The organism is Pedobacter sp. UYEF25 (genome assembly GCF_054061655.1).
Genome location: NZ_JBSSEL010000021.1, coordinates 1 through 57,671 on the forward strand (window position 1 = coordinate 1; position 57,671 = coordinate 57,671).

Here is a 57,671-nt window from a genome sequence, read left to right on the forward strand (position 1 = left end):
GCCGCAGACCGCAGACCGAACCTCAGACATCGTTCAACCGCGTAACCGATTGCAGAGATATCCTCTCAGCACGGAAAGAACATAAAAGATTGGAATAGCAGGCCACCGCAACCGGACAGGATAAGCCCATAACTCCCCGCATCGGGAATCGACATGTGATCCCTTCAATCCGGGTCAGAAGACCCTTTTGGCCAATGCATAGGCAGGAAGGTAAAGAGAAGTAAGAATGCGATGCAGGCGCTGTAACTCCCGATTCTAAGACTTATTAAGTATGTTAATAATCATCTATAGATCAGTCAGTTGGATTTGAATTATACTATATTTGATAGAGGAACATGAGGGCTTTTAATGCGAGCAGCTTAATAAAGATGTAATCTTTTTAAATGTCCCTATTTTAGTTTCGTTATTGTCTTTATGGATTTTTGCTTTATGTAATTTACTGTTAATCCTTAAATATGAACCAATAACCGCAAATTAGACCACTTCTCGCATATCTACTGCGACCACTCTTGAGACGCCTTGTTCAACCATTGTTACGCCGTAAATAATGTCAGTGCTTGCAATTGTTTTTTTGTTATGAGATACTACAATAAATTGACTCTGATTTGAGAACTTTCGAATGATGTTGTTAAACTTATCAATATTCGTATCATCTAGAGGCGCATCCACTTCGTCAAAAATGCAAAATGGAGCAGGTTTTAAGAGATATAGAGAAAACAATAGAGCAGTAGCAGTAAGCGTCTTTTCTCCGCCAGATAGCTGATTTATGGATAACGGTCGCTTACCTTTTGGTTTGGCAATGATTTCAATATCGGCTTCTAAAGGCTTATCTATGTCAGATAAGATTAAATCACAGCTGTCTTGTTCATTAAATAACGACCTAAACACGGTAATAAAATGGCCACGTACTTTTAAAAACGCGTCCATAAATTTCTCTCTGGCGGTATCGTCTATTTCCTGAATGGTCTGCAGAAGATTATTTTTAGCGGCAATAAGGTCTGTTTTTTGAACTTTAATAAAGTTGTAGCGCTCGTCCATCTCCTTGTATCCTTCTAAAGCCAAGGGGTTTATGGTTCCGAAATCTTCTAATTGACGCTTTAATTTTTCTACCTGTTGCCTAAGCTCAAATTCGCTCGCTCCCAAGTCAGCTACTTCGCTTTCCAATAAATCGTGAATGTCTAAATTAAATTCAACAGAAAGCCGTTCTTTAAGAGAGTTCAATTGCAATTTAAGGTTGTTTTTCTTATCCTTAATTTCTGCTAAAAGGAATTCGTTCTGATCTCTATTTTTTCTTGAGGCTGTTATTTCGTTTTCATACTCGTTTATTGTTGCTTTGTTTTCGAAATATATTTTTTCGAATTCGGCCAGTGCTTTCTCCGTCTCACCAGCCTGTTGATACATTTCTAGTAAAATATCGTCACTTGTGTCCGTATGTTTCGAAGTAGTTTTTAAGGTAATTTTCACCTCTTCTAATGCAAACTGATTTAATTCTAAACGTTTTTTTAAATTGTCTTCTTGCGCAGAGCGATAATCTAAATCTTTTTGTACACCCGCAAGTTTGTTTTTTTGCTGGTGAAATTTTAGGTTGTCTTCATTAAATTTACTCGCATATTGCGTCACTTCGTCTGCAATTTCTTGATAGGCCAACTGTTTACGTTGAAACATGATATGCGTATCCCGCTGTTTCTGTTGAAGACCAACCAAGTTAGGTAAGCTATCGGTCAATGTTTTTTCTATAAACGCAATTTTTTTAATGATGTCGTTTTTTCTATTTTGGGTGGATAGTATGAATTCTTGATATTGGTCGCTTCTGGTCTTTAATGAGATTTGCTCTTTATTAAGTTTGTTTAAGCCTTCCTTTAATTCAATAATTTTTTTTTCTTTTGTGTCGTTTTTAGCCTGATTTATCCGGGTTTGTAGCGCTATGATTTGTTGATTATGAGCACCTACTATTTTTTCAATGACTCTTATCTCTTTGCTCAAGTTCTCTAAATTTTTTGCGCGACCAATCCTTTTTCCTTCAAATAATCCAACTGACCCTCCCGAAAGGGTGAACTTTGTCTTGCTGTATTTTCCATTCTTAGAAAGGATAGTAATTCCTTCGTTTTCGGCATTCCTAAACAAATCTTCGCGTGTTTCCTCCGCAATAAAAACATTTTGCAACAAAAGATTTGCAAGCGGAATGTACTTTTCGTCAACTTCAACTACAGAAAGTGCGGCAATCAGTCCGTCTCTTTTAGGGTAGGTTGATTTCGGTTCTCGCAATTGTTGAAGCATGAAAAAATGTGCTCGCCCCTTGCTCGCATCGCTGAGCACGTTTATTGCCAAAACCGCATCATTATATTGGTCGACCACATAATGATTCATTACTGGTTCTAAATAATTCTCTAAAGTAGTGCGGTACTCTTCTTTGCAAAACAACACATCAGACAAAAGAAAAGCCTTTTTTGCTAGCAAAACATGCTTTTTTATATACTTGATGGATTCTGGAAATCCTTCTAAATTGTCAACCAAAGACTTGGTAAGGTTGTATTCATTCTGTTTAGAATCCTTATTTCGATTTTCTTTTTGAAGTTTCTCTTTAATAGTTTCTAAGATATTTTCAGCTTCAACGCGATTTTTTTTCAGGAGTTCTTCCTCGTCAGTGAGCTGGTTAAGTTCGTTTGTTTTTGCCAGGAGCTGAGCATCAATATTTTTTAAAGCGTCGCCAAAGGCGGCAATTTCTTTTGTTTTACTTTCGGTATCAATTTCTGTCCTATTGCTTTCTTGTTTTAGGGCGTCTTTTTGGATGTTGAAAATGTCTATTTCTTTTTGAGCTTCGTAAACTTGTTTTTCTAATGTGGAAATTATTTTAGAAAATTCGTCGATCTCGTTTTTTCCATTTTGTTGTTGTGTCCTTAACTGATCCAAATGTTCTTTAATACCGGCTAGATCAGTATCATACCTAGTCAGTCTTTCTGTTTCTAAAACCCATTCTTCATTTAGTCTTTTAACATTGTATTGTATGTGGTTAAGCTGATTTTTATCCGTTTCTCCGTCTGCATTAAGCCGTTGCTCTCTTTCTTGTAAAAATCGGATCTGCTCGTTCTTAACTTTCTTTTCGCTTTCATAAGCTCTAATTTTTGCTACAAATTCGTTGGTTGCTTTTTGTTGGATTGAAAGGTTTTTTTCTTGGTTGATACGCTTTAATTTTAACGCTTGTAAATCTGCTTCTTTCGTGTCAATACTTAGGCTAATTTCGGAACGAGCTGTTAATTGTTTAAATTCTTGATCTTCTAATTGCAACAAATCTTTCCTAAAAAACGAAATTCTGTGAGTTGCCAACTGGATGCTAATTTCTTTATACTGTTCTTTGAGCTTGAAATAGCGTTCCGTTTTTTTTGCCTGGTTCTCTAATGTCTTAAGATTTTTTTCAATCTCGAACAACAAATCGTCTACCCGTTCCAAATCTGCCTCAGTATCTTTTAGTTTGCCAAAAGTTTGTTTTTTTCTGAGTTTATATTTAGAGATGCCGGAAGCTTCTTCGAACAAGGCGCGCCTGCTGTGTTCTTTATTGTTGATAATTTCATCTACCATTTGCAACTCGATGATAGAATAACTGTCGGAACCAATACCAGTGTCTAAAAATAGATCTGTAATGTCTTTTAGCCGACATTGAACGTCATTCAGTCGATACTCGCTATCGCCAGTTCGATACAATTTTCTGGTGACCGTTACTTGTGAAAATTCCGTTGGAAGAATGTTTTTTGTGTTGTCAAAGCTTAGCGAAACTTCTGCCAACTGAGATGCTTTCCTTGTTTTTGTACCATTAAAAATGATGTTTTCCATTTTTTCAGATCGCAGTGCTTTGGTACTTTGCTCACCCAAAACCCAACGCATGGCGTCTATTACGTTTGATTTTCCGCAACCGTTCGGGCCAACAATAGCTGTTATACCCTCATTAAAGTTGATGACAACTTTATCGCCAAAGCTTTTAAAACCCTTTATTTCTAGTTTGGTGAGCTGCATTTTTTGGGATGTTGCGGTTAAAGTTTGAGGTTTTGGGTTAGGGCGATTGTCAGGAATTTCTATCAGGCGTTAAATACGTAATCGTTAAATATTAAGTAGTTGGGTGGTTTAAGCGCTTAGTGTTTTGTAGTTAACCTATTTGAGGTTTATTATTAAAACTTGTTTCGTGCCTCGCGGGGTGTGTGAATTAAATAGACTCGTCCTGTTTTGCTTAGAAAGCAGATCAAAAACCTAAAAATTTTTGGGCTCCTGATCTGGTCATTGTCTTTTCGCTTTGGTCTTTCAGCGCTGTCTTAATTACTTATCCGTTGTGCTACCTCACTATCATTAACTTCGCATACTTTAACAGCAACTGCTTGTTCCCCAAACCTTGAAAAAATACCGTTGCTTTTACATCTGGCAAATTCCCTTCTAGGCTAATTATTTTGCCGAACCCAAATTTTTCATGTTCTACATCCATCCCACCTTGAAACTCGTTAGGCGCAGATGGGGTAAAACCTGGAGATGGAACGTGTGCTCTAGCTAGCAAGGATGTTGTTTTGGGACGCGGATCAGTTGCAGCGGTTCCTTTTGTAGGTTTTGGCTTGCTAAAGAAATCTCTAGGCTGCGAGGTCCAGCTATTGCGGTCACTGTCAAAGCCACCTTCCAACGTAGTGCTTTTTGCAGGTTTTACATCAAGTTCTAAATATTTCGGGTTTATCTCATTTATAAATCTGCTCGGTTCGCAGGTGGTCAACGTTCCCCACCGGTAGCGCGAAGTGGAATAAGTGATGGTCAGTTTTTTCTCCGCACGGGTGATGGCTACGTAAAACAACCTTCGTTCCTCTTCTAAATCTGTGCGGTTATTCAACGAGAGTTGCGAAGGGAAGAGGTTCTCCTCCAAACCTACTATAAACACATTTTTAAACTCCAACCCTTTGGCAGAGTGGATGGTCATTAAAGAAATGGTATCTCTATTTTTATCTTTTTCATTGTCGTCATTTGTTAAAAGCGCTACGTCTTGCATAAAGACGTCAAGTCCTTTCTCATCGATATCTTCTCGCTCCGAAAATTCTTTTATACCGTTTAACAATTCCTGAATGTTTTCATATCGACTTCTACCTTCAACGCTGTCATCATTATATAACTCTTTTAAAATACCTGCATGTTGTGCAATGTAAAGTGCCGAATCATACGCGTCGAGTTTTTTAGCTTCTGCCATAAAGCTATGAATCATCATAGCAAAATCGTTCAGTTGGTTTGCCAATCTGCCTTCTACATACATGTGCGGATTGCTAATTACCTCCCACATAGATTTATCATGCATAGCAGCAGCAACAATAATTTTATCTATGGAAGTATCGCCAATGCCCCGTTTAGGATAATTTATAACACGCTTTATGGCTTCTTCATCTTGAGGATTAAATGTAATCCTAAAATAAGCAAGTAAGTCTTTTATTTCCTTCCGCTGATAAAAGGATGTACCGCCATAAATTTTATAGGGCAGGTTTAACTTTCTTAAACCTTCCTCCATTGCTCTGCTTTGAGCATTTGTTCGATATAGGATTGCAAAATCATTGTAGAGATAACCTTTTAGAGTTCGCTCTCCCATAATGCTTTCTGCAACTAGTTTCCCTTCTTCATTATCTGTAAAAGCACGAGAAACCTTTATTCTTTCACCATCTTCATTTGCAGAAAATACATTTTTTTGCAACTGATTTTTGTTGTTGGCAATGATGCTATTCGCAACTTCCACAATATTTTGAGTGGAGCGGTAGTTTTGCTCCAATTTATAGACCTTAAGGTCGGGGTAATCACGCTCAAAATTTAAAATATTCTGAATGTTTGCACCACGAAAAGCGTAAATACTTTGTGCATCATCTCCAACCACACAGATGTTTTGATAAGCCGCTGCAAGCTTTTTTACAATGGTATATTGAGAAAAGTTAGTATCCTGATATTCATCAACCATTAAATATCTAAATTTTTGCTGGTATTTGTTTAACACATCTGTATGTTCTCGTAAAAGAACGTTGGTTTTAAAAAGTAGGTCGTCAAAATCCATAGCACCTGCTCTAAAACACCGCTTTGCATAGGCCTCATAGATTAGGCCGAGTAGCGGACGTTTATTTTGAACGTCTTCACTTTGAATCTGATCATTCTCCAAATATTCTGCTGCAGAAATGAGGTTATTTTTTGCGGAAGAAATTCTGTTGAATACAAAATTTGCGGCATACAGTTTATCGTCCAACTGCATTTCTTTCAAGATGGCACGGATTACGCTTTTACTGTCATCAGTATCATAGATGGTAAAATTGCTCGGATAACCAATTTTCGAAGCTTCAACGCGAAGAATTTTTGCAAAAACAGAGTGAAAAGTACCCATCCAAATGTTTTTTGCTTCACTGCCAACCACTTTACCAATCCTGGTGCGCATGTCTTTACTCGCCTTGTTGGTAAACGTAAGTACCAGAATATTAAATGGATCTATCCCTTTGTGGATGAGGTGTGCCACGCGATACGTAATTACCCTCGTTTTCCCAGATCCTGCACCTGCAACAATCATTACTGGTCCTTCTGTATTCTCTACTGCAGCCCTTTGTTGAGGGTTTAAGCCTTCTAAATAATCCAAATTTGCTCCTTTTTATTAAAATTCAAATTTAAGAAAAAAGGTTGAGACTGAGGTTGAGGGTAAGCGGTGGTTCACATCTGTAGACCTAAAACTTGCTTATCGCTAATCGAATGTTTAAGTGACTCAATACGTTATTTCCTAAATCAAATTTTCGTTTCACGGCTCTAGGAATTCACTTTTTATCCTTTAGAAGAAGGCGGTCTTAACATTTGTTTATTGTGGAACGCAGCTCCAATTCCCGACATTATAAATTGCCACGCGTTAAATTTATCAAGCTGGTTAGACACATTTTTAATTTAAGGATACAATAAAATTACGTTGCTGTGCGCTGATTTTTAGTAAGAAAACAACATCGGAAGGGAAAACAGATTTTTTTCTACACATTAACGCCAATGCTAGGCGCTGATCTTTCAGCGGTCTTAAAGTTATTGTTCTAACGCTTCAATCCCATACCATAACGCAGCGACATGAAGTGCTTGCGCAATTTTATTTTCTTTAATTAGCGCCTTAACTTCTTCTAATGTATACAGCTCCACATTTAAAATCTCATGTTCATCTAAGTGTTGCTCTTCGGTTTTAACACCACCAGTTAGCAAATAGGTAAAAGTTTTATTGTTAGATGTTGCGGGATTTGGATAGAGCGCTGCAACTAATTTGCAGGTGTTAAAAGTGTACCCTGTTTCTTCTTGCAGTTCTCTTTTAATGGCAAACTCGGGCGATTCATCACCATCTATCACCCCTCCTGGAATTTCTAGGGACACAAGATCTGCCGCATGTCGATATTGACGCACCATTATTACATTGCCAGATACAGTTAACGCAATTGCATTTACCCAATTGGGATATTCTAAAACGTAATAATCATCTTTAATTGCGCCTCCTTGTAGTTCTACAGTGTCTACCCTAAGCGTGGCCCATTTTTCTTTAACCAGATACGTAGAAGCAAGTTTCTTCCATTTTTCAATAATCATAAATGTTACATTTTTATAGATAAAGTGGCCAGCCGGCGGTGTGTGAAATAAATCAACTAGACAGCAATTGTTTAACTTTTACTTTTCGATTAAGCATTTCGAACGATGACATATTGTGCGCTGTTTCGATAAATTCGTAAAGTTGTAAAATCCTTTCGGCGATGTCTTTATTTTGATCTGTATTTTCAAAAGAATCTATTTTGGCATATAAGAATTCAGCCAAGAGCACTGTTTTTTCGCCAGAAAAATTTTCTTTCACAAGATATTGTTCAAATTCCACTGCTGTAAAATTCTCCAATTCAGCCAAAGTTAAGTTGAAATTTTTTTCTAATGTTTCGGAAAGAAGATGATCTGCCTCTAATACTAAACCATCTATTCTTAATCCAAAAATCCTAGCGAGGGCTTGCGCCATCTTCTGCATCTCGGCGGTCATGATTTCTTTTCTCAGCATAAGTTAAATTTTGAAATTAAAGGTTGAAAGGACAACTACATATCAATAACCTGACAAGCAAAAAAAATTTAAACTAAAATCGTTCTTCAATTTTTCGTAGCTTAAATTACCATCCTCCGCTTGCGCCACCGCCGCCGAAACTTCCGCCGCCAAAACCGCCGAAGCCTCCTCCGCCGGAGGAACCTCGTCCAAACCCACTTCCACCACTTCCAAATCCACCACGTCCTCCACCTCCACTACCGAAAAGCATAGCCCAAAATAAAGCATTCGAAGCGCCTCTGCCGCCAATGATGTTTCCATTCCCCCCACCACCGTTTTTCATCACAATAATTAAGATTACGATTATTATAATGATTACGATAATGCTACCAGCGCCTCCTTTAGAACCAGATGCTACTTTGGGATTGTCATTTTTATACTCTCCCTTGGTGTATTTGATGATAGAAGTTGTGCCTGCATCTAAACCTGTATAATAATCCCCCTGTTTAAAATACGGTTTAATGTCATTGTCTATGATTCGCTTTGCATAAACATCTGGTAATGCGCCTTCAACACCATATCCAGTTTGGATGGCAATTTTTCGATCATTTATTGCCACTACGATCATTACTCCATTGTTTTTGGCGCCCTGACCCACTCCCCATTTTCTCCCTAAATTTAGGGCGTACTCATTGATGTCATAGTCCCCAACAGATTTAAGGATTGCAATGGCAATTTGAGTGGAAGAGGAGTCGTTAAAGGCAACTAGCTTTTGCTCTAAGCGCTGCTTTTGATCCAAAGAAAGTACATTGGCATAATCATTAACCAACGTGCTAGGTTTTTCAGGATAATCCTGACTAAAAGATAGGAGTGATGAGAAGCAAAAAAAGAGGAATAAAATAAGGTTTTTCATTTAGTTGTTATCGTTATCAAGGTAAACGATGTCGTTGGGTAATTCGTTTATGTCTCCAGCCTGGTGTGGAAAATAAAAACTAAGTTTTTCGCCCGCACGTTTTACAGCTTCTACCAAACCGTTGGCCAAATCGCCTTTTATAAAGTGGGCTTTCATAGAATCTTTTGTCGTTTCCCAAAAATCTTCCGGCACCGCTTTGTTAATTCCAGCATCGCCAATAATGGCAAATTTCTTGTCCATATAAGCCAAGTAGATCAGCACTCCATTTCGAAGTGCTGTTCTGTCCATGTCTAACTTTTGGAAATACTCAGTAGCTTTCTCGTACGCGTCACCATTGCAATGTTTATCAATAGCGATTCTAATTTCTCCAGATGTTGCCTGTTCTGCAGACGCAATTTCTTTGGCTATTTCCTCTTGTTCTAAATCGCTAAATAGAGCCATGTTTTTACGGGTTTTTAAGTCGAGTTAAATTACTTGAATGTGAAAATCAAACAACAGTTTTCTAAAATTCTACTTTAGGCGCAGTAGCAGCGCCGGCATCTGCCTGGAAATAACCTTTAGCCTTAAAACCAAACATCCCGGCAGTTAAGTTGGTAGGAAACGATCGGATTTTCCCATTGTAAATTTGTACAGCGTCGTTAAAATCTTTTCTGGCAACTGTAATTCTATTTTCAGTTCCTTCTAATTGTGCAGATAAATCACTAAACTGCTGTGTTGCACGCAACTCTGGGTAGGCTTCTGTAATGGACAATAATTTGCCCAAAGCTTGGCTTAATTGGCCCTGCGCTGCCTGATATTTCTGTATATTTTCGGGCGTCAAATCATCTGCGCTAACGGTCATTTGGGTAGCTTTGGCTCTAGCTTCGGTAACTGCTGTTAATGTTCCCTGTTCAAATTTTGCTGCACCTTTAACGGTACTTACTAAGTTTGGGATTAAATCTGCGCGGCGTTGGTATTGTGTCTCAACAGTTCCCCATTTTGATTTTACATTCTCATCAAGCTTCACCATGCTGTTGTAACCACAAGAGCTTAAGGTGCTTACCGCTATTGCAGCTGCCAAAAAACTAAATACTAATTTTTTCATGTTATGTTTTCGTTTAAGGTTTTCGATATTAAAGTTCTAAACTCCATTTAGATGGCAAATTCTGTACCTTTGTTACAGTTCGGGATAAAAACCTGACGCAATATGCAAAAAGATATCGAAATTACCCTTTTGCCCCACCAAATAGTGGACACAGAGGTTATCAAACAAAAAATTGCTGACGTTTTGGCAATTGAGCTTGATAGCGTTACCAGCTATGATATTTTAAAGCGCTCTATTGATGCGCGTTCGAAGGTCGTAATCTACCGTTTAAAAATTAAGGTTTTTGTGGGTGAGCTACCAATTGTTGAGCATTTTAATTTCCAGTACAAAGATGTACAAGACGCAGAAGAGGTTATTATAATAGGTGCCGGTCCAGCTGGATTATTTGCCGCCTTGCAATGTTTAGAAAATGGGTTGAAGCCGGTAATTATTGAGCGCGGAAAAGAGGTAAAGCAGCGCAGGAGGGATCTTGCTCTGATAAACAAGGAAGGGATTGTGGATCCCGATTCTAATTATTGTTACGGTGAGGGCGGCGCCGGTACCTATTCTGACGGAAAACTCTATACGAGATCCAATAAGAGGGGGGACGTAAATAGAGTGTTGCAGGTGTTCGTAAATCATGGTGCCACCATCGACATTATGGTAGATGCGCGACCACATATTGGCACAAACAAATTGCCTCAAATCATAACTTCAATCACAGAAACTATATTAAACGCAGGTGGGGAAATCATCTTCAATGCTCATATGACAGATTTGCTGGTTGATTACGGCAGGATAAAAGGCATAGAGATTAATTATGAGGAAAAACGTTATGCTGACCATGTTATACTTGCTACAGGGCATTCCGCTAGAGATGTTTATGAATTGTTACACAAAAAAAATATTCTAGTTGAGGCAAAACCTTTCGCTTTGGGGGTTAGGATTGAACATCCACAAGAACTTATAGATGAAGCACAATATCACACATCGGCACAGATGCCAAGATCTGAGTTTTTACCTCCTGCCAATTACAGTTTGGTAGAGCAAATTGATGACCGTGGCGTTTTTTCTTTCTGTATGTGTCCGGGAGGAATTATTGCGCCCTGCGCAACAGCTCAAGAAGAAATCGTGGTAAATGGTTGGTCACCTTCTAAGCGAAATAATCCTTTTGCCAATTCTGGTACAGTTGTTCAGATACACCTCAGTGATGTTATCGGCTACGATCCATTGCGAATGCTCAATTTTCAGTCTGAAATAGAAAAAGCTGCTTTTACTGCAGGTGGCGGCAAATTGGTTGCACCTGCGCAGCGAATGGTAGATTTTGTTCAAAATAAACTGTCACTCAATCTGCCCACAAACTCTTATCTTCCCGGAACTAAAAGTGCCATGTTAGACAATGTATTGCCAGAGTTTGTATCAGAAAGTTTAAGAAAAGCTTTGCCTTTATTTGGGAAAAAGTTAAAAGGCTATTATACCAACGAAGCCATTTTAGTTGGCGTAGAAAGTCGCACTTCCTCGCCATTGCGTATTCCAAGGGACAAAGAAACTTATCAACATCCTCAAATTAAAGGGTTGTACCCATGCGCAGAAGGAGCTGGTTACGCCGGAGGGATTGTATCCGCGGCAATTGATGGAATCAATTGTGTAAATGCAATTTTGAAAATAAACTGATAAACATAAGTAACGTTTGGCTGTTAATGGTTTTGATCAAAATGTTACTAAATTATAAATCATGAAAAAAACTTTAATTATCGGCGCCTCACCAAACCCATCTAGATATGCTTACAAGGCAGCTAACATGTTAAGAAAATTTAATCATGACATTGTAAATGTTGGCATTAAATCTGGCGAGGTTGCAGGGGTTCCTATCGAATCGCCAAATGAAATTTACAAAGATATAGATACAATTACCCTATATATTGGACCAGATTTGCAAGCACAGTATCACGAATATGTGCTAGCCACTAAACCGAAGCGGGTGATTTTTAATCCCGGAACGGAAAACTATGAATTTGAAAAATTACTACAGGCAAATAATATTGAGCCGGTAGAGGCTTGCACGTTAGTTTTGTTAAGTACCGGACAATATTAAATTCGATTTTTAAATTCTTTTAACTTTGCGTTCCAAAACGGCAAAAGTATAATCGTATGTATTCTTCTCATCCGCCTTATGGCTTTCGCTACTCACTTGTTCCCAATCGTCCATATTTAGTTTCGGAAAAAAGGTGTCGGCGTCGAAAGTATGATGTATTGTTGTGAGGTAAATGCGCTGCACTTTTGGTAGTGCTTCTCTGTATATTTCTGCCCCTCCAACTATAAAAATTTCTGAATCAATGCTTTCCGCGGAGCTGATGGCTTCCTCTAAACTATTAACCACTTGAACCCCAGGAATTCTTAAATCTGTTCTGCGAGTTACAATAATATTTTGTCTGTTGGGTAGCGGTTTTCCAACAGAATCGAATGTTTTTCTGCCCATCACAACAGTGTGTCCTGAAGTTGTTTGCTTAAAAAATTTTAAATCGGCTGGCATGTGCCACAATAACTGATTTTTTTTACCAATGGCGTAGTTTTCTGAAACGGCTACCGCTATGCTAATTGTTTTCATTGAGCTGCGTTTATTAAAATATAGGATGAATTTTATTTTATCTCAATCAACCAACTTGATTGTTATCATTTTGTTTTCATTTAAGCTAATTTTGCACTCTTTAAACCTAGGCTTCGAAAGCTTAGGCCTAACATTATTTGAAAATCCGTAAGGTTCAACGGGAATTCCAAGGAAATTCATATTGCATTCGTGGTCGGAGTTTACATCTTGATAGAGTGCGATAGCATAATCTCCTTTTTCTAGGCCATTAATGAAAAACGTTACTGTACCTGCAGTTACTTTTTCTGAAAGATTTTTAAACGCTTTGTCTTTGTCCAAAAAGACTTTTGGGTTGTTATATATTCCAAGTTCTACAGTTCCCTTAACCTTTTTAATGTTGGTGATCGTAATTTTTAGCGCATTGGTTTCAGCATTCTGAGCATATCCTGTCGATACAACAACTGCAAATAATAGCGATAGTATTAATTTCATCTTTCCCTTTTATCAAAACACGAACCAGTTTTAAATAAGGTCTATTTTAAATAATCAAACATCGCTATTGTGCAAGTAAGGTATCAATTTCTTCGTTAAACTCCTTAACAAAATCTGTATAGTGCTTTCCAGTAGCTGGCCCACTATAACCGGTATGTATTTGTGCAACCTCACCTTTTTTATTTAAAATAATGGTAGTTGGAAAGGATGAGAAGTTGTTTAATGCGGGCAAAGTTTTATTAACTGACTCCACATTGGCAGTGCCTGCAATTACTTGGTCGTATTCAATGGCATACTTTTCGCGAAATCTAGTTAATGCGGTACGTACGTAAGCAGAATCTAATTTACGCTCGTAGTGTAGACTGATTACTTCAACGCCGCGATCTCGATTTTTTACATACCAAGGTGCAATAAAAGATGCTTCATCCATACAGTTTGGGCACCAAGTCCCGGTTATCGTTAAAATAACCACCTTATTTTTAAACTTTTTATCGCTTAAAGAAATCTGTTTCCCGTTAACTTCGGGAAAAGAAAAGTTTAATGTTTTGTAGCCGTCTTTTAAGAAGGTGAGTTTATTCACATCTGGCAAAGCAGCATTTTGATTTTGCTTTCCGCTAAAACCAGTGTTGCCTATTGCGCGAACTACTTCGCCGGTTATCGTTCCGTCTTTTGAAAAAGTACCTTTATAGTAATATGGATTTAATCCGATAAAACTAGATAAGTAAAATGAATTGCCTTCTACAAGTCCTTCCAAATAACGTGCATCACCACTAACACGAAGAAAGGTTCCAGTTATTTTGTTTCCATTTTGCTTAAATATTCCTACCGCATTTTCATCTTTTCCGGCGGTTGATTTAAATGTTACCTCATAGGTGCCAGAGAAATTTGCTTCTGGCATTTTTCCTGAAGGTTTAAAGCGATAACTTACATTTTTGGTTGCAGTAACAGGCATTGATTTGCCAGATCCATCTTGTTTTCTAAACGAACCAACTAAAGAATCGCCTTGTATTTTAAAAGCAAGTTCATTATCAAACTGACTAAGCTTAACGAAAACAGAATCTGTGGTTTGTTGTACAATTCCACCATCAAAACGTTCTTCAGCATTTAAAAAGGTAATGTGTTGCTGGGCTGTATTTTTAGCGTCAATTTCAAAATTAAAAGGAACTTCAACTCCAGTTTTAATAGTAAATACGCCTCGCCAGGTTCCGTTTAAAATGAAAGTGTTTTTAATCTTAGTTTCGTTATTCGTTTGTATTTGAGCATAAAGGTTTTGCGAGAGTGATGTTGCAAGTAGCAAATATAATAGTGTTTTTATCTTCATAAGATCATTGGTCTATAAATTTATTCCGCGAAGATACGCATCAAGTATAGGAACAAAAAAAATATTCCAAATAAAATCTATGGATTTAGTAGTTATTTAATTTTTATCCTATATTTGCCCCAGTTATTTTGAAATGCTTATCAAGAAAGGTGGAGGGAATGGCCCGATGAAACCTTAGCAACCGATCATTCAGGACGCGGTGCTAATTCCATCCCAAAGTTTTTGGGATAGTTAAGTCAGTTGAATGCGACAATATTATTAATAATATATATGAGAGCACTTCTGATTTTACAGGGAGTGCTTTTTTTGTAAACGCATTTTTTTAATAATGGATAGGGGGAATGATTTATTTTTAAATAAAATTAAATGGGAAAAACTCACAAAAAACAAATAATTCATATAGGTATTTCAAGAGCCTATATAGCCATCCGAATGCGTTGCGGTATTTGTTGATTTAACAAGCCTCAAATACCGATTCTTTCATTTTAAAATAAATAATTATTCATGTGTTGAAAAAATAGTTGCCCAAGGGCGAGATGGGACTTTTTTGCCCAAATTTTTAACATCTATTTAAAAACCAATCATTAATTAATCTCAATTATGTTTAAGAACATTAAGCTTTCAGTACTATGCTTTTTACTGTTGCTTTCACAATTTAGTTATGCCCAAGATATCGTTATATCGGGCACCGTTAAAAGTACAAACGGCGAAACAATGCCGAGTGTTTCTGTCTTAATTAAGGGAACAAAGCAAACAACCAATACCAACAATAGTGGGTTGTTTAGTATATCAATAAAAGGAAAAGCCACATTGGTTTTTTCATACGTCGGTTATTTATCCAGAGAAATTGAAGTAGCTGAGAACACTAAAAATTTAAGTGTAATTCTAACAGAAAGCAGCAATGCGCTAGATGAGGTTGTGGTTACCGCGCTAGGTATTTCCAAACAAAAGAAATCTTTAGGCTATGCGGTGCAAGAGCTGAAAGGCGAAAGTTTGGCCGAAGCCAAAGAGACCAATTTAGTAAATGCACTTGCTGGTAAGGTGGCGGGTGTTCGGGTAACCAATAGTCAGGGAGATATGGGTTCCTCTCGTGTGGTTATCCGTGGCGAAACCTCCATCTCTGGAAATAATCAACCGCTTTTTGTGGTAGATGGAATTCCGGTAGATAACTCACAAAATAATTCTGCAGGGGCAAGAGATTATGCGAACACTATTTCCGATATAAATTCAAACGACATTGAATCAATAAGCGTTTTAAAAGGTCCCAATGCGGCAGCGCTGTATGGTTCGAGGGCAGCTGCGGGTGTCATTATTATAAAAACAAAGTCAGGAAAATCAAAGAAAGGGTTAGGTATTTCGCTAAATTCTAATGCAGTATTAGAGCGTTTGTTAACACTTCCGAAATACCAAAATGAATTCGGCCAGGGGTCTGAAGGTAAGTTTAGCTATGTTGACGGAAAAGGAGCCGGTGTAAATGATGGTGTAGATGAAAGTTGGGGCCCAAGATTAGATGGAAGATTGATTCCACAGTTTTTCTCAAAAGGCGTTGCAGTTCCTTTTGAAGCACATCCAGATAATGTTAGAGACTTTTTTGAAAAGGGCTATTCCTTATCTAACGGAATTTCTGTTGAAGATGCAGGTGAAAAATTTGATTATCGTTTATCCTATAATAACTTAAAGCAAGAAGGGATTATTCCAAATTCGGGACAAGGAAAGAATTCATTTTTGTTAAACACTACCTTACGTGTAACACCGAAATTAAGCCTTACTGCACATGCAAATTATAGCAAACTTAGTTCTGATAATTTACCTGGAACAGGTGGGTCTAGAGCAACAAGTACCATGCTTCAGTTTACGTGGTTTGGCAGACAGGTTGATGTCAACCAATTGAAGAACTATTTAGATGAAAACGGAAATACCTTTAATTGGAACAATAGCTATTATAGCAACCCTTACTGGGTAGCTTATGAAAATACAGTTTCTCAAAACAGAAACAGAATAATTGGAAGCATTAGTTTAGATTATAAAATAATTGATGGGCTGAATTTTAACTTTCGTACAGGAACTGATTATTACAATGATCGTCGTAAAATAAAAATTGCTTATGGCACAAATGGTAGCCCTTTTGGTTCTTACACAGAAAGTGCTTTCACAGTAGGCGAAAGCAATACTGATGCGACGCTGAATTATAATAAGCAATTAAATAATGATTTTAGTTTAGAGGTTTTATTAGGAGGCAATATTCGTTCACGTTACATAGAGCAAAACGATCAGAGTGCCCCCAGGTTGGCCGTAGCAAAATTATATACGCTTAGTAATTCAAGGGATCCTTTAACTTCTTCAAATAATTATAGTAAACTTAAATCTTTCAGCGAGTATGCTTCAGCTCAATTTGGTTTCAAAAGCTATCTTTTTATAAATGTAACCGCTCGTAACGATTGGTCATCAACCTTGCCGGCACAAAATAGATCTTATTTCTATCCATCATTCAACGGAGGTTTAATACTTACAGAGGCGTTAAATATTAAGAGTGAGGTGTTAAATTATGCTAAAATACGTGGCGGATGGTCTAAAGTGGGTAAAGATGCCGATCCTTATCGCTTGATAAATACCTATTCGTTTGGAGCGCCATTCGCTGGGTCTCCTCAGCTTACGGCATCTACCACAGATCTTAACAGAGATTTAAAACCAGAAACCACTACTTCATCAGAATTAGGTGCGGAGGCAACTTTGTTTAACAAACGGTTACGTGTTGATTTAAGTGTATACAATACCAATAGTTATGATCAGATTCTAAGTGTAGATGTAAGCGAAAGTACAGGGTTTAGATCTAAATTATTCAATGCCGGAAAAATTAATAACAAAGGAATAGAAGTTCAATTGGGGATTACGCCAATTAAGAAGAATTTTACCTGGGATATTGATGTAAACTATGCAGCCAACAGAAGTAAAGTGGTTGAGTTGGACAAGGCAGGCTTATTGCAGAATTATGTGGTGGCTACCAATACAGCACAAATTATCGCATCTGTTGGGCAACCGTATGGCGCAATTTATGGCAATGCATTTTTAAGAGATACCAATGGAAATATTGTGGTCAACGACATAGGTGCACCACAAGCAGATCCAACTAAGAAAGTTTTGGGTAAATATACACCAGACTGGATTGGCGGAATATCAAACACTTTTGGTTATAAAGGAGTGAGTTTAGGGGTTCTAATTGACGCTAGCTTTGGCGGTTCAATTTATAACGGAACATACTCTACCGGCACCTATACTGGTGTACTTGCCTCTACTTTGCCTGGAAGAGCTGCAGAATTTGGTGGCATTTCTTATTACTATCCTAATAATTTAAAAGCAAACGGAGCGGTAAGATTGGCAAATGGCGCAAGTGCACCGACAGGTTTGACCGTTTATGACGATGGAATTATTTTTGATGGCGTTACTGCTGATGGTAAATCAAATGAAAAAATACTTCCTGCGCAAAATTATTATAAGTCGTTTAATAGAATAGACGAGTCTAGCATTTTTGATGCTTCTTATGTAAAACTTCGCGAGATTAGGTTAAGTTATAACTTACCAACAAAATGGATTCGCTCTTTAAGTTTGCAAGGTCTTTCTGTTGCATTGGTGGGTAGAAACCTCGCTATTCTACATAGAAATGTGGATGATATTGATCCAGAAGTTGCTTTTAATACTGGCAACGGACAAGGTCTAGAAAGCCTTTCAAATCCAACCACGCGTACCTACGGTATAAATCTGAACATTAAATTTTAAGCGACCAATCATGAAAAATAACATCATATATACCGGTATTGTACTTGTTCTTTTTGCTACGTCTTGTAGTAAAGAACTGGATAGGGTAAACATTAACCCTAACGCTACAGAAAATGCACAGCCCGATTATCTGTTAACAGCAGCTATCAAAAACACGGCCGACGCCTATTGGGGAACAGCTAATAATATGAACTCTAGCTTACTTTTTGTGCAACAATTTGCAAAAGTTCAGTACACAGAAGAGGATAGGTTTATTTATTCCAACAGTAGCTTTACCTCTTTATGGTCTACCTTATATTCTAATAGCATTACAGGTTTTAATAAAATCATCGAAATAGGAAATACAACAAATAACCCAAATTATGTTGGCGTTGCCTTAACGCTAAGATCTTGGTCCTTTTTACTGCTAACTGATGCATATGGCGATATCCCATACAGCGAATCTGGCAAACTAAGTGAATTTATCACACCGGCTTACGATAAGCAAAAAGATGTTTATTTTGGTTTGCTAGAAGATTTGAAATCGGCAAAAAATACCTTAGATGTCGCCGGAAAGCCAATTGGTGGAGACATTATTTATACAGGAAATATCGCTAAATGGAAAAAATTTGCAAACGCTCTAAGGTTGCGAATTGCACTTAGAATTGCAGACAGAGAACCGGCAAAAGCAAAGCAAGTGTTAGAGGAGATTAAAGCCGATGGCGATTTATACATTAGTGATAATACTGATATTGCGCAGCTAATCTATCAAGTTTCTCCACAGCAAAATCCCATTGCAGCACAATTTGAAACTAGAGACGACTATAGAATAAGTAAATCAATTGTGGATAAATTATCTGATTTAAATGATCCACGCTTGTCCATTTATGCAAGTAAAACACAAACAATTACGCCCGAACAATATGTAGGATTGCCAAACGGGCTAACAAATTCTGAAGCCAGTAATATTGGTTTCGCTAAAACATCTAAACCTGGTGCCTATTTTCTTACACCGCAATCGCCAGCGGTAATATTTAGCTATGCAGAATTATTATTTGATAGGGCAGAGGCTGCTGCAAGAGGTTTAACTTCGGAGAATGCGGCCGATTTATACAAACAAGGAATAGCAGCTTCATTAAATCAATTTGGTGTTGCCGATGCAGCAGCGGCCACTTATCTTGCGCAACCAGTATTAAAGTACGACAGTTCAAACTATAAAAAATCAATAGGAGAACAAAAGTGGATTGCCTTATTTGGGCAAGGCTTAGAGGCTTGGGCAGAAAGACGTAGGCTTGATTATCCTCAACTTACAGCTTCTGCAAACACGGTTTTAAACGGACAAATTCCAGTGCGATTTATTTATCCTGGAACAGAACAATCACTAAATAACCAGAGTTATAAAAATGCGGTAGCGAGTCAAGGTGCAGATTTATTAACCACCAGATTGTGGTTTGATGTAAATTAACTAAATCGCTTTAACAGTAGCTAAAGCCGCTCTAACAATAGTTATAGCGGCTTTTTTTGTGTTTGGTTACAAATTTTTTAAACGTCTTAGGTTCAAACTAACGTGGGTTTTAGTCTTAATTTTTTTGAATCAATACCATTTTCCCTTTCTCAATCCTGCTTAATTTTGCTTTTTGACATCCTTCATTTGATTAAAAAGCTGTTTTAAGCGTCTTTTTTAGCAGTAGTGGACAGCAATAAATCTTTTAAAATCTGCTTTATTTACCTCAAATAGCGGGTCCCTATCGGCGTTACTTTAGCAAAAAGTCTTGCCTATTAGTCAGAATTCATAAAAGTATGTCAAGTAAGTTAAAATTATACAATTGATTGTCAATTATTTATGAGTTTTTTCCAACTTATTTTAGTACTATGTATTGCATAGTATTATATAAATAACATATCTTTGTAGTATGACAGCAGAAAATACGCAAACACAAATGCGAAAGGGGATTCTGGAATACTGTGTTTTATCGATCATTTCTCGGGGTGAAATTTACACCTCAGACATAATTGCTGAACTTAGGTCGGCAAAGTTATTGGTGGTAGAAGGAACATTATATCCCTTATTAACGAGGCTTAAGAACAATGGCTTGTTAAGCTACAACTGGGTAGAATCTACCTCTGGACCACCGCGTAAATATTATACTTTAACCGTAGCAGGAACAGATTTTTTATCACAATTACACCAAACTTGGCAAGAACTCGCCTATGCAGTTGGCATATCGCAAAGTGGTGCTAACTCACAAAATTCATAACGCAAAAGGAAATGGAAAAAACCATCATCATTAATATAGGTCACACGATTATTCATATAGAAGAAAGTGCTTACGAATTTTTAAGAGGGTATTTGAATGAAGTAAAGCAGCATTTTACCAACCATGCCGACGACTTAGAAATTGTAACGGATATTGAAAATCGCATTGCCGAACTATTGAGCGAGCAATTGGAGGCGCAAAAAAAACAAGTAGTCCGATATGACGATGTACATGCTGTAATCATCCAAATGGGCCGTGTACAAGATTTTGATGTTCTCGAAGAAAATGAGCAAGAACCGGTAAACCACATTAATAATCAATTCTACGCAGAAAAAAAATTGTACCGAGATATGGACGAACGGGCAATTGCAGGCGTTTGCGCAGGTATTGCCCATTACATTAATATCGAAGCAAAATGGATTCGTTTGGTCGCATTAGTCAGTGTTTTTTTAGGGGGCGCTGGTATTTTAGTATATGTCATCCTTTGGATTATCATGCCGAAAGCCAAATCGCGGATAGAGAAAATGGAAATGAAAGGTGAACCTGCAAATTTGCAAGGTTTTCAGAAAAACTTAGAAGAAGAACTACAGGCCGTTAAGGAACGGTTGGGTATCGTTAACAGACAGGCGCAACCTCTATTTAAGCAATTTGGCAATTTTATTGGAGAATTTTTTGAATGGCTGGGAAGATTTATCTCAAGTACAGGAAAAGTGGTTTTTAAAATTATAGCCATCGTTATTGTGGTGTTTGGCGTATTGTTTTTATTGACTTTAATAATTGGTGTTGCCGCTTTTCAAGGTTTTTGGGATGCCAGTATCTACGAATATTTTCCATTCTCTATTCTAAATGAAGGCAATAGAGGCGTGATTGTGTTAAGTACGTTTATTGTGTTTTTCATCCCTATTTTAGCTTTGGTACTTTTCTCCATCCGTGTAGCTTTTAGTAAGCAAGCCATCAATAAAATGCTTTCTTTCGCTTTACTAATTATCTGGTTGGCTGGTATTGCAACGGTAGGTTATCAGGCGGCGAAAATATCATCAGAATTTAAGCAACATGCAGAGCTTACTCAGGCTACAGCGCTAAAAATCTTTACAACTTACATTATTGATATAGACAAAAGTAAGTATTTTAGTAAAGAAGATAGTATTGCTTACCACATCGATGCCAATCAGAAAAATCGAATTGTAGTTGAAGATTTTGAGGACGGACCCTTCGTGTCTCCTAACAACATTCGCATCAATGTTACTAAAAGCGAAACTGGGATAACGCGTTTAACGCAAAAATACGAATCGCAGGGGAAAACTTTTCCAGACGCGTTACAAAATACACAAAACATCAGTTACACTTTTCTGTCAAAAGATTCTGCAATCACATTTAACCCTCGTTTTCAACTAAAAAGGGGTAGTATTTGGAGAAATCAAGAGGTATGGTTAAATCTAGAAGTTCCGGTTGGAACCAAGTTAATTCTAAAGCAAGACGCTTATCGATACATCAATAATTATTACGCGTGGAGCTGTGATAACCGAGAAAACAACCATGATGATTACAGCACTTGGATTATGACAAACGAAGGATTGAAATGCAAATATGATCTTGACCATCCGGAAGATAATAAAGACAATCAATAAGAATTTTATATCATTTTATCTTGAGCGAATTTATGCAGTCTTTGAAAATTAATGGATGATTTAGAAATCTCTTATCTTTTAATAGAAGTGGGCGCCATTAAACTGCAACAATTCCTTTTATGTGTGGATGTGGATCATAATCTTCCAGTTTGAAATCCTCAAATTTAAAATCGTAAATATTTTTTACCTCTCGATTGATAACGATTTTTGGTAAAGCTTTTGGTGTTCTTCTTAACTGCAAATTTGCTTGTTCTAAATGATTGTTGTATAAATGTGCATCGCCAAGCGTGTGAACAAAATCGCCAACTTCCAAATCGCAAACTTGCGCAATCATCATTGTGAGCAATGCGTAAGAAGCAATGTTAAAAGGAACACCTAAAAAGATATCTGCGCTGCGTTGATAAAGTTGACAACTTAATTTTCCTCTGGTTTCTCCTTTTTCAGCATCGGCAGGAGCCACATAAAATTGAAAAAATGCATGACAGGGCGGCAAAGCCATATGCTTCACTTCGGCTACATTCCATGCAGAAACAATAATCCGTCTTGAATCTGGGTTTCGGTTAAGGGTATCTATAACGTTGCTAATTTGATCAATTGTTTTCCCATCGCCTGCAGGCCAACTCCGCCATTGAGAACCATAAACTGGTCCTAAATTTCCTTCTTCATCTGCCCATTCGTCCCAAATCTTAACTCCATTTTCTTTTAAGTAGGCAATGTTGGTGTCTCCGGTTAAAAACCAAATTAATTCGTGAATGATAGATTTTAAATGAAGCTTTTTAGTGGTAACCAATGGAAAACCTTGCTGCAAATCAAAACGCATTTGATAACCAAAGACACTTAGTGTTCCAGTTCCTGTTCTATCATGTTTTTGTGCGCCATGAGTTAACACATGCTGCATCAAATCTAAATACTGTTTCATATCTCCTCGGTAGAATTATCTTTACAAATATCTAAAATATAAGGCAAGATTTTTGAAATCGTTGATTTAAAGATTTTGTATGTTTGCTGGTAAAGGATAAAAGAGCAAGGAACAAAGATTAATGAGCTAACGCCATCATCAAAACTTTAAAGGCTGTAGACCCTGTCGTTTTCTCTATCTCCGTATCTTATCTTAATGCTAAATACGATAATTAAAAATGCTGTCTTTCCCAAATGCCAAGATAAATTTAGGCTTACACATTACCGAAAAGCGAAGTGACGGTTATCATAACTTACAAACTGTTTTATATCCTATTGGGATAAAAGATGCGGTAGAAATTACCGATGCGATAGAAACTTCTTGTGAGATACATGGCATCCACGTTCCGGGCAATACGGACGACAATTTGTGTTTAAAGGCCTTCCAGTTGTTGTGTGTTGATTTCGACCTCGCACCGCAGAAGATAAATCTTCTAAAAAATATTCCTGTTGGTGCGGGTTTGGGAGGCGGCTCTGCCGATGCAGCTTTTACTTTAAAATTGATAAATGATCGATTTGAGCTAAATTTGAGCGATGAGCAACTGCTTCATTATGCCAGAAAACTAGGCGCAGATTGTGCTTTTTTCATAAAAAATAAGCCTGTGTTTGGCTACAATAGGGGTGACGAATTTGAGGACATTGACATAGATTTGAGTAATTATTTTATGGTGGTTGTGATGCCAAACATTCATATGAGCACGGCTAATGCTTATGCGAGCGTAAGTCCGCGGGTGCCGCTCAAACCCCTCAAAAACATACTTAAGCAGCCAATTGAAACTTGGCAGGAGGAGCTTAAAAACGATTTTGAATTATCGGTATTTAAAAGTTATCCGGCGATAGCCGAAATAAAATCAAAACTTTACAAAGCAGGTGCTATTTTTGCTTTGCTCAGTGGAAGCGGTGCTTCTGTTTTCGCAATTTTCGATAACGAAGTTCAGTTGCCGCAGATCGAGAGAGAGAGTAGGGTTTTTTATAAAATTTGATATAATGTGTCGTGTACTTTAAACATAAACCTGTCGTTTCAAATGATTTTAGAAAATGTCATCCCAATAGTTTTAAATAAATGAATAGAAACAACTCCATATTCGCCGCTAGAGGTCTAGCCGATTAAAATTCGGATTTAACCCAACTATTTATAGTCCTTATTCTATTTTAGTTGGGAAAGGGTCAGTAGATCGCACCAGGCTCTGACTTAAACAATCCTAAAGGATATGGCCACGCGCAGGCGGGCTTATATTTTATAACCATTTGTAGCCAAGGCAGTATATGTTGTTTGGAGAAATTAACGATGGAGAAATGGATTTGAATGAATATGGCGATAATAACACGAAGAGCTTTTCTGTAAGTAAAATAGTATAATTTCAGCGCATAAGAAAATGGAAATAAAGTTAATTAGAAAAAGTGGAAAGTTTAATTTCGAAGCAGAAAATGAAGCTGGCAAAACGGTTGAATTGGATGCCAAACCAGCAATAGGAGGAGAAGGGAAGGGTTTTAGGCCAATGGAAATGTTGCTGGTTGGTTTAGGTGGTTGTAGCGGTATAGACGTTGTAAACGTACTTTCGAAACAAAAAGAGCCTTTAAATGACATTAAAATCAGCATAAACGCAACAAGAAAAGACGAAGAGATGCCACCTATTTTTGACATAATAAATATTCACTTCGAGCTATACGGCGAATTAAATCAACAAAAGGTCGAACGTGCACTAAATATGACCTTCGATAAATATTGCTCTGTGTCTAATATTCTTGGTCGTTCGGCGACTATTAATTTTACCTTCGCAATAATTTAATGGTAAAATTATCACCACAAAAAACCTAAAACTCCAAAATAAGAATGGAATCAGAATATTTTGAAACAATCGCAATTCGCACTCAGGCAGAACGTAGCCAACATAAGGAACACTCTGCACCAATTTATTTAACGTCTAGTTATAAATTTGACGACGCGGAAGAGATGCGCGCATTGTTTGCTAATGAGAAAGAAGGAAATGTGTACAGTCGATATGCCAATCCAAATACGTCAGAACTGATCGAAAAGATGGCCTTGTTAGAAGGTGCAGAGACAGGTTGGGCAACCGCAACCGGTATGGCTGCCATTTTTACCACTTTCGGTACGTTTTTGCAAAATGGAGATCACATACTTTCTAGTCGGTCTGTTTTTGGATCTACGCACCAATTGCTAAACAATGTGTTTAGCAAATGGGGAATTACTTACAGTTACGCCGATTTGGATAAACCAGAAACCTGGGAAGCCATGATTCAGCCAAACACCAAAATGATTTATGTAGAAACGCCATCTAATCCAGGTATTGATGTCATAGACATTGCCTATTTAGCTGAGATTGCAAAAAGACACGGAGTAATGTTTGTTGTAGACAACTGCTTTGCTACACCTTATTTACAGCGCCCGTTAGATTTAGGCGCCGACATCTCTATTCACTCTGCTACAAAATACATAGATGGACAAGGAAGAACGTTGGGCGGATTGATTTTGGGGGCTAGCAAATTAATTAAAGAAATTGAAGGTTTTGCGCGGCATAGTGGTCCGGCGTTGTCTCCATTTAATGCTTGGATATTGAGCAAGAGTTTAGAAACCCTTGCCGTTAGAATGGATAGGCACTGCGAAAATGCGCTTAAAGTGGCCGAGTATTTAGAAAATTGCGCTGAGGTAAAATTGGTTAAGTATCCTTTTCTAAAATCACATCCACAATATGAAATAGCCAAAAGGCAAATGACCCAAGGCGGAGGGATTGTTACCCTAACGCTAAAGGGAGGTTTAGAAGGTGCAAGAAATTTTATGGATGGTTTAAAAATGTTTTCCATATCTGCAAATCTCGCCGATACGCGGTCTATCGCTACGCATCCGGCCACGAGTACACATAGCAAATTAACTGAAGAGCAGCGCAATGAGGTTGGTATAGAGCAAGGATCGGTGCGGTTATCCATCGGCTTAGAACACATTAATGATATTTTGGGAGACATACAAAAAGGCTTACAGAATATGAAAATCGATTAGCCATCATCTGGCAGAGCCGATAAAAAATTTAACTATAAATGGCTACTGAGCACTACAAAAACTTTTCTAAAGAAGCACTTGTAAAACTGTTAGAAAAGTTAGAGCGGAACCAACGCTATGGTTTGGTTTGGGAGGAAGATCGCGAGCCAGAAAAGGTCGTCTTGACCTGCAACGCTCAGCGGCCAATTTTGATTGAGGTAGAAAATAAAGAGATTAACTCAACTCTTAACGGCCCTGCAAACATTCTGATAGAAGGTGATAATTTTCATGCTTTAATGGTTTTAGCAGAAACTCATCAAAACAAAATAGACCTCATCTACATCGATCCGCCTTATAATACTGGTAAAGCGAATGATTTTATGTACAATGATAAATTTGTAGATTCAGATGACGAATATCGACATAGTAAGTGGCTTTCGTTTATGCACAGGCGCCTTGATCTTGCTAAAGGTTTATTATCTGATGACGGTGTCATTTTCATCTCTATCGATGACAATGAGGTTGCCCAACTGAAATTGTTGTGCAATCAGATTTTTGGCGAACAAAATTTCATCGCCCAATTTATTAGAAAAAGTAAAGCCGGATCTGGCCACGATAGCGCACAGATCGCAATAGAGTTTGATTACATGCTTTGTTTTGCGAAAAATAAGGCGGCGGTCAGGTTTAAAAAAGAAATTTTGGATGTAGAAAACGACAAAAAATATCGTTTGGTTGACGAGCACCTCGCCCATCGCGGTAAATATTATCTTAGAGATTTAGATTATAAGGGGAGTTATAGTCCATCTTTAGATTATGAGTTGGAGATGCCTGATGGAATAAAAATTTATCCCGGCGGAAAACTAGGTAAACCAAATACGTGGCGATGGAATATAGAAAAAGTTAAATGGGGAATAGAAAATGATTTTATTGTTTTTAAAAAAGGAAAAACCAACTGGAAAATTTATATTAAGCAATATCAGTTTGTAGATAACAAAAATAATTTACGCGTTAGAAAACTGCCACATCGTGCGCTTATTCAATTTTTAAATGCTGATGGAAGTCAGGAATTGAATAACATTGTAAAGCAAAATGTCTTCAAGTTTCCAAAATCGATTGGTTTAATTTCTTTTTGTTTAGATTTAATCGAATGTAACGACATCACTGTATTGGATTTTTTTGCTGGATCTGGCACAACAGGCCACGCAGTGCTGCATTTAAATAAAATAGATGGTGGAAAGCGAAAATTTATTATCTGTACCAATAACGAGAACCAAATTTGCGACAACGTTACTTATCCGCGTATTTTTAAAGCAATAACTGGTTATACGGATTTAAAAGATAGAGTAATACGAGGCTTAGGTGGAAATTTAAAATACTTTAAAACAGGTTTCGCAGAAAAAACATAAAATTAAGCACAATGGTCCGTTTTTCAGATTCGATATTGATGGAGTTGACGGAGGCTGAAATAAAAAGCGTAATTGCGGTAGTGCTGAGTAAAATCTCGATTTCTAAAACAGATAATTTGCGTTACAGACATCCAAATATTCAATTCGATTGTCTGCTGCGGGGTTACATCGGCGAATATGCAATGACCGAATGGTTTAACAGTTTCGATGTTATTCTTGATAAGACAAATTATTTAGACGATGGTCAGCAAATAGATGTCGATTTTTTATACAGAGGACATAATCTGGAACTTAAAACCTCATTGATTCCTGACGTAGATGAAGATTTACAGCAAGCCATCGAAAAACGAGATATAAAGTTACTTGTTCGTGGAAACACAAAGATTGAGCATTTAATTGGTGATGTGCATTTGCAAATGATGTTCGACCAAAGGCGTAAGGCAAAAGACAACTGGCTTAAAGCGCAACAAATTAATCTCGAAAGTAAAGACATCGATTATCTCTACGCTAAAATTGGCGCTCGAAAATACAAAGACACCATTTACTTTGTAGCTTGGATTGATAAGCAAACTTTAGTAAAGGCTATCCAAGACATGCCCGAAAGTGATAGAATTTGGTCATTCATTCAATCTACTCGTAATTTCTGGAATTGTAAAATTAGCACTGCAAAACCTCCTGCAGAACTTATAAGCTACCTTAAGAATTTACAATCGCCGTATGCCTAACAAAGTTGGCCGAGTGATTCGTAAACCATCTGTTTTTGATCTAGTTGATGTTTATCTAATAATTTCTTAACCTACATCAATAGGCTGAGCGCTGCGAAACGGTAAATTTGTATATCACAAAAAAGGAAATATCATGACACATTCAATTTTGCATAAAGCCGATACGCGCGGCGGCGCCAACCACGGTTGGTTAAAATCTAACTTCACGTTCAGTTTTGCCGAATATTATAATCCCGAAAGAATACATTTTGGCGCTTTAAGGGTGTTGAACGATGACACCATCGCCGAGGGAAAAGGATTTGGAACTCATCCACACGATAACATGGAAATAATTACCATTCCACTAGAAGGCGCTGTAGCGCACAAAGATAGCATGGGAACCGAAGAAATTGTGCACGCCGGGGAAATTCAGGTAATGAGCGCCGGCACAGGCGTCAGTCATAGCGAGTACAATCCGTCGGAGGTAGACCCATTGAAGTTGTTGCAAATCTGGATTTTTCCCAATAAGAAAAACGTAACTCCACGTTATGGGCAAATGCAGCTAGACGAAAAAGCAATGCACAACCAGTTTTCTCAAATTTTATCGCCAAATGCAGATGATGCAGGCGTTTGGGTCAATCAAGACGCTTGGTTTTCTATGGGAAAATTTGATAAAGACGTAATAAAAACTTATGATATTAAGAAAGCCGGGAATGGTGTTTATGCATTTGTAATAGAGGGCAACGTGACAATAAACGGTCAGGAACTTGATACTAGAGATGGTTTGGGGATTTGGGATACGGATCACATCGAATTTAAATCTAATTCTGCAGATGCCAAAGTTTTGTTAATGGATTTGCCGATGTACGTTGGTTGAGAGGTTAAACTATTAAAATTTAGATTAAGCGAAAAGATCGATAACAATGAAAATAAGCATATTGTACGTAGGCAAAGATTTATCAATTACAAAGATTATGATCCGCTTATTAAACGCCAAAGTGAACTGGAAAGGCTTTGGCGTTTGTAACTGTGAGGATGCTTTAGAAGTGTGCAAAGCTGAGCCATTAGATCTGGTTTTGTTGGGAAACGGAATTGAAGAAGAAGAGGAAAAAGATTTAAGAGAAAAACTTCTAATTCTTCAGCCAAGCGTTAAAATCATTCAACACTACGGTGGTGGTAGCGGTTTGCTATATGCAGAAATAACCGGTGCGCTTGCTTGAAATGGCCAGTGACTTAACTGATGTATTCTCGGTCTTCATCGCTAAGCTCACTTTTATTTTCTGTTTGGTCGTCTCCATCAAAATTTCTGTCGTAGCTGGAAACTGTTTTCTTTGGTTTTGCTAAAATGTACCCGATAATCAATCCGAACAAAACACAAATACCAATTACGAGCAGTTTAGACATCTCGAAATCGATCCATAAAAATTTAAAATTCACCGCATCTGTATTTCCCATCAAAAAAATGGTTAATAGCACAGTTAAAATGATTATAAAGATTGTTTTGCCGCTCATGTCTAAAGATTATAATTGAAAGAAAACTCTATTAGGGGTTTTTGATGGTAAATTTGGTTCACAAAAATAAGCCTTGTTCCAAGATTTACAACAGGCAAATAGCGCAAAAGGTTTAAATTAGTATTAAATTCTAATCCAAAGGTTTTCGGCTGCGTAAAGGTATTGGTTTTTTCTATGTTCTCGTAATGGCAAAAGACTCCACCAGTAAAACTTCTTACATAAGCCAACGGGCCGATTTCCCAATCCGGAAAAGCAATTGGAAAACGATAATTTAGCAATAGTGTATTTTTAAGTTTACCCGTTGCTAAAATATTGTTGTAGCCATAAACCGTTGGAATTTCCACCGCAAATCTGTTTGCTCCGTTTGCGTTTTGATAGTTCAAGCTAGCCAAAAACGAATGGTTCTTTCCGAGTCCGGGAAAATAGAAATAACTTTCTAAAGCGAGCAATTCGCCTGTTAAATGTAGATCAAAAGGTTGGTGATTGTAAGTAACACGCAGCACCTGTGCCCATTTCGGTGCAATGTCTCTTGCTGCATTTGCAATACTATGGTTTAAGGAAAACGAATATGAAAGCGGGAATTTTTTCGAATCTACAAAGCCACTTGGCAGGTTTTTTAACTGATATCGTTGTGTGTAGCTGGTAGATATATTTGCAGATGCCGCATAATAATTATTTTTGGAGCTAAAAGAAATTGGCAACGCCACGCTTAGCACGGTATAATTTTCACGCCAATCTCCCTGAAAACTTTGTCCTTTAGATTGGTAGAATGCCCTTTGCGGCCTATTGCTAAAGTTGAGGGCAATAATTGGATAAAGTGCTTTATAACTCAAATCTGCTGTATATTCCATCCTTCTTAAATCACTATGGTATTTGGCGGCAGTATAAAAATCGGACGTATTTAGCAGGTTATTGGATTGAAGCTGTAGCCCATACACATATTCGTTGTCTATTACCGGAATTAAACTGTGAAAATTTAACAAGTTTGCTGCTTGTTTGTAAGGTTTAGAAATAAATGAGCTGTCTGGAATGGCTGCAAAAATATTTGGCGGATTCTCTTGCTTTTCTGCGGCATTAGAGAAATCTACAAAATTGTCTTTCCCAATCTCGGTTTCTTCCCGAACAGTTTCTGCGATTTGATAGCCGTTGATGCCATAGTCATTAAAAATCATTTTACCATTTTCGGTAAAAGTCGGGTTGAAAGCGCCGTATTTTGAGGCGCTCAGAGCCATTATTTTTTTGTCGGCGACGTTCAAGCTGTAAACATTATCGATGCCGTTAAAATGCGCATTAAAGCAAATTTCGGCGCCGTTAAAAACTGGCCTGCTTAATTGTTGTCTACTGTCTTTAATTAATATGGTTTCAAGTCCTCCTTCTCGCACACACAAATTTTTTCCTTTTTCGCTTAAACTGATGTATGTGATGCGATTTCCTATTTGATCAAAAGCGGGTGTCTGTAAAATGTAGTTTTGCGGATTTGGATGAATTTTTAAAATCTTTCCATTTTCAGCGTTTAATTCTGCCAAATTAAATTTGTTGTCTAACGTTACTTTTACTGCAACAATTTTCTTTCCATCAGGCGATAGGCTGGGAGAGAACAACCGACTTTTCCTACTCAGTTGGGTTGTGGTTTTGGTGCTAAAATCGTAGGCATAAATTACACTATAGCTACGCTGTCTGTATCGAGGATCATAGTGCGTTTCATCCCATACCAACACTCCATTTGAGTAGCTAAACCAAGGCTGTTCTTGTTGTCCGATTGCGAAAAGTTTTTGCTCTGTTTTATCTTCGTTAACGAGAACAAAATAGCTGGTTTTTGAGGCACTGTTTTTAAGTGTTAAAATTTGTTTTTCGTTTATCCTTACCGGAAGAAAATAGTTGGTTTCAAAACTGGCCCGGCGAGTTAAAATCTGGTAGTCTCTGGTTGGAGTTTTTTGTTCTTGCTCTTTCCATTTTTGAGTGATAAAGTTTTGGGTCGTTAAAAAAAAATGATTCGTGTTTAAGCCGCTAAAATATTTTAAGCTTTTTGAAAAAGGATAAGTTGTAAACGTATTTTTTTTGATTCGGGTAAACAAGCTATCGATGACGAATTCTCCATATTCGGCCCGGAGGTTAGAGACCATTACAAAACCAGTTTGGTAATAGCCCGGAGTTGCCTTTTTTTCAGATCCGAAATAAGCTTCGCTATAGCTAAATTTTCTTCCCTCCAAAACCGAAGTTCTAAATGGCATAATCCAATTTGGTTGCCTGCCTCTTCCGCTAAAGGTAAGTGCAGTTTCGTTCACTACTGCATCGCCCTCAAAAAACCATAAAGGTATGGTTGCACCAAAATAGGCAAAGTAGATTAGTTCTGGAAAAGGGTGTTTTTTTAATCCTGTCAATTTGTCAAACTGAGCGACGTGTCGAAGTTCGTGAACAGCTAAGTTGTTTAGCCAGTCTTGATTATCGAAGAACTGCGGAGGCGTTGTATAGAACTCGGATTTTTTTGGCCCAAGCTGAACAAATCCATTTGCCGTTACACCTTGGTTTTGGAGAAGGATAGGTATTTCTGTGTGATTTAAATTTAAGCCATTTCCCACAAATTTGTACAAGTAGGGTAGGGTATTCGCCATTCTTTGAGCTTCTTTTTCCAAGCTATCCGGATAGATGACTTGAAACCCTGAAGAAGAAATGGTGCGCCATTTTACACTAAGTGGGTTCTGCACACTGCTAAATATTTGACTAAAAACATCATGTGCACTTAAGATTAATGTAAATCCTACAAGAGTACTGATAAATAGTTTTTTAAGTCGATTTAAATTGGTCATTGTTAATTTTTGCTAATTATATTAGTAATACGCTGCATTTGAATTTAAATTTAATTTAAGGTATATTTTATTTAAAAGTATTTAGAAGCTGAATTTCAGTAAGTTATATTTTTTTTATAAAGTTGTAAGTTAAGTATGTAGAACATTTTTTATCGTCTTAATTCTACTTAATTTACGCATATTGTCATTTTAAATATAGCGTTTTTTATCGCGATATTAAATAACACTAAGTTTAAAATTTTTTTTCCCGGTGTGTGCCAAATATTGATTTTATAAGTGTAAACGATCTCTCTATTGTACTCCATTTTCGGTTATTTAATAAATCTAAAATCGACCACAATTTTTTCTTAATTGGCTAAATATTATACAACCTGGTAAGAAATCACTCTTATAATTAGTAGGGAAAAAGCATTAGCTTTTATACGATTTTCGGATGATAGCATTTTAGTTTTTATGAAAAACTGTATTTTAAACCTAAAATATCGATTTTAAGTAGCTTTTAAACTATGCCATAAGGGCAGTTAACTTAGAATTTCTGTAAATTTTCTGTTCTTTATTTTGCTGTAAAAATTTGTAATTAGTCGAATTTTATAATTGTTTTTTGCAAGTGCTAACTAACAAATTTTAGGATTTCCCTATAGATGTGGAAGAAAACTTTATGGTTTTTGTGGGTTGCCGTGATCCAATTATATTGAATCAAAACCATAGAAAAGGAGTTGTATAGTCGACGAATTTCACCTAATAATTAGTAGAACTTTTCCGAAACCTATGGGTGTTTCACAAAATTGGGGGAAATTAGATTGCCCATTTCTCTTAACGCATTCGATAGAAGCAGGTGATTTGAAACTGTCTTTTTGCAAAGTAGCAGTTATTTAAGCTGAAAATTAAGGATAACTTTCTGCTTTTTGTATGGTTTTTAGGTGATTTAAAAGAGCATTAAATCCTAGATAGGATTTAATCTAACGCTTATTCTAGATCGATTTTTGAAGATTTCTAAAGAGGTCCTTTACTCGACTTCCACGGATTATATTAATTTCGCTTTAAAATAATTGGACTAAAAAGTAAATGGGACAGCACTTTTTCTGAAGATATTTTTCTAAATTCAGTAGTTATTCAACGTTATTATTGCGGTAAATTAGAGCTGATTTTTCTTATTTTTATAAAGAGGATAGAGGAACACGGTGGCCAAAATAACCACAGATCCGAGGTAAAAACCATACGTCATTCTTTCCTGTTGGCCGTAAAAAATGAAGGCTAGAATCACCCCATAAACGGGTTCAAGATTTGTGATTAATGCAGTTCTAAATGCGGACATTGTACGCATCACAGCAACCCCTGCGACATAGGCTACAGAGGTGCAGATGGTGCCTAGAATAATTAAAAAGAACCAATCGGATTTGCTCAAATCAAAATGCACCGTAGCGAACGATCCATCAAAAATTCGATAAATTGTTACCCAAAATAACGCACCTACAAGCTCATAAAACCCTATAATAGATGGCTCGCTTTTCTGGACCAAAACAGAATTTATCGTTGCAAATAAACTAGAGGCAACGGCGGCAGTTAGGCCAAAAGCGATGCCCACGGCATACTGTGTCTCAAACTTAAAGATCAGTAAAATGCCCGTAATGATTAGTATTCCTACAAGTATATCCGTTCTGAAAATTGGTTGTTTTTTTATCAGGGGCTCTAGGATGGCTGTAAATAAGGTGAACGCAGATAGACACACCACCGCAACCGAAACGGTAGAAACCTTGATGGCATGGAAGAATAGAATCCAATGAATGGCAACTATTCCGCCGACCGACATAAAATAAAAAAATTGTTTCCTAGTAATTTTGAGGTTTTTTTTGGTAATTAAAAACCAAATATAAAGTGTAACTGAGGCAATTAAAACCCGGTACCAAACCATTGGTACAGCGGCTATGCTTATTTCTTTACCCAATATGCCAGTAAATCCCCAAACGAACACTGTTAAATGGAGGATGATTAGATTCTTCTTTTTTTCCATTATTTAGGAGCGCGTTTGAGCAGGTAGAGACCTAATATTCCAAATGAAATAGTAGGCAATAACACTGCGATAAACGGCGGAAGCCCACCTTTTGTGGAAAACATCTGGGTAAATTGATTAAAAACAATGTAGGTAAAGCTTAAAAATATACCTATTCCCAAAGAAACACCTACGCCACCGCGAACTTTTCTTGATGATAAGGCAACACCAATTAATGTAAGAACAAAAGCCGATAGGGGGGTTAAATAGCGTTTATATTGTTCGAAAAGGAGATCGTTCATAATCCCTGTTCCTCTAATTTTTTCTTTTTTGATTTTTTCGGCCAATTCGTGGGTGGTAAGATTTTGAACCACATTATCATACGCAGAAAAATCGTTTGGCCGCATATCTAAAATTGTATCTTTTGTTTTTCCCGCGCCATAAATCATCGATTCTTTTAGTCCATTGATATTTCTAATGGAATAATTAGTGAGCGTCCATTTTCTCTTCAAAGAATCCCACTTAATGCTTTCTGCCACTATTTTTTTCGTAAGCACGTCGCCATCAATATTATCTAAATTGAAACGTGAACCAGAATTAGTTCGGTTGTCAAAGCTCTCTATATAGATGTAAGTTTGTTTATCCAACTTCATATGAATATTGCTCTTGGCAGTTGGATCGTTGCGTTTTACATACCTGTTTTCGAAGTTGTTTTTTAATGTATTTGTGTATGGTAAGATGTATAAGTTTGAAGCGAGATTAACAGAAAATATAATAAAAGCGGAAATGAAATATGGCCTCAAAAACCTATTGAAACTAACACCGCCACTCAAAATGGGTACAATCTCGGTTTGATCCGCCATTTTTGCGGTAAAAAAAATAACTGCAATAAAGTTTATGAGCGGAGAGAGCATATTCACATAGAAAGGAACAGAACCTGCGTAATACTTTGTCAGTATGCCCCAAAATCCCAATCCGCTCCTCAGAAAATCGTCTAATTTCTCAGAGATATCAAAGACCACAATAATTACTACAAAAATAATTAGCGTATAAACAAAAGTACCTAAGTATTTTCCTATTATGAACCGGTCTAATATTTTTATATTTTGTCTAAACATTTATTTTAAAGCTTATTGCCTAATATCTTACACATCTTATTTTTCCAGTTATAAAATTCGCCACCGATGATTTTTTTTCTTGCTTCTTTAACAAGCCAGATGTAGAAATGAAGATTATGTAAGCTAGCTATTTGTGCACCGAGCATCTCTTTACTGTGTATCAAATGCCTTAGGTAAGCTTTACTTGTTACCAAATCTACGTGTAAATCGCTCTCATTATCTAAAGGAGAAAAATCATCTTCCCATTTTTTATTTCGGATATTTATAATACCATTTCTAGTAAAAAGCATGCCGTTTCTTGCGTTTCTGGTTGGCATAACACAATCAAACATATCTATGCCAAGCGCAATATTTTCCAACAGATTAATTGGCGTTCCAACACCCATTAGGTATCTAGGTTTATCTTTTGGCAATATATCGCAGACCACCTCGGTCATGGCATACATTTCTTCTGCGGGTTCTCCAACAGAAAGGCCGCCTATGGCGTTACCCTCCCGCCCCATCGTTGCAATAAATTCTGCAGATTTGACTCTTAAATCCTTGAAAACAGAACCTTGAACAATTGGAAACAGTGTCTGCTCGAAGCCATATCTTCCCTCAGTCTCATCTACGCGCGCACAACACCGTTTTAACCAGCGGTGCGTCATGTTTACCGATTCTGCTGCGTATGCATAATCGCAAGGATAAGGTGTACATTCATCGAACGCCATTATAATGTCTGCGCCAATGCTTCGTTGAATGTCCATGGCATATTCTGGTGTAAACAAATGTTTAGAACCATCTATGTGTGAATGAAATGTAACGCCTTCTTCTTTAATTTTTCTCACTTTACTTAACGAATAAACTTGATATCCGCCGCTATCGGTAAGAATAGGGCCATCCCACCCCATAAATTTGTGCAGTCCCCCCGCAGTTTCTAGAATTTTTATCCCCGGTCGCAAAAATAAATGATAGGTATTGCCTAAAATAATTTGTGCTTTTACATCAGACTTTAATTCTCGCTGATGAACGGCTTTAACCGTTCCGGCAGTACCGACAGGCATAAAAATGGGCGTTTCTATAATGCCGTGGGCGGTATTGATGCTACCGGCTCGGGCTTTTGAAAGCGGATCTTGGGCCTGTAAATTAAAATCCATAAGATATTTTATTCTACTAAAAATTTGTGCAAAAATAGCAAAAATAGAGGTCATTTTGATGTTTAATTTTTTATCCACACAGCAGCTTTTGTTAATTTAAAATGAGAAATTTGCGGAAATTTAATTTAACGTAGTGGTTTTTAGTCCAACTGAAATTTTTTTGTTTTTAATTGTTTCGCTGTGCGCAGTTGTACAGCTCTATTTTTTACTCTTTATTCATCTAAAGTTATTGAAATATAAGGTGGAGGAGATACCCGATACTGCAATAGATCCTTTGAGTGTGGTGATTTGCGCGCGAAATGAGGCCGAAAACCTAAAAGCTTTTTTGCCTGGCATTTTAAAACAGAATCATCCAAATTTCGAAGTCGTAGTGGTAAACGATCGCTCTTGGGATAAGACAGAGCAGATATTAGAAGAACTGCAGCTAACCTATAAACATTTGAAATTGGTTAAGGTGCTTGAAAGCAGCAAGTTTGTTGCTAGCAAAAAATTTGCGCTGACCATGGGCATAAAAGCTGCAAAATACGACTGGTTGGTGTTTACAGATGCAGATTGCGAACCAGCATCAGAAAATTGGTTGATGGACATGCAGCTACCAGCAGCCATTCAAACAGAGATTCTATTGGGGTACTCTCCATATCAGCGCAAAAAGGGGCTGCTAAATGCACTTATACGTTTCGAAGCGTTTTTTACTGCGCTCAATTACCTTTCTTTTAGCTTAAAAAAAATGCCATACATGGGCGTTGGAAGAAACTTAGCATATCGGAAGTCTCTTTTTTTTGACAATAAGGGCTTCGCCGCACACATGCATATTCCCAGCGGGGACGATGATCTTTTTGTTAATGCCCATGCTACCAAAATTAATACAGAAATAAGAATAAATAAACAAGCACACGTTTGGAGTGTCCCAAATACAACTTGGCGTGGATACCTTCGACAGAAACAAAGACATTTTGGTGCGGGCAAAATGTATAAGTCGAGCCATAAATTTTTATTGAGTTTGCAAATTATTACACAATTTTTACTCTACACATCTATTATCGCTTGTCTGTTTTTAAATATGGAAACCCTGCTTTTCGCCTCCGCAGTTTTCGTTTTTTTTATATTGATAAAAGCGTTCATTTACCCAAAATTGCTCAATAAATTGAGCAGCGAAAGTATGAGTTGGTGGTTTCCTGTATTAGAAATATTGCTGTACTTATTTCTAACCATTAATGGGTTTTTAGGGCTATTTGGTAATAAAAAGGTACATTGGAAATGAAAGAATTTAGTAAAAATATGCAGACGGGAAACATGCAAATTATCCTTAAGTATTTTAACGATATATCTGCTAAACAAATTGAACAGTTTGCAGCGCTATATGATTTATATGTAGACTGGAATGCGCAGATAAATGTGATTTCGAGGAAAGACATTGACGAGTTATACGAACGGCATATTTTGCATTCTTTAGGTATAGCAAAGATTTGCCAATTCAAGCCTGGAGAAAATGTACTAGATGTAGGCACAGGTGGTGGATTTCCCGGCATTCCTTTGGCAATTCTTTTTCCAGAAACCGGATTTCATTTGGTCGATTCTATAGGGAAAAAAATAAAAGTTGTAAAGGAAATTGCTTCAGCATTGAATCTTGTAAATGTAAAAGCCGAGCACATTAGGGCTGAGCAAATTAAAAATAAATATAATTTTGTAGTAAGTAGGGCAGTTACGCGATTGGCTGATTTTTACCCTTGGGTGCAAGGAAAGTTCAAGAAAGATTCTATCAACGCCATTCCAAATGGGATTTTATATTTAAAAGGGGGTGATCTGACTGAAGAAATCAAAGAGTCAAAATTGACGGTGGAGCTGTTCGCACTGGCGGATTATTTTAAAGAGGAATTTTTTGAGACAAAATTTGTGGTTTTTGTTCCACAATAGATTTTATGGAATGCGTTAGATCATAATCATATAATGGACATTGTGAATTCGTCGGTTGGGCAAGCTGCCATAATATAGAGTACCTATCGATCAGTAACCAATCAACCATAAAATAGTGAGCGATAGTTGAATGTTGTTTCATATCTGAAGAAAAATAAAAAAATAAAAATTTATCCTCAAATTCCGTACCTTTGCACTTCTAAAAAATTGAGCGTTAGGATGCTCGCTCATTTGTAAACTATTGGCAAGTATTGTATGAAAAGAATTATTGAATATCGGAAATTTTTAGGAGTTGATAAAGCTGTTACTTTAAAAGAACTTAAATCAGAGTATCGCAACTTAATGAAAGAATGGCATCCCGATAAATTTGCGGACAATGAGGAAGAAAGAATTGGTGCAGAAACACACAGTAAAAAAATAATCGAAGCTTATCATTTTTTAGTTAGCGTAGCGCCCGAGACTATTGAGCAAAATTTAGAACAATACACGGAAACGGTCGGAACCTCTCAGATTTTAAATTACTCTTACGAGAAAAGCTTATTACAGCTAAATTTTGTAGACGGTAGTAGTTATGAATATTTCGGTGTTCCTAGGACCATGTATAATAAATTTTGTAATGCGGATGCTCCTGCAAGGTTTTGCCGTAGAAATATCTACAACGAATTTGTTTACAGAAAAGTAAGTAAGGCTGTAGAAGTTTAAGAGGGAATCGTTAGAAAAAGGTATTTTATGCGTAGTGGTCTGCCTGTTAGTTTGGCCTTGCGCAAGTCGCTCAGTTTTTGTTAAAATCCATATACCCTAACTATTGGTGTCTCGTTAACTCCCCAAACATAGTTCGTCTTCTGGTTATAATGCTGGCTCAGTAGCCTTTAAATCTTCTCCGATTGTGAGATTATCTTTCTACTGAAATAAACATTTTTTCTATTTATGTTTAAACCAGCACGTGGTATCGGCTGTGTAACTTTTAAATTCGGTATTTACAGGCCTGCCGTGAATTAATCTAGTTTGGTATCGGGTTCTCGCTAAAAAGTTAAAAGCGCCCATATCTCCCGTAAAAAGCGATTTATTATTAATATTATAGCGTTGGTGAATGTTCCACAACTCGTCGATGAATGGGTGAACGACAGAAAAATTCCCGCCGATTATTCCGCAATTTAGTAGGGTAGCATTTTTAAAGTCATCCTCATAGTATTGATAATCAGGAATTTTACTGCGTAAATGGTCCGAATGTCTTTGCATCCAGTCATTTTCTAAAATTTCGGGTTCATCGCCACAAAAAATAGTGCCCGGACAAGCGATATACAAGGGGTCTATAAACGGGTCTTTTAAAACTTTTACATCAGAAATATCTGTAAAAAAAATATTTTCAATCTGCTCAGCGTATTGTTTTAAGAATTCGTCATAAACTGCATATCTAAACACATTAGGGCTATATTGCGGATTATATTCGATGTTTATGAAATGGATGTGATTAGACTGGTGGAGTCTGCAAGTTAATTCTGAGAAGTTATTGTGAAAAATAATACCTTGTAAACCTAATTTAGTAATAGAATTTGCCCACTCGGATACCAACGAAAAATCATCATCCGCTAAAGTGGTACTTCTATTGACATCGTAAACGCCGGTAATATGAGATGCAACAATAAAATTGCCCCTTATTTTAAAATCAATTTTCAAGCTGAGCGTTCATTTTAATTTTTGCAGTCAAGCTTTCCAGATTGTCTCTATAATAAACATAGGTTCTTAAATCTAATTTCTTAACTGCAAATTTCTGTTCTGCTCGTTCATAAAAATTTGCATCTGCAGCATACATATTCTGGAAATTAAGCATTGTGAATACCTCTTTTTTTCCAAATAACGTGGCAAATAATATACACTTATCTACATGTATCACCTGATTAAGGTTGAAGCGATCAGGAACATAATAATCTGATTCTTGACTCACAATCGTTTCTGTTGTCGAAGCGATCAAATCAAGTAATTTAATTTCAGATAAACAGGTGCTCAAATGATTGGGTTTGTATTCGTCATCTGCATCAATTACAGTGATAAATTCGCTATTGCTGATGAGCATTGCCCGGTTTATAGAATCCGATTGGCTTCGGTTTTTATGGCGTAAATAAGTAATTTTATCTTCATGCTCGATGGCATAATTTAAAATTTGATTATGGGAATCATTAGCGCTTCCATCGTCGACTATGATCAACTCAAAGTCTTGAAAATCTTGATTTAGCACCGAATCTATCGCTCTTTTTACCAGCTTAAACGGCGTATTATACACAGACATGATAACCGAGATTCGTTTTTTAAAATGCATTGTGGAGGGCCATTAAAAAAAAATTTCTCAAACTTACCATCTTCTGTCGAAGTTTTGTTAGGATTTTTGTAAAAATTCATGTAAACAACTATAATTTTTTTAGCTTTTGCCATTCGATTCGTCCGGCGTCCAAACGAAATGCAATGCGTAAACTTGCTGGTTAATGTTCGGTAAAGGAATTGCTTTTATAAGAGTTATGAATCAATAAGATCAAAAAACCGAAGATCACAGCGCCCAAAATCAGTGCATTATTGATAATACCTTCCATAGAAAAGGATAACTTTATTAAAATTGTCGAAATGATAAAACCTGAATTTCGTATGATTTTATGGAAACTGTCGGAATAGAAAAATGAAAATAAAAGTAATATCACATCGATTATGATCAGCAGAATGAAGAAATCTTCAAAAAATATATTGTTTATATTTTTGAAAGTAGCGATATCATTCCAGTGATTTTGTTCTGAGACGACGATCCAGTTGATAAAAGAGTACAGTGCAAGCATGATGACCGTAGGAATCAGTACGATGGCAATTGTTTTTTTAAATTTTATAAATTGATTTATTCGTGCTTGATCTTCAAAGGATTTTGGCTTGTAATTTAAAGCATGTTCTGCTAACCGTTGATAGAATTGCTGGATTAAAAAAAATAGAATCAGCGCTGTTGCTAAGTCGTAAGTAAACTGCAGGTCGTGCTGCAACTTAAACCAATTAGGTGATAGCTCCATATAGCCAATGTCTTTAAAAATTCTCCTAATGACAATTAGCGTAATAATTTCATATTGCTTACCAATGTAACTTGAGATTGATTTCGGGAGGTAGAATACCAATAAAAAAACCTCATAAACTAAAATAAAGGAAAAGGGCGTGTATATGGCAGCAATAGGGCTTTTTGTAAGTTTGGAAGATAGATGAATGACGTCCTCTTTCACTAAAAAAATAATAAATAAATGAAGTACGAAACTAATTATTGCAATCCATATAAAGATACGCTCCACTCGTTTTCTGAATTCTTCAGACAACATATTTTCAAATATCGTTTTCAAGTGAATTAGTTTAAGATTCTAATTTTCAGTAAATTAGACATGAACTATAAACCTCTTGCCACCTCTATTGTTTCGTTTTTTGGGCGATTAAAAAAATTATTATTTAACTTTTTTTCGGAGGTGCTTAATTAAGCTAATTTGTTCGCTTAGATTAGAGTATGTTTGTTTTTTCTGTCGTTCGTTTACTTATATCCTACCAAAAAATTACCGCAAGTTGCTTGGAAAGTCAGCACAAATACAGCCTGAGCATTTGATCGTCACTTGGTATAATTTTTGAAATGTCTTTGCTGCTAAATTTCACTGCGTTATTAGCTCTAAAACATATTGAAACAATGATTGTTACCTCACATCAAAAAGGTTGGAAAATTATTAACCAACGTTCCCACGGATTGCTGGCTGTTATGTTGGCTTACCAATACGACATTGATTTGCCAAATGAAGTGATGGTTCCTACCCTCATCGCCATTGCCGAACATGATGACGGTGTGGAAGAAACTGCGCAGAGCCAAAACCTAACCGAGGCTGGAGCGCCAAGACATTTCTTGGTAAAAGACGATTCAAAAAAATCTAATTTCGCACAATGGGTAAATGTAATGGAGATAGCGAGCTCGAAAAGCCAGTTAAATGCGCTGCTTACGTCACTGCACATAGACTTTATTTCTGGGGGAAGCAGCCATGGCAACGACAAAAATTTAGATGCTTTTTTAAAGGAACAGGATAAAAATCGAAAGGGAGTTCTCAAACACTTAAATATTGATAAAAAATACGCCGACCGGCTGTATCGTTTCGTAGAATGGTGTGACGCATTTTCGTTGCTGATTTGCATGGATAAAATTCAGCCAGAGGGAAGAAAGATGGAAGTATCTCTGAGTCCGGATGGGGATATGAGTCAAACCTTTTACAAAGCTAAAAATGAAATCTCGGTAGAACCCTGGGCTTTTAAACAGGATAGTTTCACGGTTTTTTATGAATACAGAATTTTGGAGCAACTTAAATTTAAATCGGTTGAAGAGTTTAACGAAGTGTGTAAGGCCACTCAAGTTCAAAGAGAGGAATTTACTTTTTCCAGGTAAAGCTGGATTTCTGTTTTGGGATATTCAAAATTGTTTGTTTGTTAAATTTCATCTTACCTGAGAACGGCTTGAAAGATATTTTTGTAATTTTTTATTTCAAACTCGTTGGGATGTTAAGAATCTAAATAAACAATAAGCTACTTGGACGGTTATACTTTTAAACATAGAAAAATGGAAAAATTAGCATTATTAGCGAGATTAGAGGCGAAATCGGGGAAAGAAGCAGAAGTGGCGGCTTTTTTAAAAAGCGCATTAACCACAGTTAATGAAGAACAAGGAACTGTAAGATGGTACGCGTTAAAATTTGGACCAGCGAGCTTTGGTATTTTTGACACCTTCGAAGCAGAAGATGGTAGAGATGCGCATTTGAATGGGAAAGTTGCAGCGGCTTTGATGGCTGGTGCGGAGGAATTATTGTCTACTGCACCAACTATAGAAAAAGTGGAGCTTTTAGCAGTAAAATAATTGAAAAATCGCTGCGGGTGTGGACTTTCAGCGATTTTTTATGTTAAGTGGATAATACTTTGAATTCAAAAGTAAATTGATACACTTTCAGTATGGAGTGTTCGACAGGTTAAGGTTGATTAATTTTCCCAATTTACACTTACAATGATCTCGTTTTTTCTGTTTATTAACTCATAGGGCGCATTATAGCCTAGAAAACGGAAATTTCCGTAATATTGGATCCCATCTTCTTCCAAAGCGCTTTTCAGTTCAGCAGTGTATTTTTTAATCACTTTGTCATTTGCGAAGCCACCAAATTTTATTGCAGCTACGTATTCTTTGGCAGCCGTTTCGATGATAATTGAAGAGTCATTTGGTTTTGGTAAATTGTCTTTTGTATAGTTAGATGGCATTACAAAGCTCATGGATGATTCCGAATTGTTAATGTCCATGTGGACAGGAGAAGTCATCGCAATGCTCTTATTAGATTGATTTCCTCCAAAAATAAACGATGCCAGTTTTCTAAATCCCGCTGAAGACAACTCTTTGTATGAATTTGCATGCATGGAAACTCTTGCCATAGTTGTCGCAGGATAAAGACGTATCTCAAAACCCTTTTCGGTTTTTATCACTTTGTAAGGCTGAGTCTCTGTTTTGCTGTTAGCCATTGCGAAATAAACTTGAGAAATAATCAATACTACAACTAACGAAGCGAATACTATAAGAACGATTTTCATGATTTGGACGATTTAAACTCTCCCTCTAAAACCGATTTTTACATAGAAATGTTCGTAAATTCAAGTTGTAGAAATGTAAAATAAAAACTGCCCACCGCATGCAAACGATGATTTGTTATTTATCGCAATCCACCTTTGCTAACGGCATTGTGGACGTGTAATTAATGGAACTCACATCTTTGAACTTAGTACCGCTCTCATCCATTTCTCCAAAACCTTCAATAAGTTGATTGTCTTTCACCAAAAACGCTATTTCCCTATCACTTTTTATGCCTTCTGAATTAAAAGTATAAGTGCCAATCAGCTTATCGCCGTTTAAAGTGCCAACAAAATTACCACGGTTGGCGTCTTTTTCCGCGTAAGAGATACTTAGATCTGCGGCTACTTTTTCGCTAACCTCGGTAATTTGCATTTTAATCTGGTCGCCATTTTTGTTGTATGCGTAACAACCAGTTTCTAGCGCTGGTTGTTTGGCAATTTGAGTTACCGAAAGGTCTTCTTTTGTTACCGAGTTGCGGTCTGTTTTAGTACTGTTGTTACACGCAACTAAACTAAAGAGTGTAAGTGTCAATAAAGCTAATTTTTTCATTAGAGCTGATTTTATTAAAGAATATTTTGCTGTCGAACGGATGAATATTAGGTCAGCTCATTAATCTTTTTGGCTAGTTCTCTATCTTTATCAGTAATGGTATTTCCTTTATCGTGAGTGGTTAACGTAATATTTACTTTGTTATAAACATTGCTCCATTCTGGATGATGGTCCATTTTCTCCGCCACCATCGCCACCTTTGTCATAAATGACCAAGCCTCTATAAAATTCTTAAACTTAAAACTTCTTTTTAAGCTGTTGTCTTCTTCTATCCAGTCCATAATTTTTAATTAAATCAAGTGTTAAGCGTATGTTTTTATTCGTTAATTTTCGGATTTTCTAAATCGCATCATGGGCACATGATCGATCATCAAATTTAATTTTCCCCCTTGGTCAAAGTCAAATTTGTTTATTTTTCTCATCATATTCAAAAATACTTTTTCTCCTTCCCCGCAAAACATCATTGTTGTCGGACCAGGTTCACCAAAAGAAATGGAATTACCAGTTAAGGTATAATCTGCGGTGTAGGCATTGCAACTATTATTTCCGTTGACTTTGTTGGTCTCTTTATCAAAATAAATTTTAGGTTTCTTATCTGGGTATAATCCGTTAAAAGCAATACGTGGGCCAGAAATGTATTCCAGCTCCCAATTTGTGTTAAAAAGTTCGTCTTTAGTAGCATGTTTTCTGGTTGCGCAAGAGACAGTAACCAAGGCGAAAATAGTTAAAAGTAAGTTGGTTTTGATTTTCATTGAAATAGGTTTTTTGGTTGTTTTACGCTTATTTTTTCGCCTATAATTAATAAGATTGTCAGCATTACCAAAGTTGTTCCAAGAACAATACCAATATTTACCAGTGTTCTTTCATAACCGATTTGAGCCACATTTAAAAATGGGTATGGATAATATCCAGAGAAACGACCTCTTAAGAGTATAAATATTAGATATATTAATGGATATAACAACCAGCGCCAAATTGGCTTTAATTGTAAATCGTTTTTATCTACATTAAAAAACCAATATATAAGTACATAAGAAGGTATAATGGTATGAAGTAATTCGTCAATGACGCGTTGCAATCCGGTAGGGTGCCAAACGTTTCTTAGTGCTACTTGATAAACTATTCCTACGATAAGTATAAATGCTGTAATGGCGGTTAATGCTCCCTTGGATAAGAGCCATTTAAACATATTTTTTTTCAATTTAAATGCAGATGTAGTAAAATAGAGCGCAACCGAAATATTAGTCAAAATGGTAAAAAAACTAAAGAAACGAATTACCATTTCAGCGATATCCGTTTGCCTGTGTTGAAACATCAACACAAATTGCGTTATAATTGCAAACCATCCAAGGCAAAGTCCGATTACGTCAAATTTTACTTTCATTTTTTTGATGTTTGCCAACAGCAGTTCGTCTAAAGGTATTTTATTCTTACACGAACTTTTATTAGATAAATATAAGCTAATTTAAGATTATAAAAAGTAGGGTTTTCTGTGCGTTTCAATTTTTGGGGAGCGAAAAGATCAGCCTTAAATATTTAAAACACGTGATGATATTTAAGAAAAAACTCTAAAGTATTGTAAGAGATTTTACCAATAAAAGCGTCATCAACATAATTAAATTCAATAATAAATGGAAATGACCTTATTTAAAAAGGCTATCGGAAGGATAAATAAAGAAATGACATAAATGATGGTGGCTGCTTTCTATGTTTATCAAGGGTAGGTTGTCTATGATGCGTCGATGATTTTTTTAACAACTTTATCTGCAGCATGTACCGCGCCATCCATATATCCGGGCGATTGTGGAGATGATTCTGCACTAGAAATCAGTAATTTACCATCAAAGTAAGATTCGCTGAAAATTGGATTTCCATTATTTTGATGCGGATACAGCGCATGGTCGGATGCTAAAAAGGTATTTTCTTCGTTGCTCCAGATGCATTCCTCATAACCGACAAATGCTTCGGCTTTTTGACCGAACACATTTTTTAATTGATTAACTACCTGATTGCGCCTTTCATCATAAGAAAGACTTTTGAAGGATGAATTTATAAATCCACAAAGGGCATATTTTGTTCGCTCATCATTACAATGATCGTAAAACTCGGTGATAGGTCCTGTATTGCTAAATAAAGTGCCAGATAGATTTTCTTGTTCCCAAAACGGTTGATTATAAATTAGAGCAACCTTAATAGAGTCCTCCATCCACGTATGTGTTTGGCCAGCGATAGTCAGCAAGTGATCTGGTAAGGGAGGCCGAAAGGTTATATTCTCAGCCCACAATTTTGGAGGGATGGCTAAAATAACTTTGCTTCCTTCAAAAACTTTATTTGTTGTAACCTGAACTCCACCTTCGATAAAATTTATTTTCTTGACAGACTGATTTAGCAAAACATCGTTTTTATCCAACTTTTGGTATAAGGCGTTTATTAGATTTGCCGTACCACCAGAAATTCGATAACTAGGTGCTTGATCAGGGATTTGAATAGATTGTGCAGGTGAAGTAGAGAACGGCTGAAAGAATGCAGTACCTTTCATATATTGTTCGAAGACTTCTATTTCTAATTCGTCTAGTAATGCAATCAAATTTTTATGCTGATTGCCAAACCAAGTAGCGCCCATTTCAACCGGCGTATTATCGGTTCCATAAATGGTATTTATTCTTCCTCCAACTCTATTTCTAGATTCTAGGATTTTAAACGGAATGCCTTGTTGTTTTAAACGGTAAGCGGTTAAAAGTCCAGACAATCCTGCACCCACTATTAATATCATGTTGCAAAAGTACTGAAGTAGAAATCAACTTAGCTCCGGTTGCGACATTTCCGGTTATTTTGACAAAAAGCTTATTTACAAGTGCCTTTAATTTAGCTTGAGTTCTGTTGTCGCTTTTGCAAATCAATTTTTATTTCAGGCAATCTACTTTTTTTAGCGGCATGTTAGTAGGATACTTGATCGTCCTTATATCTTTAAACTTTGTGCCATCGGCACCCATTTCACCATAGCCCTCAAAAAGTTGATTGTTGTTCACCAGAAATGCAACCTGCCGTACGCTTTCTACTCCTTCTGAATTGAAAGTATAGTTACCAATGAGCTTGTCTCCTGTTAACCTACCTACAAACTTGCCCTTGTTGGCATCTTTTTCTGCGTAAGCAATATTTAAATTAGCAGTTACTTTTTCACCAAGTTCCGTAATTTCCATGTTAATTAGATCACCTTTTTCAGCATATTGGTAACAGCCTAATTGCAAATTTGCTTGATCGCTATTTTTGCTTGTAACTACTTCTTGGTTCGTAGAAGATTCTTGTTCCGATTTCGGATTATTGGTACAAGAAACAATACTAAAAAGGATGACTGATAACCACGATAATTTTTTCATAAAATTGCTTTTTTGTTTGAATAAGATTTTGAATAGCATTGACAGGGCTTAACAATTTTTTTCATCCAGATTGCTATCGTTCACTATGGTTTTATTAGTTCGACAAATTCAGAACAACACTATCCCTCACCACAATTCCACTCATATTTTCGCTATTGTATTTAATTATATATTTGCCAGCCTGCGGAATAACATAAGATTTAGTTAAGTTTATAACCTCTTTTAAGCTATCTCCAGGATTTAAGGTTATGTAGCTATCTGCCGGAGGCGGCATGATTCTTCTAGCCATCGCACCTTTATATTCAGCCTCTTCGCCTGCTGTAGATTTAACATCTAAATATTTGCTCAATACGGGTTCAAAAGGGGTTTGCCATTTACAAAACTTGCGGGCGCTATCGGTATTGTTGTGAACCACAAAATCCAACTTAATGGAATCGCCAAGCTTAGCTTCAGACGGTCCGGTCATCACTGCTGTTAAGGACGTGTCCTTTTTTAAAATATCCATATTATTTTCGCTTCCTTCCGAAACTTTACTAGTTGAGGAACATGCAGCAAAAAACAACAAGATGAATACTGCGATTGTATTAAAAATTTTCATGCTGCAAACATAATCACTTTCGGATAAAATTTAACTCGCGACTTTGATGATAATACCGGTTTTTACATGGCCATAGAAATTAGTTTAGCTTCGGTTGCGATGTTTAAGGTATTTTGACAGGATGATTATTTATAAAAAAAGTTTTATAAAGTTGATTTAAAGAACTTAAGCAACTATTTTTCACCTGTCAACAGGAAAATCGGATAATTACCTGTTGGCTTCTCCGCAATGCTTGCGGTTTGAATCTTCAAATTTTTGAATCCTGCGTTTTTTGCCATAGCTAAGAATTCGTTTCTATCAAATCCAAGATGGAAAATTCCCGTATCTTCCGAATGAAAAGTACCATCTTCTGCATCAAGGTCGGCGATGGCAATGGTTCCATCACTTTTAATTAGTGAATAGAATTTATTAAACAACTCCTGCACATGCTCAATATGATGAATGGTCATGGAAGAAATAAGAGCGTCGAACTTGGTATCTAATGTTTCTTTGGTTAAATCCATTTCTAAGATGTTAAGCTTACAAGCTATATCACCCTTTTTAGCTTTTAAGACTTCAGTCATGGAAGCAGAAATATCTACCGCGGTAATTTCGCCAACATAAGGTGCAACCTGCGACAATAATAATCCGGTACCAGAACCAAAATCCATAATATGCATCTCCTTCGAAAAGGATACATTCTTCAATATGGTTTGTGCAATTTGATCTACATTTCGAGTGGTAGATTTTTGGCTGTCGAAGCCTTTTGCTTTTTGGGCGAAAAAATCTTTTTGGTTGGATTTCATTTATAAGCTAAGTTTAAGTCTTCACCATTGTTGGAGTCAACCAAACCTTCAATTTTCGGAAACAACCTCTACACATCTGACCAGCTAAATCCCTATCCAGCTAAACAACTAACCCTAAACTCGACTCACAGTTTTTCCTTAGTCTTCTGATTATCCATCATAATCAATTTGTCTTTCAAAGTTTGTTGCAGTTCAGATTGTTTATCAATATTAACAATCGTCTGCAATACCACTTTTGCGGCTTGGCTAAAAAAGGCCTGGTTAATTGTTTTAAATTCATCAGAAGCTTTGTGGTAGTCTTTATGGTCTTCTACGCCGAAGTATAAAAAGGGAATGTCTTTTGCGTTAAATGCACCCTGATCGCTTTGGTTTGTCCAATCGTCGTGGCCCATGGTTGGTTCATCATGACCGAAAAGCACTCTTATTCCTGTTAAATTTGTTGCTACATATTGCTTTAATTTAGGGTTTTTGTAAGTTCCCGAAACGTAAAGTTCGTTTTTATCGTTGTGGCTAATCATGTCCATATTCACATTTAAAAAAATGGTGTTGATGTTTACTGAAGGATTTGCAACAAATGCTTTTGAACCGCGCAAACCCCACTCTTCGGCATCGAACGCTGCAAAAATGATGGTATTGGTAGGTTTATGCTTTGCAAAATAGGCTGCTATTTTCAGTAGTCCGGCAGTGCCCGAAGCATTGTCGTCCGCACCATTATATACATCCCCGTTAATTATCCCAAGATGGTCATAGTGGGCAGAAACCACGATAACATTGTTGGTTTTTCCTCCAATATATGCAATTAAATTGGTGCCATTTACATCCTTTCCCTTGTCTTTAAATGTAAATTCTTGGGCGTAGTTTACATTCTGTGGGTATGATTTCAAACCAAGTTTGTCGAACCTCGCCTTGATGTAAGCTCTTGCCATTTCCGCGCCGGCGGTTGCGGTTTTTCTACCTTGGTATGCATCAGAAGATAGAACTTCTACATCGGTCAGTAATTGTTTATCTAATTTGCCTCCATTATTTTGATTTTTTACCGAAGAACAGCAGCTCAACAAGAGAGCCAACGGTAGGATATATAAATGTTTCATAGGTTTAAATTCTCGACTGGAAAGATAAGAAGAAATCCGAAAATTTATGTACCGCTTAAGAAGTTAAAAGCAAAGAGGATGGTTTAATTTCGACTAAATTCTTCCGTTCATTTTCCAATAAAATAAAGGTATTTTGGGCGCTTTCACACGCCTTGCGCTGTATCTTCTACTTTGCGAGAAGCTCCGTAGAAGGCTGCCGCTTCAGTGGTTAGCGCTTGCGAACTGTATAAAAAAAAGCGATGTTTTTTGTACGCTTAACAACCTTTGTTTATTGCACCGATCTGCGTTGCTAAACCCGATTAAAGCGACAGCCCGTGAGGAACGAACGGCTACAGCGGAAAGCGGGCCTGCAGTGTCCGAAGAACCACGTGCTTTCATTTTCGAATAAAATAAAGATAAATTGGGCGCTTTCATACGCCTTGCGCTGTATCTTCTACTTCGCGAAAAGCTCCGTAGGAGGATGCCGCTTCAGTCGTTAGCGCAAATTACATCGTGTAATAAAAATTCTTTACCACTGCTTGTAGCTTATTCTGCCAAACTTTTTACGCCAAAAAACGTTAGGACTTCGTAAATTTTAAAAGATGCAAAATCAAACCTTAATTCAATATTTCCACTGGTATTATAACGAAGAAGAAAATTTGTGGACGAAAGTTGCCAAAGAAGCTGCTCATCTTAAAGAAGTGGGTGTAACTATGGTATGGCTTCCACCTGCCTATAAGGGATCTGCAGGTGGTTTTTCCGTAGGTTATGATGCATATGATCTTTTTGACTTAGGCGAATTTGATCAAAAAGGCACCAAAGAAACAAAATACGGCAGTAAGGAACAGCTTTTAAAAGCAATTGAAGCGTTACATGAACAAGGTATAGGTGTATTGGCCGATGCGGTTTTTAACCATAAGGCTGCTGGCGATGAGCTCGAGAAGTTTTTTGTACGGCGTGTAGATGAAAACGATAGAACTCAGTTTATATCAGATCCGTTTGAGATAGAGGCTTGGACCAAGTTTACCTTTCCAGGCAGGGGAGATACTTACTCAAATTTTCAATGGGATTTTAAATGCTTTAGTGGCGTGGATTGGGCAAACGACATTCAGGAGAAAGGCATCTTTTCAATCCAAAATGAGGTTGGAGATGATTTCGACGAAGTGCCTTCGGATGAAATGGGAAATTACGATTACTTGATGTTCAACGACATAGATTTTAGAAATCGTGCCGTGGTAGAAGAATTGAAATACTGGGGCGAGTGGTTGATAAATTCTACCGGATTTGATGGTTTTAGACTAGATGCCGTTAAACACATCAGTCCGGAGTTTATTAGGGAGTGGATTGCGCATTTAAACGCAAAGTTTGATCGGAAATTTTTCATCGTTGCAGAAAATTGGGACATTGTAAACTCGCTGCAGCAAGAAACCTATATGCAGCAAACCCAAGGTGAAACACAGCTTTTCGACACATTATTGCATCGAAGGTTTTATTTGGCCGGACAACAAGGAAAAGATTTTGACTTGAGCAGCATTTTAAACAATACGTTGATGAGTATTAGGCCAGAACTCGCGGTAACTTTTGTAGACAATCACGATTCTCAACCTTTGCAATCTCTTGAATCTTACATTGATTTTTGGTTTAGACCCATTGCTTATTCCATCATTCTTTTGCGTGAACAGGGAATTCCATGTTTATTTTTCCCGGATTTATACGGCGCGATTTACGACGATAAAAGTGAAGCCGGAGAAGATACGCACATTCAATTGGCTGTGTTGCCCGAGGTAGAAATAATGAGCAGATTGCGCGCACATTTGTCCTACGGTGAACAACGAGACTATTTCAACCATAAAAATTGCATCGGTTGGACACGAGCAGGAGACGATGAGCACGAGCATAGCGGATTGGCTGTTGTGGCAAGCAATGGCGATGATGGGTTTAAAACCATGGAGATTGGGAAAAAACATTGTGGAAAAACCTTTGTAGATGCTTTAAAGCACCGACAGGACGAGGTGGTAATAGATAAAAATGGAAACGGAGGGTTTCCCTGCAATGCAGGCAGCGTATCTGTTTGGGTGCTTAAATGAGGTTGATGCAGAAGTTGAGGCTAAAAATGAGCAAATAACAAGTAGCAATTTATGATGCTAAAGAATAAGAAGTTAAAAAGGCTGCGTTTTTATTGCAAAAGAGAAATGGGAGGTATTACATTTGAGAACCCTTTTTAATTTAGTTGTTTTGAGCAGCTGAAAATATTTGCTAAAATAGCTCGCCGATATATCATAAAAAGTTACATTAGTTGTTATGAAACTGATGCTTTATTTACTTGTTGTATCGATTATTACTTGTATAGGGTGTAGAAGAGAATTTAAAATTTCAAAAGATGCTTTTCATTTGATAGAACCCGGGAATTTAAAAAACTTTCATGTTGATGTGACTTGCCAATTTGGTGAAAATAATGTCGAAATTTTTACTTTTAAAAATAAGTCTAAAAATATTGCAGATGTTGAGATAGGCGTTTATTCAATAGATCACGGCATCTTAACTTTCCCCAGAGGTAGGTTTGAAATAAAAAAAATCGGAGCGGGCTATCAATTAAGCGCTAAAGGTGAACTGAAGTATCTGTTGTTAACAGATGCCGAGTTCAATAACCTAACAAAGGCTTTAAAACTTAACGGATTTGAAAATCCAGAAGTTCCGTCAGAAAGCATTTAAGAATGTATTGATCTCTTTCAGCAATCTATAATTCTAGCCGAGATAAATGATTTGGGTTGTTTGTCAGAGCAGAGATTAAAGGACAGCGCTTAGGCTGAATTTATGCCTATTTTTGTTTGAAGGTTGGACTTTTGAAGTAGTTTTCGGCGCTTTTAATGCTGTTTTCAAAAATATCTTGCTTTGTTAAAATCGAATAAAAGAGGCCATTCCAATCGGAAGCGAAGGAATAGACGAAATTATTGAGTTAGAAAAACTGCTCAGCTAAATATAAAGCACGGTAAAGAATTTCTCCCTTTTTATTTCCATTAAATTTTGTTTGAGCGCAGACAGCGATTAGCCAATGAATCAAAAATGCTACCAACGATTTCCTTTTTTCCTGTTCGATCAATAAGAGCGGAATTCTTTTGGCGTTTTCTGCCAAAAGATGTGACGTACAGCGTGAAATAATGCTCAAATAATTGTTAGTTAAACATTTAACCGTCCAACTCAGTTACTTGATTTCTCATTTCAAAATGCCAAATAGCTTTTTTGCTCCATTTGAGGGGAATACGCGTGACTAGCCGAAGTATAATTCCAAAAATAGTCAAAAACTAATTTTCTTTTTGTAAAAAGCAAAAACCTTCCTAAAAAACTCATTTTAACTGCATTTTTAATAAAATTTATAAAAAAAAACTAAATTTTGCGATTAAAATAAGAAAATATAGTAATTTTGACAAAAAAACTCGCCAATTAATGAATAACCTAAGAACCATTGCACTAAAAGAGGCGCAAAATAGGACCTCTCCAGATGTTAAATCGTCGTTTTCGAAAATATCTGATTTTTTCGGACAGAATGTTTTTGATAAGAGGAAAATGCGCGACTTCCTCTCCAAGGAAGTGTATGAAAAACTGCTCTCTACCATAGATCAGGGTGCTATGCTTAACAGCGATGATGCAAATCAAATTGCAATTGCGATGAAAGCTTGGGCAATGAGCCACGGTGCAACACACTACACCCACTGGTTTCAACCATTAACTGGCACTACTGCAGAAAAACACGATTCATTTTTTGAGCCAAGTGGCGACGGAGCTATAGAAAAATTTGCGGGTAGCGCATTGGTGCAACAAGAACCCGATGCTTCTAGTTTTCCAAATGGTGGCATTCGCAATACTTTTGAAGCACGCGGGTATACTGCTTGGGATCCATCTTCTCCAGCTTTTATAATGGAAAGTAAAGCAGGAAAAACACTTTGTATTCCAACCGTTTTTGTTGCTTATACTGGAGAAGCATTAGATTTCAAGGCTCCTTTGTTAAAAGCGCTTGCCGCACTCGATAAAGCTGCAGTAGAGGTTTGTCAGTTTTTTGATAAAAGCATTACTAAAGTAAATGCTTCTTTAGGTATCGAACAAGAATATTTTTTAGTAGATGAGTCTTTATTTAACGCACGTCCCGATTTGGTGTTAACTGGTCGTACGCTATTTGGCCACATGAGTGCTAAAAATCAACAATTAGACGATCATTATTTTGGTTCTATTCCAGAGCGTGTTTTTGCCTACATGGTCGATTTTGAGAATGAAGCTTTAAAACTTGGAATTCCATTGAAGACCCGACATAATGAAGTTGCACCGTCTCAATTTGAGTGTGCACCAATTTATGAAGAAATTAATCTAGCCATTGATCACAATCAATTGTTGATGGATTTAATGGAAAAAGTTGCTCATCGCCACCATTTAAGGGTGTTGTTACATGAAAAACCTTATGCCGGTATAAATGGCTCTGGTAAACACAACAACTGGTCGCTTATTACCGATACAGGGAAAAATTTGCTTGCCCCCGGTAAAACGCCAAAGAACAATTTAATGTTTTTAGCCTTTTTTGTAAACACCATCAAGGCGGTTAGCGAACATGCCGACCTATTGCGCGCGAGTATTTCTTCTGTGAGCAACGACCATAGATTAGGGGCTAACGAAGCTCCACCTGCAATTATATCCATCTTTTTAGGTTCCCAGCTTAACGATGTATTGGATGAAATTGAGCACTCACGGATCAGTAAAAAAATAAAAGAAGATAACGCACTTTGGTTGGGAATCCCAAAAATTCCACAAATTTTATTAGACAATACAGACCGTAATCGTACTTCTCCGTTTGCTTTTACAGGAAATAAATTCGAGTTACGTGCAGTTGGATCGATGTCTAATTCATCTTCACCAATGACCATTTTAAATGCGATCATGGCAGATCAGTTAACTAAATTTAAAATTGATGTTGACAAACTAATAAAAAAGGGTGATAAAAAAGACATCGCTTTACTTACAGTAATTAAGCGTTACATTAAAGAATCTAAGAGCGTTAGATTTGAAGGAAATGGCTATAGTCAAGAATGGGAAGATGAAGCTGCAGTAAGAGGATTGGCAAATATTAAAACCACTCCAAAAGCATTAGATGCTTATTTAACCGAAAAATCTTTAGATTTATTTGCATCTACTGGCGTTTATAGCAAAAGAGAAATTCACGCCCGCCATGAAATTATGTTGGAGAGTTTCTATAAAAAACTTCAAATCGAAGCTAGAGTTATGGGGGAGGTAGCAAACACCTTCATCATTCCGGCAGTTATAAAATACCAAAATGAGCTCATTGCAAATGTTAAAGGCTTAAATGAAGTTGGTGTGGATTCAGGAATTCCGCTAAACATCATCAAAGAGCTGACAAAACATTTAGAAATTGTGAAAACAGATATTGATGCGATGTTGGAAGAACGCAAGGTGACCAACAAAATTGATGACACCAGAGAAAAAGCAATTGCTTACGACGAAAAAGTAAAGTCTTACTTTGATTCAATCCGTTATCATGCAGATAAATTGGAGCAAATAGTAGATGATTCAATTTGGCCGCTGCCGAAATTTAGAGAATTGTTATTCATGAAATAATCGTCTCTAAAAAACGATACAGAGAGAGGTGCGGAGTTTTTACTTCGCACCTTTTTTAATTTTTTTTCTTGGAAACCCGCAAGGCTTGTTTCTAATTAAATCTTTTAGGGCTTGAGAAAAATTAGCTTAAAATCTCGACAAATTTACCTTGCTTTATCTCGGAGTCATGAACTCTTGGATTCCTGATTTTTATTATTCTTAATTGGCAACTCGAATTGGCAAAATATTAGCCGATACAATTCCTAGTTTATTGGGTTTTTAGGTTACCGTCTGACAAAAATGGAGTGCAAAGGAAAATATCTCTATTTCGGTTTAAATAAAAGCACGGAATAATTAAAAAATCAGCAAAAAAAGTTTTACCACAGCTTTAAAAAGGATTTAAACCCGATTAAGAGAATAGCTAAAAGTTTCTTTACAGGTGGATATTATGGAGCATGTTGACCCCCTTGTAATGGTTTCCAATTCTGGTTTGTCGTAAAAATTTTTAAGATTTTTACTGACGTACTGTCGGATACTGACCCCACCCCGGGATATTAAAGATTTTGTAATGGAGCATATTGACCCCTCTAGTTCTGCGTTAAAGCAGTTTCTAATGGAGCATGTTGACCCCCCTCTTTAATTTGATTTGGCTTATTTAGGTAAATTATATTTATCTAAAGCAGCATACCGATGGCCGGAAAATCGAAAGCAATGAGTCAGATCAAACAATTATTACGTCTTCACAAGCAAGGCGATTCCATTAAAAGTATTGCACGTAATCTAGGCATCAGCAAGAATACAGTGAAAGTTTATATCGCTAAACTGGAAGCTGGTACTATTCCTATATCCGAGCTTTTGGATATGGAAGACCCCTTATTACTGGCGAAATTCCATGTCGGCAGTCCAGCCTATAAGGATCCCCGGTTTGAATATCTTCGCAAAAACCTAGCTTATTATGCCAAGGAGCTTCAATCTGTAGGGATGACACGCCTGCTTCTTTATGAAGAGTATGAGGCTGGCTGCAAGCCTGCCTACAGCTATCCCCAGTTCTGTTTTCATCTACGACAACAATTGGTGGCCAGACGTCCAGGTATGCGATTAGAGCATCTTGCAGCAGATAAGCTTTTTGTTGATTTTGCAGGTAAACAGATGCATTATATCGAAAGGGATACAGGAGAGCTAATCCCCTGTCAGATATTTGTTGCTTCACTTCCATTCTCTGATTACTGCTTCGTTATGGCCGTTAGGAGCCAAAGGGTGGATGACTTTCTTTATGCACTGGAGTGTTGCCTGAGGGAACTTGGGGGTACTCCAGCGATACTGGTACCGGATAACCTGAAATCTGCCGTGATAAAGGCAAACAGATTCGAACCAGAGATCAACCGTGCGCTGGAGGACTTCGCAAACCACTATGGCATCACTGTTATTCCCACAAGATCAAGAAAGCCAAAAGATAAGGCCCTG

The 57,671-nt window shown here is 37.0% G+C and carries 51 protein-coding genes and 1 riboswitch (1 of these 52 running past the window's edge); of the genes, 22 read left to right on the forward strand and 29 right to left on the reverse strand.

The genetic code is table 11. From position 1 onward, the window contains the following. Window positions 1-474 precede the first annotated feature (474 nt). From smc to ACVWYG_RS16280, 7 genes are all read right to left on the reverse strand, one after another. On the reverse strand, window positions 475-4,008 hold the full coding sequence (gene smc, locus ACVWYG_RS16250) for a chromosome segregation protein SMC (RefSeq protein WP_457271588.1): 3,534 nt from the start codon (window positions 4,006-4,008) through the stop codon (window positions 475-477). Between the two features lie 313 nt (window positions 4,009-4,321). Beyond that, window positions 4,322-6,619 carry an ATP-dependent helicase gene (locus tag ACVWYG_RS16255; RefSeq protein WP_457271590.1) on the reverse strand — a complete coding sequence of 766 codons (2,298 nt, stop codon included), beginning with the start codon at window positions 6,617-6,619 and terminating at the stop codon, window positions 4,322-4,324. 425 nt (window positions 6,620-7,044) lie between these two features. Beyond that, on the reverse strand, window positions 7,045-7,590 hold the full coding sequence (locus tag ACVWYG_RS16260; protein ID WP_457271592.1) for an NUDIX hydrolase: 546 nt from the start codon (window positions 7,588-7,590) through the stop codon (window positions 7,045-7,047). Between the two features lie 52 nt (window positions 7,591-7,642). Then, window positions 7,643-8,041, reverse strand: coding sequence for a hypothetical protein (locus ACVWYG_RS16265; protein WP_457271594.1), 399 nt, complete (start codon window positions 8,039-8,041; stop codon window positions 7,643-7,645). 106 nt (window positions 8,042-8,147) lie between these two features. Further along, a complete protein-coding gene (locus tag ACVWYG_RS16270) occupies window positions 8,148-8,933 on the reverse strand; it encodes a TPM domain-containing protein (protein ID WP_457271596.1) in 786 nt (261 codons plus the stop codon). Further along, complete coding sequence (locus ACVWYG_RS16275; RefSeq protein ID WP_457271598.1) at window positions 8,934-9,374, reverse strand: TPM domain-containing protein; 441 nt, start codon at window positions 9,372-9,374, stop codon at window positions 8,934-8,936. It lies immediately after the preceding gene. 61 nt (window positions 9,375-9,435) lie between these two features. Further along, a complete protein-coding gene (locus tag ACVWYG_RS16280) occupies window positions 9,436-10,017 on the reverse strand; it encodes a LemA family protein (RefSeq protein ID WP_457271600.1) in 582 nt (193 codons plus the stop codon). A gap of 102 nt (window positions 10,018-10,119) precedes the next feature. On the opposite strand from ACVWYG_RS16280, the gene ACVWYG_RS16285 reads away from it, so the two are divergent. Together ACVWYG_RS16285 and ACVWYG_RS16290 are read left to right on the forward strand one after the other, a co-directional pair. Next, window positions 10,120-11,670 (forward strand): NAD(P)/FAD-dependent oxidoreductase, encoded by a 1,551-nt coding sequence (locus ACVWYG_RS16285; protein WP_457271602.1) that lies wholly within the window; start codon window positions 10,120-10,122, stop codon window positions 11,668-11,670. A 61-nt stretch (window positions 11,671-11,731) separates the two neighbouring features. Continuing rightward, window positions 11,732-12,091, forward strand: a complete 360-nt coding sequence (locus tag ACVWYG_RS16290; protein WP_457271604.1) for a CoA-binding protein — start codon at window positions 11,732-11,734, stop codon at window positions 12,089-12,091. 9 nt (window positions 12,092-12,100) lie between these two features. Here ACVWYG_RS16290 and ACVWYG_RS16295 read toward each other — a convergent pair whose 3' ends face one another. From ACVWYG_RS16295 to ACVWYG_RS16305, 3 genes are all read right to left on the reverse strand, one after another. Next, the gene (locus tag ACVWYG_RS16295; protein WP_457271606.1) at window positions 12,101-12,604 is read right to left on the reverse strand and encodes a dihydrofolate reductase; all 504 of its coding nucleotides are present in this window, start codon (window positions 12,602-12,604) and stop codon (window positions 12,101-12,103) included. A 42-nt stretch (window positions 12,605-12,646) separates the two neighbouring features. Then, window positions 12,647-13,075: a DUF2141 domain-containing protein gene (locus ACVWYG_RS16300; RefSeq protein ID WP_457271608.1), complete on the reverse strand. Its 429-nt coding sequence runs from the start codon at window positions 13,073-13,075 to the stop codon at window positions 12,647-12,649. A gap of 64 nt (window positions 13,076-13,139) precedes the next feature. Beyond that, on the reverse strand, window positions 13,140-14,396 hold the full coding sequence (locus ACVWYG_RS16305) for a peroxiredoxin family protein (protein WP_457271610.1): 1,257 nt from the start codon (window positions 14,394-14,396) through the stop codon (window positions 13,140-13,142). 134 nt (window positions 14,397-14,530) lie between these two features. Beyond that, window positions 14,531-14,634, forward strand: a riboswitch (SAM riboswitch). Between the two features lie 362 nt (window positions 14,635-14,996). Here ACVWYG_RS16305 and ACVWYG_RS16310 point away from each other — a divergent pair. The 4 genes from ACVWYG_RS16310 to ACVWYG_RS16325 all read left to right on the forward strand — a co-directional run bounded on the left by ACVWYG_RS16310 (window position 14,997) and on the right by ACVWYG_RS16325 (window position 22,035). Next, entirely contained in the window at window positions 14,997-18,170 is a 3,174-nt protein-coding gene (locus ACVWYG_RS16310; protein WP_457271612.1) for a SusC/RagA family TonB-linked outer membrane protein, read from the forward strand. 10 nt (window positions 18,171-18,180) lie between these two features. After that, window positions 18,181-19,614, forward strand: a complete 1,434-nt coding sequence (locus ACVWYG_RS16315) for a SusD/RagB family nutrient-binding outer membrane lipoprotein (protein ID WP_457271614.1) — start codon at window positions 18,181-18,183, stop codon at window positions 19,612-19,614. 448 nt (window positions 19,615-20,062) lie between these two features. After that, window positions 20,063-20,407 carry a PadR family transcriptional regulator gene (locus ACVWYG_RS16320; protein ID WP_457271616.1) on the forward strand — a complete coding sequence of 115 codons (345 nt, stop codon included), beginning with the start codon at window positions 20,063-20,065 and terminating at the stop codon, window positions 20,405-20,407. 11 nt (window positions 20,408-20,418) lie between these two features. Then, a complete protein-coding gene (locus ACVWYG_RS16325; protein WP_457271618.1) occupies window positions 20,419-22,035 on the forward strand; it encodes a PspC domain-containing protein in 1,617 nt (538 codons plus the stop codon). Between the two features lie 97 nt (window positions 22,036-22,132). Here the strand turns inward: ACVWYG_RS16325 and ACVWYG_RS16330 are convergent, their stop codons facing one another. Further along, window positions 22,133-22,954, reverse strand: a complete 822-nt coding sequence (locus tag ACVWYG_RS16330; protein ID WP_457271620.1) for a thymidylate synthase — start codon at window positions 22,952-22,954, stop codon at window positions 22,133-22,135. Between the two features lie 217 nt (window positions 22,955-23,171). Between ACVWYG_RS16330 and ispE the strand changes: the two genes are divergently transcribed. The 7 genes from ispE (at window position 23,172) to ACVWYG_RS16365 (ending at window position 29,317) form a co-directional block, all read left to right on the forward strand. Then, on the forward strand, window positions 23,172-23,975 hold the full coding sequence (ispE, locus tag ACVWYG_RS16335) for a 4-(cytidine 5'-diphospho)-2-C-methyl-D-erythritol kinase (protein WP_457271622.1): 804 nt from the start codon (window positions 23,172-23,174) through the stop codon (window positions 23,973-23,975). Between the two features lie 393 nt (window positions 23,976-24,368). Continuing rightward, on the forward strand, window positions 24,369-24,782 hold the full coding sequence (locus tag ACVWYG_RS16340) for an OsmC family protein (RefSeq protein WP_457271624.1): 414 nt from the start codon (window positions 24,369-24,371) through the stop codon (window positions 24,780-24,782). 44 nt (window positions 24,783-24,826) lie between these two features. Continuing rightward, on the forward strand, window positions 24,827-26,008 hold the full coding sequence (locus ACVWYG_RS16345) for a trans-sulfuration enzyme family protein (protein ID WP_457271626.1): 1,182 nt from the start codon (window positions 24,827-24,829) through the stop codon (window positions 26,006-26,008). A gap of 38 nt (window positions 26,009-26,046) precedes the next feature. Beyond that, entirely contained in the window at window positions 26,047-27,393 is a 1,347-nt protein-coding gene (locus tag ACVWYG_RS16350) for a site-specific DNA-methyltransferase (RefSeq protein WP_457271628.1), read from the forward strand. A gap of 11 nt (window positions 27,394-27,404) precedes the next feature. Next, window positions 27,405-28,118 (forward strand): hypothetical protein, encoded by a 714-nt coding sequence (locus ACVWYG_RS16355; protein WP_457271630.1) that lies wholly within the window; start codon window positions 27,405-27,407, stop codon window positions 28,116-28,118. 133 nt (window positions 28,119-28,251) lie between these two features. Continuing rightward, window positions 28,252-28,974 (forward strand): pirin family protein, encoded by a 723-nt coding sequence (locus tag ACVWYG_RS16360; protein ID WP_457271632.1) that lies wholly within the window; start codon window positions 28,252-28,254, stop codon window positions 28,972-28,974. Between the two features lie 46 nt (window positions 28,975-29,020). Beyond that, window positions 29,021-29,317: a hypothetical protein gene (locus ACVWYG_RS16365; protein WP_457271634.1), complete on the forward strand. Its 297-nt coding sequence runs from the start codon at window positions 29,021-29,023 to the stop codon at window positions 29,315-29,317. Window positions 29,318-29,330: 13 nt separating this feature from the next. Here ACVWYG_RS16365 and ACVWYG_RS16370 read toward each other — a convergent pair whose 3' ends face one another. The 5 genes from ACVWYG_RS16370 to tgt all read right to left on the reverse strand — a co-directional run bounded on the left by ACVWYG_RS16370 (window position 29,331) and on the right by tgt (window position 36,660). Then, window positions 29,331-29,609, reverse strand: coding sequence for a hypothetical protein (locus ACVWYG_RS16370; protein ID WP_457271636.1), 279 nt, complete (start codon window positions 29,607-29,609; stop codon window positions 29,331-29,333). Between the two features lie 2 nt (window positions 29,610-29,611). Next, window positions 29,612-32,416 (reverse strand): TolB family protein, encoded by a 2,805-nt coding sequence (locus tag ACVWYG_RS16375; RefSeq protein WP_457271638.1) that lies wholly within the window; start codon window positions 32,414-32,416, stop codon window positions 29,612-29,614. Between the two features lie 1,135 nt (window positions 32,417-33,551). Further along, window positions 33,552-34,427 (reverse strand): DMT family transporter, encoded by an 876-nt coding sequence (locus ACVWYG_RS16380; protein WP_457271640.1) that lies wholly within the window; start codon window positions 34,425-34,427, stop codon window positions 33,552-33,554. Then, window positions 34,427-35,524, reverse strand: a complete 1,098-nt coding sequence (locus ACVWYG_RS16385; RefSeq protein ID WP_457271642.1) for an LptF/LptG family permease — start codon at window positions 35,522-35,524, stop codon at window positions 34,427-34,429. The genes ACVWYG_RS16380 and ACVWYG_RS16385 overlap by 1 nt, the downstream gene beginning before the upstream one ends. A gap of 5 nt (window positions 35,525-35,529) precedes the next feature. Continuing rightward, window positions 35,530-36,660, reverse strand: coding sequence for a tRNA guanosine(34) transglycosylase Tgt (tgt, locus tag ACVWYG_RS16390; protein WP_457271644.1), 1,131 nt, complete (start codon window positions 36,658-36,660; stop codon window positions 35,530-35,532). A 241-nt stretch (window positions 36,661-36,901) separates the two neighbouring features. On the opposite strand from tgt, the gene ACVWYG_RS16395 reads away from it, so the two are divergent. From ACVWYG_RS16395 to ACVWYG_RS16405, 3 genes are all read left to right on the forward strand, one after another. Continuing rightward, entirely contained in the window at window positions 36,902-37,921 is a 1,020-nt protein-coding gene (locus ACVWYG_RS16395; protein ID WP_457271646.1) for a glycosyltransferase, read from the forward strand. Then, on the forward strand, window positions 37,918-38,574 hold the full coding sequence (gene rsmG, locus ACVWYG_RS16400) for a 16S rRNA (guanine(527)-N(7))-methyltransferase RsmG (RefSeq protein WP_457271648.1): 657 nt from the start codon (window positions 37,918-37,920) through the stop codon (window positions 38,572-38,574). Before ACVWYG_RS16395 ends, rsmG begins: the two co-directional genes overlap by 4 nt. Window positions 38,575-38,829: 255 nt before the next feature. Then, window positions 38,830-39,276 carry a KTSC domain-containing protein gene (locus ACVWYG_RS16405; protein WP_457271650.1) on the forward strand — a complete coding sequence of 149 codons (447 nt, stop codon included), beginning with the start codon at window positions 38,830-38,832 and terminating at the stop codon, window positions 39,274-39,276. 219 nt (window positions 39,277-39,495) lie between these two features. Here ACVWYG_RS16405 and ACVWYG_RS16410 read toward each other — a convergent pair whose 3' ends face one another. The 3 genes from ACVWYG_RS16410 to ACVWYG_RS16420 form a co-directional block, all read right to left on the reverse strand. Further along, window positions 39,496-40,251, reverse strand: coding sequence for a hypothetical protein (locus ACVWYG_RS16410; protein WP_457271651.1), 756 nt, complete (start codon window positions 40,249-40,251; stop codon window positions 39,496-39,498). After that, window positions 40,241-40,891, reverse strand: coding sequence for a glycosyltransferase family 2 protein (locus tag ACVWYG_RS16415; protein WP_457271653.1), 651 nt, complete (start codon window positions 40,889-40,891; stop codon window positions 40,241-40,243). Before ACVWYG_RS16415 ends, ACVWYG_RS16410 begins: the two co-directional genes overlap by 11 nt. Before the next feature lie 160 nt (window positions 40,892-41,051). Beyond that, on the reverse strand, window positions 41,052-41,936 hold the full coding sequence (locus ACVWYG_RS16420; RefSeq protein ID WP_457271655.1) for a hypothetical protein: 885 nt from the start codon (window positions 41,934-41,936) through the stop codon (window positions 41,052-41,054). Between the two features lie 332 nt (window positions 41,937-42,268). Between ACVWYG_RS16420 and ACVWYG_RS16425 the strand changes: the two genes are divergently transcribed. Further along, a complete protein-coding gene (locus ACVWYG_RS16425; protein WP_457271657.1) occupies window positions 42,269-43,009 on the forward strand; it encodes a DUF3891 family protein in 741 nt (246 codons plus the stop codon). Between the two features lie 171 nt (window positions 43,010-43,180). Next, window positions 43,181-43,474, forward strand: a complete 294-nt coding sequence (locus tag ACVWYG_RS16430) for a putative quinol monooxygenase (RefSeq protein WP_457271658.1) — start codon at window positions 43,181-43,183, stop codon at window positions 43,472-43,474. Between the two features lie 119 nt (window positions 43,475-43,593). On the opposite strand, the gene ACVWYG_RS16435 is transcribed toward ACVWYG_RS16430, so the two are convergent. The 10 genes from ACVWYG_RS16435 to ACVWYG_RS16480 all read right to left on the reverse strand — a co-directional run bounded on the left by ACVWYG_RS16435 (window position 43,594) and on the right by ACVWYG_RS16480 (window position 50,630). After that, on the reverse strand, window positions 43,594-44,190 hold the full coding sequence (locus ACVWYG_RS16435) for an SOUL family heme-binding protein (RefSeq protein ID WP_457271659.1): 597 nt from the start codon (window positions 44,188-44,190) through the stop codon (window positions 43,594-43,596). A gap of 115 nt (window positions 44,191-44,305) precedes the next feature. Next, on the reverse strand, window positions 44,306-44,779 hold the full coding sequence (locus ACVWYG_RS16440) for a hypothetical protein (protein ID WP_457271661.1): 474 nt from the start codon (window positions 44,777-44,779) through the stop codon (window positions 44,306-44,308). 47 nt (window positions 44,780-44,826) lie between these two features. Continuing rightward, window positions 44,827-45,060, reverse strand: coding sequence for a 4a-hydroxytetrahydrobiopterin dehydratase (locus tag ACVWYG_RS16445; protein ID WP_457271663.1), 234 nt, complete (start codon window positions 45,058-45,060; stop codon window positions 44,827-44,829). Window positions 45,061-45,102: 42 nt separating this feature from the next. Further along, a complete protein-coding gene (locus ACVWYG_RS16450) occupies window positions 45,103-45,531 on the reverse strand; it encodes an META domain-containing protein (RefSeq protein ID WP_457271665.1) in 429 nt (142 codons plus the stop codon). After that, on the reverse strand, window positions 45,528-46,163 hold the full coding sequence (locus tag ACVWYG_RS16455; protein ID WP_457271667.1) for a Pr6Pr family membrane protein: 636 nt from the start codon (window positions 46,161-46,163) through the stop codon (window positions 45,528-45,530). Before ACVWYG_RS16455 ends, ACVWYG_RS16450 begins: the two co-directional genes overlap by 4 nt. 345 nt (window positions 46,164-46,508) lie before the next feature. Then, window positions 46,509-47,552, reverse strand: a complete 1,044-nt coding sequence (locus ACVWYG_RS16460) for a flavin monoamine oxidase family protein (RefSeq protein ID WP_457271669.1) — start codon at window positions 47,550-47,552, stop codon at window positions 46,509-46,511. Window positions 47,553-47,682: 130 nt separating this feature from the next. Next, on the reverse strand, window positions 47,683-48,156 hold the full coding sequence (locus ACVWYG_RS16465) for a hypothetical protein (protein WP_457271671.1): 474 nt from the start codon (window positions 48,154-48,156) through the stop codon (window positions 47,683-47,685). A gap of 94 nt (window positions 48,157-48,250) precedes the next feature. Beyond that, window positions 48,251-48,754 (reverse strand): protease, encoded by a 504-nt coding sequence (locus tag ACVWYG_RS16470; RefSeq protein WP_457271673.1) that lies wholly within the window; start codon window positions 48,752-48,754, stop codon window positions 48,251-48,253. A 173-nt stretch (window positions 48,755-48,927) separates the two neighbouring features. Next, the gene (locus ACVWYG_RS16475; RefSeq protein ID WP_457271675.1) at window positions 48,928-49,539 is read right to left on the reverse strand and encodes a class I SAM-dependent DNA methyltransferase; all 612 of its coding nucleotides are present in this window, start codon (window positions 49,537-49,539) and stop codon (window positions 48,928-48,930) included. A 125-nt stretch (window positions 49,540-49,664) separates the two neighbouring features. After that, complete coding sequence (locus ACVWYG_RS16480) at window positions 49,665-50,630, reverse strand: M28 family peptidase (protein WP_457271677.1); 966 nt, start codon at window positions 50,628-50,630, stop codon at window positions 49,665-49,667. Window positions 50,631-51,211: 581 nt separating this feature from the next. Between ACVWYG_RS16480 and ACVWYG_RS16485 the strand changes: the two genes are divergently transcribed. The 4 genes from ACVWYG_RS16485 to istA all read left to right on the forward strand — a co-directional run. After that, on the forward strand, window positions 51,212-52,696 hold the full coding sequence (locus tag ACVWYG_RS16485; RefSeq protein ID WP_457271679.1) for an alpha-amylase: 1,485 nt from the start codon (window positions 51,212-51,214) through the stop codon (window positions 52,694-52,696). Window positions 52,697-52,910: 214 nt separating this feature from the next. After that, window positions 52,911-53,321 (forward strand): hypothetical protein, encoded by a 411-nt coding sequence (locus tag ACVWYG_RS16490; protein ID WP_457271681.1) that lies wholly within the window; start codon window positions 52,911-52,913, stop codon window positions 53,319-53,321. Window positions 53,322-54,053: 732 nt separating this feature from the next. After that, window positions 54,054-56,228, forward strand: coding sequence for a glutamine synthetase III family protein (locus ACVWYG_RS16495; RefSeq protein ID WP_457271683.1), 2,175 nt, complete (start codon window positions 54,054-54,056; stop codon window positions 56,226-56,228). Window positions 56,229-56,897: 669 nt separating this feature from the next. Then, a protein-coding gene (istA, locus tag ACVWYG_RS16500; protein ID WP_457271685.1) for an IS21 family transposase crosses the window boundary here: on the forward strand, window positions 56,898-57,671 show its 5' portion. It continues 591 nt past the right edge of the window; 774 of the gene's 1,365 nt are visible here — the first part of the coding sequence; the start codon lies at window positions 56,898-56,900; the stop codon falls past the right edge of the window.

Bases quoted from the DNA above. Each gene is read 5' to 3' on its own strand.
- ACVWYG_RS16330 (WP_457271620.1), bottom strand. From the start codon at position 22,954: ATGAAACAGTATTTAGATTTGATGCAGCATGTGTTAACTCATGGCGCA.
- ACVWYG_RS16475 (WP_457271675.1), bottom strand. From the start codon at position 49,539: ATGAAATCCAACCAAAAAGATTTTTTCGCCCAAAAAGCAAAAGGCTTC.
- ACVWYG_RS16450 (WP_457271665.1), bottom strand. From the start codon at position 45,531: ATGAAAATCAAAACCAACTTACTTTTAACTATTTTCGCCTTGGTTACT.
- ACVWYG_RS16285 (WP_457271602.1), top strand. From the start codon at position 10,120: ATGCAAAAAGATATCGAAATTACCCTTTTGCCCCACCAAATAGTGGAC.
- ACVWYG_RS16360 (WP_457271632.1), top strand. From the start codon at position 28,252: ATGACACATTCAATTTTGCATAAAGCCGATACGCGCGGCGGCGCCAAC.
- ACVWYG_RS16375 (WP_457271638.1), bottom strand. From the start codon at position 32,416: ATGACCAATTTAAATCGACTTAAAAAACTATTTATCAGTACTCTTGTA.
- smc (WP_457271588.1), bottom strand. From the start codon at position 4,008: ATGCAGCTCACCAAACTAGAAATAAAGGGTTTTAAAAGCTTTGGCGAT.
- ACVWYG_RS16460 (WP_457271669.1), bottom strand. From the start codon at position 47,552: ATGATATTAATAGTGGGTGCAGGATTGTCTGGACTTTTAACCGCTTAC.
- tgt (WP_457271644.1), bottom strand. From the start codon at position 36,660: ATGGATTTTAATTTACAGGCCCAAGATCCGCTTTCAAAAGCCCGAGCC.
- ACVWYG_RS16355 (WP_457271630.1), top strand. From the start codon at position 27,405: ATGGTCCGTTTTTCAGATTCGATATTGATGGAGTTGACGGAGGCTGAA.
- ACVWYG_RS16270 (WP_457271596.1), bottom strand. From the start codon at position 8,933: ATGAAAAACCTTATTTTATTCCTCTTTTTTTGCTTCTCATCACTCCTA.
- ACVWYG_RS16340 (WP_457271624.1), top strand. From the start codon at position 24,369: ATGGAAATAAAGTTAATTAGAAAAAGTGGAAAGTTTAATTTCGAAGCA.
- ACVWYG_RS16320 (WP_457271616.1), top strand. From the start codon at position 20,063: ATGACAGCAGAAAATACGCAAACACAAATGCGAAAGGGGATTCTGGAA.
- ACVWYG_RS16445 (WP_457271663.1), bottom strand. From the start codon at position 45,060: ATGGACTGGATAGAAGAAGACAACAGCTTAAAAAGAAGTTTTAAGTTT.
- rsmG (WP_457271648.1), top strand. From the start codon at position 37,918: ATGAAAGAATTTAGTAAAAATATGCAGACGGGAAACATGCAAATTATC.
- ACVWYG_RS16440 (WP_457271661.1), bottom strand. From the start codon at position 44,779: ATGAAAAAATTAGCTTTATTGACACTTACACTCTTTAGTTTAGTTGCG.
- ACVWYG_RS16470 (WP_457271673.1), bottom strand. From the start codon at position 48,754: ATGAAAATTTTTAATACAATCGCAGTATTCATCTTGTTGTTTTTTGCT.
- ACVWYG_RS16380 (WP_457271640.1), bottom strand. From the start codon at position 34,427: ATGGAAAAAAAGAAGAATCTAATCATCCTCCATTTAACAGTGTTCGTT.
- ACVWYG_RS16465 (WP_457271671.1), bottom strand. From the start codon at position 48,156: ATGAAAAAATTATCGTGGTTATCAGTCATCCTTTTTAGTATTGTTTCT.
- ACVWYG_RS16455 (WP_457271667.1), bottom strand. From the start codon at position 46,163: ATGAAAGTAAAATTTGACGTAATCGGACTTTGCCTTGGATGGTTTGCA.
- ACVWYG_RS16425 (WP_457271657.1), top strand. From the start codon at position 42,269: ATGATTGTTACCTCACATCAAAAAGGTTGGAAAATTATTAACCAACGT.
- ACVWYG_RS16350 (WP_457271628.1), top strand. From the start codon at position 26,047: ATGGCTACTGAGCACTACAAAAACTTTTCTAAAGAAGCACTTGTAAAA.
- ACVWYG_RS16435 (WP_457271659.1), bottom strand. From the start codon at position 44,190: ATGAAAATCGTTCTTATAGTATTCGCTTCGTTAGTTGTAGTATTGATT.
- ACVWYG_RS16325 (WP_457271618.1), top strand. From the start codon at position 20,419: ATGGAAAAAACCATCATCATTAATATAGGTCACACGATTATTCATATA.
- ACVWYG_RS16310 (WP_457271612.1), top strand. From the start codon at position 14,997: ATGTTTAAGAACATTAAGCTTTCAGTACTATGCTTTTTACTGTTGCTT.
- ACVWYG_RS16265 (WP_457271594.1), bottom strand. From the start codon at position 8,041: ATGCTGAGAAAAGAAATCATGACCGCCGAGATGCAGAAGATGGCGCAA.
- ACVWYG_RS16490 (WP_457271681.1), top strand. From the start codon at position 52,911: ATGAAACTGATGCTTTATTTACTTGTTGTATCGATTATTACTTGTATA.
- ACVWYG_RS16415 (WP_457271653.1), bottom strand. From the start codon at position 40,891: ATGCATTTTAAAAAACGAATCTCGGTTATCATGTCTGTGTATAATACG.
- ACVWYG_RS16295 (WP_457271606.1), bottom strand. From the start codon at position 12,604: ATGAAAACAATTAGCATAGCGGTAGCCGTTTCAGAAAACTACGCCATT.
- ispE (WP_457271622.1), top strand. From the start codon at position 23,172: ATGCTGTCTTTCCCAAATGCCAAGATAAATTTAGGCTTACACATTACC.
- ACVWYG_RS16365 (WP_457271634.1), top strand. From the start codon at position 29,021: ATGAAAATAAGCATATTGTACGTAGGCAAAGATTTATCAATTACAAAG.
- ACVWYG_RS16385 (WP_457271642.1), bottom strand. From the start codon at position 35,524: ATGTTTAGACAAAATATAAAAATATTAGACCGGTTCATAATAGGAAAA.
- ACVWYG_RS16485 (WP_457271679.1), top strand. From the start codon at position 51,212: ATGCAAAATCAAACCTTAATTCAATATTTCCACTGGTATTATAACGAA.
- ACVWYG_RS16305 (WP_457271610.1), bottom strand. From the start codon at position 14,396: ATGAAGATAAAAACACTATTATATTTGCTACTTGCAACATCACTCTCG.
- ACVWYG_RS16275 (WP_457271598.1), bottom strand. From the start codon at position 9,374: ATGGCTCTATTTAGCGATTTAGAACAAGAGGAAATAGCCAAAGAAATT.
- ACVWYG_RS16290 (WP_457271604.1), top strand. From the start codon at position 11,732: ATGAAAAAAACTTTAATTATCGGCGCCTCACCAAACCCATCTAGATAT.
- ACVWYG_RS16280 (WP_457271600.1), bottom strand. From the start codon at position 10,017: ATGAAAAAATTAGTATTTAGTTTTTTGGCAGCTGCAATAGCGGTAAGC.
- ACVWYG_RS16260 (WP_457271592.1), bottom strand. From the start codon at position 7,590: ATGATTATTGAAAAATGGAAGAAACTTGCTTCTACGTATCTGGTTAAA.
- ACVWYG_RS16430 (WP_457271658.1), top strand. From the start codon at position 43,181: ATGGAAAAATTAGCATTATTAGCGAGATTAGAGGCGAAATCGGGGAAA.
- ACVWYG_RS16300 (WP_457271608.1), bottom strand. From the start codon at position 13,075: ATGAAATTAATACTATCGCTATTATTTGCAGTTGTTGTATCGACAGGA.
- ACVWYG_RS16495 (WP_457271683.1), top strand. From the start codon at position 54,054: ATGAATAACCTAAGAACCATTGCACTAAAAGAGGCGCAAAATAGGACC.
- ACVWYG_RS16345 (WP_457271626.1), top strand. From the start codon at position 24,827: ATGGAATCAGAATATTTTGAAACAATCGCAATTCGCACTCAGGCAGAA.
- ACVWYG_RS16370 (WP_457271636.1), bottom strand. From the start codon at position 29,609: ATGAGCGGCAAAACAATCTTTATAATCATTTTAACTGTGCTATTAACC.
- ACVWYG_RS16480 (WP_457271677.1), bottom strand. From the start codon at position 50,630: ATGAAACATTTATATATCCTACCGTTGGCTCTCTTGTTGAGCTGCTGT.
- ACVWYG_RS16315 (WP_457271614.1), top strand. From the start codon at position 18,181: ATGAAAAATAACATCATATATACCGGTATTGTACTTGTTCTTTTTGCT.
- ACVWYG_RS16405 (WP_457271650.1), top strand. From the start codon at position 38,830: ATGAAAAGAATTATTGAATATCGGAAATTTTTAGGAGTTGATAAAGCT.